This window comes from Paraburkholderia sp. BGA-UO-ETr-F21 (assembly GCF_059567925.1).
The window spans coordinates 1,200,904-1,258,574 of sequence record NZ_JCAQOY010000040.1 but is presented as its reverse complement, the minus strand read 5'-3'; the positions used below and the strand labels follow the sequence as shown (position 1 = coordinate 1,258,574).

The 57,671-nt window shown below is 64.2% G+C and carries 47 protein-coding genes (2 of these 47 only partly in view); 17 read left to right on the top strand and 30 right to left on the bottom strand.

What is annotated here, in order from left to right; translation table 11 throughout:
• On the bottom strand, positions 1-318 hold the beginning of the coding sequence (gene ppsA / locus AC57B1_RS38045; RefSeq protein WP_408185707.1) for a phosphoenolpyruvate synthase. It extends 2,085 nt beyond the left edge of the window; the window shows 318 of its 2,403 coding nt (coding positions 1-318); the start codon lies at positions 316-318; the stop codon falls past the left edge of the window.
• A gap of 532 nt (positions 319-850) precedes the next feature.
• On the opposite strand from ppsA, the gene ppsR reads away from it, so the two are divergent.
• Positions 851-1,666: a posphoenolpyruvate synthetase regulatory kinase/phosphorylase PpsR gene (gene ppsR, locus AC57B1_RS38040; RefSeq protein WP_091793354.1), complete on the top strand. Its 816-nt coding sequence runs from the start codon at positions 851-853 to the stop codon at positions 1,664-1,666.
• 95 nt (positions 1,667-1,761) lie between these two features.
• Here ppsR and AC57B1_RS38035 read toward each other — a convergent pair whose 3' ends face one another.
• The 16 genes from AC57B1_RS38035 to rpsB form a co-directional block, all read right to left on the bottom strand.
• Positions 1,762-2,547 carry a TrmH family RNA methyltransferase gene (locus tag AC57B1_RS38035; protein WP_408185706.1) on the bottom strand — a complete coding sequence of 262 codons (786 nt, stop codon included), beginning with the start codon at positions 2,545-2,547 and terminating at the stop codon, positions 1,762-1,764.
• A gap of 81 nt (positions 2,548-2,628) precedes the next feature.
• Positions 2,629-3,375: a ribonuclease HII gene (rnhB, locus tag AC57B1_RS38030; RefSeq protein WP_408302766.1), complete on the bottom strand. Its 747-nt coding sequence runs from the start codon at positions 3,373-3,375 to the stop codon at positions 2,629-2,631.
• On the bottom strand, positions 3,372-4,541 hold the full coding sequence (gene lpxB, locus AC57B1_RS38025; protein ID WP_091793348.1) for a lipid-A-disaccharide synthase: 1,170 nt from the start codon (positions 4,539-4,541) through the stop codon (positions 3,372-3,374). Before lpxB ends, rnhB begins: the two co-directional genes overlap by 4 nt.
• A 3-nt stretch (positions 4,542-4,544) precedes the next feature.
• On the bottom strand, positions 4,545-5,333 hold the full coding sequence (lpxA, locus tag AC57B1_RS38020) for an acyl-ACP--UDP-N-acetylglucosamine O-acyltransferase (RefSeq protein ID WP_091793346.1): 789 nt from the start codon (positions 5,331-5,333) through the stop codon (positions 4,545-4,547).
• A 101-nt stretch (positions 5,334-5,434) separates the two neighbouring features.
• Positions 5,435-5,899, bottom strand: a complete 465-nt coding sequence (gene fabZ / locus AC57B1_RS38015) for a 3-hydroxyacyl-ACP dehydratase FabZ (RefSeq protein ID WP_006048683.1) — start codon at positions 5,897-5,899, stop codon at positions 5,435-5,437.
• Positions 5,900-6,133: 234 nt separating this feature from the next.
• Positions 6,134-7,246 (bottom strand): UDP-3-O-(3-hydroxymyristoyl)glucosamine N-acyltransferase, encoded by a 1,113-nt coding sequence (gene lpxD / locus AC57B1_RS38010; RefSeq protein WP_496420224.1) that lies wholly within the window; start codon positions 7,244-7,246, stop codon positions 6,134-6,136.
• 75 nt (positions 7,247-7,321) lie between these two features.
• A complete protein-coding gene (locus AC57B1_RS38005) occupies positions 7,322-7,843 on the bottom strand; it encodes an OmpH/Skp family outer membrane protein (protein ID WP_177205078.1) in 522 nt (173 codons plus the stop codon).
• Positions 7,844-7,904: 61 nt separating this feature from the next.
• Positions 7,905-10,208, bottom strand: coding sequence for an outer membrane protein assembly factor BamA (bamA, locus tag AC57B1_RS38000; RefSeq protein ID WP_091793340.1), 2,304 nt, complete (start codon positions 10,206-10,208; stop codon positions 7,905-7,907).
• A gap of 67 nt (positions 10,209-10,275) precedes the next feature.
• The gene (gene rseP / locus AC57B1_RS37995) at positions 10,276-11,661 is read right to left on the bottom strand and encodes an RIP metalloprotease RseP (protein ID WP_408353969.1); all 1,386 of its coding nucleotides are present in this window, start codon (positions 11,659-11,661) and stop codon (positions 10,276-10,278) included.
• A gap of 7 nt (positions 11,662-11,668) precedes the next feature.
• Entirely contained in the window at positions 11,669-12,874 is a 1,206-nt protein-coding gene (locus AC57B1_RS37990) for a 1-deoxy-D-xylulose-5-phosphate reductoisomerase (protein ID WP_091793338.1), read from the bottom strand.
• 10 nt (positions 12,875-12,884) lie between these two features.
• Positions 12,885-13,706, bottom strand: coding sequence for a phosphatidate cytidylyltransferase (locus AC57B1_RS37985; RefSeq protein WP_496420223.1), 822 nt, complete (start codon positions 13,704-13,706; stop codon positions 12,885-12,887).
• Positions 13,700-14,482, bottom strand: coding sequence for a polyprenyl diphosphate synthase (gene uppS, locus AC57B1_RS37980; protein ID WP_091793334.1), 783 nt, complete (start codon positions 14,480-14,482; stop codon positions 13,700-13,702). The genes AC57B1_RS37985 and uppS overlap by 7 nt, the downstream gene beginning before the upstream one ends.
• A 169-nt stretch (positions 14,483-14,651) precedes the next feature.
• The gene (gene frr / locus AC57B1_RS37975; RefSeq protein WP_012433445.1) at positions 14,652-15,212 is read right to left on the bottom strand and encodes a ribosome recycling factor; all 561 of its coding nucleotides are present in this window, start codon (positions 15,210-15,212) and stop codon (positions 14,652-14,654) included.
• 100 nt (positions 15,213-15,312) lie between these two features.
• Positions 15,313-16,026: a UMP kinase gene (pyrH, locus tag AC57B1_RS37970; RefSeq protein ID WP_011488865.1), complete on the bottom strand. Its 714-nt coding sequence runs from the start codon at positions 16,024-16,026 to the stop codon at positions 15,313-15,315.
• Positions 16,027-16,247: 221 nt separating this feature from the next.
• On the bottom strand, positions 16,248-17,129 hold the full coding sequence (tsf, locus tag AC57B1_RS37965) for a translation elongation factor Ts (protein ID WP_091793333.1): 882 nt from the start codon (positions 17,127-17,129) through the stop codon (positions 16,248-16,250).
• 205 nt (positions 17,130-17,334) lie between these two features.
• Complete coding sequence (gene rpsB / locus AC57B1_RS37960) at positions 17,335-18,087, bottom strand: 30S ribosomal protein S2 (protein ID WP_007181432.1); 753 nt, start codon at positions 18,085-18,087, stop codon at positions 17,335-17,337.
• A 571-nt stretch (positions 18,088-18,658) separates the two neighbouring features.
• Here rpsB and map point away from each other — a divergent pair.
• From map to AC57B1_RS37945, 3 genes are read left to right on the top strand one after another with little or no spacing between them, the layout of a single operon-like run.
• The gene (gene map / locus AC57B1_RS37955; RefSeq protein WP_091793331.1) at positions 18,659-19,468 is read left to right on the top strand and encodes a type I methionyl aminopeptidase; all 810 of its coding nucleotides are present in this window, start codon (positions 18,659-18,661) and stop codon (positions 19,466-19,468) included.
• A 29-nt stretch (positions 19,469-19,497) separates the two neighbouring features.
• Positions 19,498-22,077, top strand: a complete 2,580-nt coding sequence (locus AC57B1_RS37950) for a [protein-PII] uridylyltransferase (RefSeq protein WP_408353977.1) — start codon at positions 19,498-19,500, stop codon at positions 22,075-22,077.
• A gap of 6 nt (positions 22,078-22,083) precedes the next feature.
• Positions 22,084-24,270, top strand: a complete 2,187-nt coding sequence (locus AC57B1_RS37945; protein ID WP_496420222.1) for a pseudouridine synthase — start codon at positions 22,084-22,086, stop codon at positions 24,268-24,270.
• Positions 24,271-24,563: 293 nt separating this feature from the next.
• Here the strand turns inward: AC57B1_RS37945 and def are convergent, their stop codons facing one another.
• The 5 genes from def to AC57B1_RS37920 all read right to left on the bottom strand — a co-directional run bounded on the left by def (position 24,564) and on the right by AC57B1_RS37920 (position 33,455).
• Positions 24,564-25,097: a peptide deformylase gene (def, locus tag AC57B1_RS37940; protein ID WP_007181426.1), complete on the bottom strand. Its 534-nt coding sequence runs from the start codon at positions 25,095-25,097 to the stop codon at positions 24,564-24,566.
• The gene (gene ligA, locus AC57B1_RS37935; protein WP_408353981.1) at positions 25,094-27,160 is read right to left on the bottom strand and encodes an NAD-dependent DNA ligase LigA; all 2,067 of its coding nucleotides are present in this window, start codon (positions 27,158-27,160) and stop codon (positions 25,094-25,096) included. Before ligA ends, def begins: the two co-directional genes overlap by 4 nt.
• Positions 27,161-27,350: 190 nt before the next feature.
• The gene (locus AC57B1_RS37930) at positions 27,351-28,643 is read right to left on the bottom strand and encodes a cell division protein ZipA C-terminal FtsZ-binding domain-containing protein (RefSeq protein WP_408353983.1); all 1,293 of its coding nucleotides are present in this window, start codon (positions 28,641-28,643) and stop codon (positions 27,351-27,353) included.
• 139 nt (positions 28,644-28,782) lie between these two features.
• Positions 28,783-32,301 (bottom strand): chromosome segregation protein SMC, encoded by a 3,519-nt coding sequence (gene smc, locus AC57B1_RS37925; protein WP_091800370.1) that lies wholly within the window; start codon positions 32,299-32,301, stop codon positions 28,783-28,785.
• 158 nt (positions 32,302-32,459) lie between these two features.
• Positions 32,460-33,455 (bottom strand): DMT family transporter, encoded by a 996-nt coding sequence (locus tag AC57B1_RS37920; RefSeq protein ID WP_496420221.1) that lies wholly within the window; start codon positions 33,453-33,455, stop codon positions 32,460-32,462.
• A gap of 459 nt (positions 33,456-33,914) precedes the next feature.
• Here AC57B1_RS37920 and dapC point away from each other — a divergent pair, with 459 nt between their 5' ends.
• The 6 genes from dapC (at position 33,915) to cls (ending at position 40,239) form a co-directional block, all read left to right on the top strand.
• Positions 33,915-35,132 (top strand): succinyldiaminopimelate transaminase, encoded by a 1,218-nt coding sequence (gene dapC / locus AC57B1_RS37915; RefSeq protein WP_408302787.1) that lies wholly within the window; start codon positions 33,915-33,917, stop codon positions 35,130-35,132.
• A 71-nt stretch (positions 35,133-35,203) separates the two neighbouring features.
• Positions 35,204-36,031, top strand: coding sequence for a 2,3,4,5-tetrahydropyridine-2,6-dicarboxylate N-succinyltransferase (dapD, locus tag AC57B1_RS37910; RefSeq protein WP_027213332.1), 828 nt, complete (start codon positions 35,204-35,206; stop codon positions 36,029-36,031).
• The gene (locus AC57B1_RS37905) at positions 36,031-36,396 is read left to right on the top strand and encodes an ArsC family reductase (RefSeq protein ID WP_408353988.1); all 366 of its coding nucleotides are present in this window, start codon (positions 36,031-36,033) and stop codon (positions 36,394-36,396) included. The genes dapD and AC57B1_RS37905 overlap by 1 nt, the downstream gene beginning before the upstream one ends.
• Positions 36,397-36,600: 204 nt before the next feature.
• Positions 36,601-37,740 (top strand): succinyl-diaminopimelate desuccinylase, encoded by a 1,140-nt coding sequence (gene dapE / locus AC57B1_RS37900; RefSeq protein ID WP_408353990.1) that lies wholly within the window; start codon positions 36,601-36,603, stop codon positions 37,738-37,740.
• A gap of 16 nt (positions 37,741-37,756) precedes the next feature.
• Positions 37,757-38,641 carry a 50S ribosomal protein L3 N(5)-glutamine methyltransferase gene (gene prmB / locus AC57B1_RS37895; protein WP_408185692.1) on the top strand — a complete coding sequence of 295 codons (885 nt, stop codon included), beginning with the start codon at positions 37,757-37,759 and terminating at the stop codon, positions 38,639-38,641.
• 146 nt (positions 38,642-38,787) lie between these two features.
• Entirely contained in the window at positions 38,788-40,239 is a 1,452-nt protein-coding gene (gene cls / locus AC57B1_RS37890; RefSeq protein ID WP_408353992.1) for a cardiolipin synthase, read from the top strand.
• Positions 40,240-40,473: 234 nt separating this feature from the next.
• On the opposite strand, the gene AC57B1_RS37885 is transcribed toward cls, so the two are convergent.
• Entirely contained in the window at positions 40,474-40,953 is a 480-nt protein-coding gene (locus tag AC57B1_RS37885) for a glutathione peroxidase (protein ID WP_091793311.1), read from the bottom strand.
• 135 nt (positions 40,954-41,088) lie between these two features.
• Between AC57B1_RS37885 and AC57B1_RS37880 the strand changes: the two genes are divergently transcribed.
• Together AC57B1_RS37880 and AC57B1_RS37875 are read left to right on the top strand one after the other, a co-directional pair.
• The gene (locus AC57B1_RS37880; RefSeq protein ID WP_408353995.1) at positions 41,089-43,044 is read left to right on the top strand and encodes an ATP-binding cassette domain-containing protein; all 1,956 of its coding nucleotides are present in this window, start codon (positions 41,089-41,091) and stop codon (positions 43,042-43,044) included.
• A gap of 193 nt (positions 43,045-43,237) precedes the next feature.
• A complete protein-coding gene (locus AC57B1_RS37875) occupies positions 43,238-44,296 on the top strand; it encodes a CaiB/BaiF CoA transferase family protein (protein WP_408354056.1) in 1,059 nt (352 codons plus the stop codon).
• A gap of 56 nt (positions 44,297-44,352) precedes the next feature.
• On the opposite strand, the gene AC57B1_RS37870 is transcribed toward AC57B1_RS37875, so the two are convergent.
• The 3 genes from AC57B1_RS37870 to alr form a co-directional block, all read right to left on the bottom strand.
• Positions 44,353-44,631: a DUF2866 domain-containing protein gene (locus AC57B1_RS37870; RefSeq protein ID WP_091793307.1), complete on the bottom strand. Its 279-nt coding sequence runs from the start codon at positions 44,629-44,631 to the stop codon at positions 44,353-44,355.
• A 142-nt stretch (positions 44,632-44,773) separates the two neighbouring features.
• Positions 44,774-46,150, bottom strand: coding sequence for a DNA repair protein RadA (gene radA, locus AC57B1_RS37865; protein ID WP_091800361.1), 1,377 nt, complete (start codon positions 46,148-46,150; stop codon positions 44,774-44,776).
• A gap of 109 nt (positions 46,151-46,259) precedes the next feature.
• Positions 46,260-47,330, bottom strand: coding sequence for an alanine racemase (gene alr, locus AC57B1_RS37860; RefSeq protein ID WP_408302796.1), 1,071 nt, complete (start codon positions 47,328-47,330; stop codon positions 46,260-46,262).
• 218 nt (positions 47,331-47,548) lie between these two features.
• Between alr and lplT the strand changes: the two genes are divergently transcribed.
• Both lplT and thiD read left to right on the top strand, forming a co-directional pair.
• Positions 47,549-48,856 (top strand): lysophospholipid transporter LplT, encoded by a 1,308-nt coding sequence (gene lplT / locus AC57B1_RS37855; RefSeq protein ID WP_091793303.1) that lies wholly within the window; start codon positions 47,549-47,551, stop codon positions 48,854-48,856.
• Between the two features lie 59 nt (positions 48,857-48,915).
• Positions 48,916-49,722, top strand: a complete 807-nt coding sequence (gene thiD / locus AC57B1_RS37850; RefSeq protein WP_091793301.1) for a bifunctional hydroxymethylpyrimidine kinase/phosphomethylpyrimidine kinase — start codon at positions 48,916-48,918, stop codon at positions 49,720-49,722.
• 67 nt (positions 49,723-49,789) lie between these two features.
• On the opposite strand, the gene AC57B1_RS37845 is transcribed toward thiD, so the two are convergent.
• The 4 genes from AC57B1_RS37845 to tsaB are packed head-to-tail and all read right to left on the bottom strand — an operon-like array spanning position 49,790 to position 53,403.
• Positions 49,790-50,881, bottom strand: a complete 1,092-nt coding sequence (locus AC57B1_RS37845; RefSeq protein ID WP_408354007.1) for a DUF1853 family protein — start codon at positions 50,879-50,881, stop codon at positions 49,790-49,792.
• On the bottom strand, positions 50,878-52,122 hold the full coding sequence (locus AC57B1_RS37840) for a uracil-DNA glycosylase (protein WP_496420220.1): 1,245 nt from the start codon (positions 52,120-52,122) through the stop codon (positions 50,878-50,880). The genes AC57B1_RS37845 and AC57B1_RS37840 overlap by 4 nt, the downstream gene beginning before the upstream one ends.
• On the bottom strand, positions 52,109-52,603 hold the full coding sequence (rimI, locus tag AC57B1_RS37835; protein ID WP_095418979.1) for a ribosomal protein S18-alanine N-acetyltransferase: 495 nt from the start codon (positions 52,601-52,603) through the stop codon (positions 52,109-52,111). The genes AC57B1_RS37840 and rimI overlap by 14 nt, the downstream gene beginning before the upstream one ends.
• Complete coding sequence (gene tsaB / locus AC57B1_RS37830; protein ID WP_496420219.1) at positions 52,600-53,403, bottom strand: tRNA (adenosine(37)-N6)-threonylcarbamoyltransferase complex dimerization subunit type 1 TsaB; 804 nt, start codon at positions 53,401-53,403, stop codon at positions 52,600-52,602. Before tsaB ends, rimI begins: the two co-directional genes overlap by 4 nt.
• Positions 53,404-53,607: 204 nt before the next feature.
• Between tsaB and AC57B1_RS37825 the strand changes: the two genes are divergently transcribed.
• From AC57B1_RS37825 to aceA, 3 genes are all read left to right on the top strand, one after another.
• Complete coding sequence (locus tag AC57B1_RS37825) at positions 53,608-53,877, top strand: acyl-CoA-binding protein (RefSeq protein ID WP_408354016.1); 270 nt, start codon at positions 53,608-53,610, stop codon at positions 53,875-53,877.
• A gap of 453 nt (positions 53,878-54,330) precedes the next feature.
• Positions 54,331-55,956 carry a DEAD/DEAH box helicase gene (locus AC57B1_RS37820; RefSeq protein WP_408354019.1) on the top strand — a complete coding sequence of 542 codons (1,626 nt, stop codon included), beginning with the start codon at positions 54,331-54,333 and terminating at the stop codon, positions 55,954-55,956.
• A gap of 543 nt (positions 55,957-56,499) precedes the next feature.
• Positions 56,500-57,671, top strand: the 5' portion of a protein-coding gene (gene aceA, locus AC57B1_RS37815) for an isocitrate lyase (RefSeq protein WP_496420218.1). It continues 133 nt past the right edge of the window; only the first 1,172 of its 1,305 coding nucleotides appear in the window; it begins with the start codon at positions 56,500-56,502; the stop codon falls past the right edge of the window.

The following is a 57,671-nucleotide window of genomic DNA, read 5'->3' as shown; positions in this document are numbered from 1 at the left end:
CGGCTGCAGCGGCGCGTCGACGATCCATTGACGGATCTCCTTGCCCGCTTCGGCGAGCGACTTCACGTCGTCGACGTCGAGCGTTTCGAGACGTTTGGCGATGCGTTCGGTCAGATTGTTGTGCTGCAGGAAGTCGCGGAAAGCCAGCGCCGTGGTGGCGAAACCGGTCGGCACGCGCACGCCGGCTTCAGCGAGCTGACTGATCATCTCGCCAAGCGACGCGTTCTTGCCACCGACAATCTCCACATCGGTCATCCGCAACTGCTCGAACGGAACTACATACGCCTTATCCTTTGCGACGGTAACTGCGTTAGTCATACAAGCCCCTAAGTGTGAAAGAAATTCACGGCTGTGCAAGTGGGCTCGAACGCGAGACGCCCATTGGAAGCGTGACCTCGCGTCTTGCACAACCTGTTGGAGAAGCAATCGCTGCACATTGCCCGGAGCACCGGATGCGCGACGAAGAAGGCGAATGGACGAATTTACCGATCGATCCACCACGTTCGCCGCAACTTGGCGACTAAAATACCGGTTAAAAGCGAGGCGTTGAACGACCGTTCACGGTAAGTTAGACGCCAATCGCCTGCAATTGCTTATCCAACAGGTTGCCGCTATTCTACCGTGCCGACTTTGAAAATGTGACTGTCGGACGAGAATTGCGCCTCGAAACGCGCCCCGGACCGGCCAGCGGGCTTTTGCGAGGCCCCGCCACCATCCGGGCGCAGTTGCGGTGCCCACGGCGCGCTGGTTGAACGCCGCTGCAGCCTCCGGTTAGCCACCGGGCAGCGGCGTCGACACAGCGATGTTTCATTCGAGTGATTTTCCCCGCTCACGTTCCCCAGCCCCACTGATGCCGCCCACCGTATTCATCGTCTCCGACGGTACCGGGATCACTGCCGAAACCTTCGCGCATTCGATCCTCTCCCAGTTCGACCAGAAATTCCGCCTGGTTCGCGTGCCTTTCGTCGACTCGACGGAAAAGGCCTATGCCACGCTCGAAAAGATCAACGAAGCGATCCAGCAGGACGGCCGCCGCCCCATCGTGTTCACGACGCTGGTGGACAGCGCGTCGAACCAGATCGTCAAAGGCTCGAACGCGCTTGTGCTGGACATGTTTCAGACGTTCGTGGAGCCGCTCGAACAGGAACTGGAACTGAAGTCGAGCCACGCGATGGGCCGCGGCCACCAGAACGCGGACACCGAGGAGTACAAGAACCGGATCGAGGCGATCAATTTCTCGCTCGCTCACGACGACGGCCAATCGAACCGCAATCTGGCCGACGCCGACGTGATTCTGGTCGGCGTATCGCGCAGCGGCAAAACGCCGACCAGCCTCTATCTGGCCATGCAGTATGGTGTGAAAGCGGCCAACTATCCGCTGATTCCGGAAGATTTCGAGCGCGGCAAATTGCCTACGCCGCTACTCGCGCATCGGCAGAAAATGTTCGGATTGTCGATCGATCCACAGCGGCTTTCGGAGATTCGCAACGAGCGCCGTCCCGGCAGCAAGTATGCGGCGCCGGAGAATTGCCGCTATGAGATCAACGAGGCCGAAACGATGATGCGGCGGGAAGGGATCAAGTGGCTGTCGTCTACGCACAAGTCGATCGAAGAGATCGCAACAACCATCCTGCAGGAAATCAAGCTGGACCGGCCGGCTTATTGAACCGCCGCGTCAGCCCGGCAGCCTGAAGAGGAGACACGCGCGGCAGCGCGCGCGTGTCAAAACCGCGTCAAACGAAAGGCGTCGAGCGAACGGCGTCAAGCGCGCCCGCGCTGCTGGCGGCACTGCTCGAACACGCATACAGCCGCCGCAGCCGCCACATTCAACGACTCCATGCCACCCGGCTGGGGAATCGTCACCCGCAACGAGACCGCGTCGCGCCAGATCTGCGAAACGCCCGCCCCTTCGTTGCCGAACACCCACGCGAGCGCTCCGCTCAGATCGCAGTCGTAGATCGCCTCGGCGCCGTGCGAATCCGTAATGACGATCGGCACCGCGAGGCGCTCGATCAGCGCCTGCGCTTCCACGTCCTCGTGAATCTGCAGGAGGAAATGCGCGCCCATGCCGGAGCGCAAGACCTTCGAGGACCACGCGTACGCCGTCCCCGGCGCGCAGAACACCTGCTGAATGCCGGCGGCCGCCGCGCTGCGCAGAATCGAGCCGACGTTGCCCGCGTCCTGCACGCCGTCGAGTACGAGGCAGGTTTGCGCGACGTTGTCCGGCAGCGGCGTGTCGAGCTTTTCGACCAGCAACAGTATGCCCACACCGTGCACGACATTCGACAACTGCCCGAATAGCGCGTCCGGCAGCGTCACGACACGGTGATCTTCGATGCGTGAAACGATCGCCTGCGCTTCGTCATGGCGCAGCGCGCCGTCGGTGACGATGCACATTTCCGGTTGCCCGGCGACGTCGAGATACGCGCTCGCGAGATGAAACCCTTCGAGCAGCGCGTGGCCGCTCTTGCGCTGTTGATGCGTCGAGCCGGCCAATGCCTTCAGGCGTTTATAGAGCGGATTGTCCCGCGAGGTGATGGCTTTCACAGGCAGCGAAGACAGTGAGAATGAGGAAAGGGTTGTGACACGCGCCGCTAATGAAGCGCTCGCGCGACGTTCGCGTCAAGCTCAGACGGCGCTGCTGCGTTCGCCGAAGGCGTCGTCGTCGAACATCACTTCGGATACGACGATCACGTCGCGGGCCGGCAGCGGCACGCCGGTGCGCAACCGCAGATGCGCCTCACGCACCGGCGCGAACGAACGCCGATGATGCTCGCAAGGTCCATGTTCGCGCAACGCCGCGAGATGCTGCGGCGTGCCGTAACCGGCATGCGCATTGAAGCCGTAGACGGGATACGTCTGGTGCAATTCGAGCAGCATGCGGTCACGCGTGACCTTGGCAAGAATCGACGCCGCGGAGATGCTCTTCACGAGTGCGTCGCCGCCGATCACCGCTTCACTGCGAACGCTCAGTGTCGGACAGCGATTGCCGTCGACTTTCACGAGCGTCGGCACGACGGACAGGCCTTCCACGGCGCGCTTCATCGCCAGCATGGTGGCGTGCAGAATATTCAGCGAATCGATTTCTTCAACCGATGCCGAAGCGATGCAGTAAGCGAGCGCACGGTCGACGATCTTGTCATACAGCTCGTCGCGCTTCTTCGCGGTCAGCGCCTTGGAATCGTCGAGGCCGCGAATCATCGGCTTGGCCGGATCGAAAATCACCGCCGCTGCCACCACCGGGCCGGCTAGCGGTCCGCGCCCCGCTTCGTCCACGCCGCAGACAATGTCCTCCGGCGTCTCGAAGTTCAGGCCGACCTGCTGGGCCGCCGCTCCGGCAACGGTTTTGCGGCGCGGTGCGCGTGCGCCGGTCACGGCCGCCCCTTGCGCTTTTCGATGACGCTCGCCACGACTTCCGCCGCACGCTGCGCGGTGTTCTGCTTCAGCACGTGATGCATCTCCGTGAAGATTTCCGTCAGCGTGCGCCGGTTGGTCTCGTCGCGCAACTGTTTCAACGTGGCTTCGGCCAGCGCCTGCGGCGTGGCGAAGTGCTGCAGGATCTCCGGCACCACGAACCGCCCCGCCAGGATGTTCGGCAGACCGACATAGGGCAGATACCCTTGACGGCGCATGATCTGGCCGGTCAGCCAGGGCACCTTGTACGAGATCACCATCGGCTTTTTCAGCAGCGCGGCTTCCAGCGTCACGGTGCCGCTCTTCACGAGGATCGCGTCAGCCGCGGTCATGGCGAGCTGCGACTGACCGTCGGTAATCGTCAGCGCGAGGCCGGGGTGTGAATCCACCAGCGGCCGCAGCATCTCGCGCAGCGCCGGCGTGGCCGCCGGCATGACGAAGCGCAGACCGGGCTCCTGGTGCTGCATCATCTCCATCGCGGCGAAGAACGTTGGGCCGATCAGATCGATCTCGGAGCGCCGGCTACCCGGCAGCACCGCGATGATCGGGCCCTCTTCGGCCAGACCCAGCGCCCGGCGCGCGCCGAGCGTGTCCGGTACGAGCGGAATCTCGTCGGCAAGCGGATGCCCGACGTACGATGCCGCGACGCCCGCCTTTTCCAGCAGCGCCGTTTCGAACGGGAACACGCACAGCATATGGTCGACCGCCTTGGCGATCTTCTTGATGCGGCCGCCGCGCCACGCCCAGATGGACGGACACACGAAGTGAACGGTCGGAATGCCGGCGTCGCGCAACGGATGCTCGAGCCCGAAGTTGAAATCGGGCGCATCCACGCCGACGAACACCGAGGGCGGCTCGGCCAGCAACTGGCGCTTCAGTTCGTTGCGGATGCCGAGAATGCCGGGAATGTGCTTCAGTGCCTCGACATAGCCGCGCACCGACAGCTTTTCCATCGGAAAATGGGCGTCGAAGCCCGTGGCGATCATGCGCGGGCCGCCGATTCCATAGTACTGGGTGCCGGCCGGCAAACGGCTTGCGAGACCGTCGAGCAGCGACGCCGCCAGCAGGTCGCCAGACGGTTCGCCGGCCACCATCGCCACGCGCAGTGGACTGGGTTGCAAAGCCATCGGTTAGCGGATGATGCCGCGTTGCGACGCTTCGACGAACGCGAGCAGCGTCTGCACCGGTTCGTCACCGTCGCCGCCCGCGGACGCGAGTTCGCGCAGTTGCACCTTCGCCTCTTCCAGCGACAGGCCGTTCTTGTACAGCACGCGATAAGCCGCGCGCAGCGCCGAGATGGCGTCCGGCGAAAAACCGCGGCGGCGCAGGCCTTCGACGTTGATGCCGTGCGGCTCTGCCTTGTTGCCGGCGGCGATCACGAACGGCGGAATGTCCTGAACCAGCGCCGAGGCGCCGCCCAGCATGGAGTGCGCGCCGATGCGCACGAACTGGTGCACGCCCGACATGCCGCCGACGATCGCGTGGTCGCCAATCGTAACGTGTCCGGCCATCTGCGCATTGCTCGACAGAATGACGTTGCTGCCCACATGGCAATCGTGCCCGATGTGCACGTACGCCATGATCCAGTTGTCGTCACCGAGCGTGGTGACGCCCGCGTCCTGCACCGTCCCGGTGTGGATCGTGGTGAACTCGCGGATCGTGTTGCGGTTGCCGATAACGAGCCGGGTCGGCTCGTTGTTGTACTTCATGTCCTGCGGACGGCCGCCGACCGATGCGTAGTGGCCGATCCGGTTGTCTTCCCCGAGCGTGGTGTGACCTTCGATCACGCTATGCGAACCGATCGTGGTCCGCGCACCGATCGTCACATGTGCGCCGATCACGGCATACGGTCCGACTTCGACGGATTCGTCGAGTTGTGCGCCCGGTTCGACGATCGCAGTGGGATGAATCCTGCTCATGCGTCCTCGCTTCTGATTCTGTTGCGTTGTCTGGATGGGCATCTGGCGGAGCGGCCAGCGTGTATGTCACGTCGCCGACCGCCCGGACACTGGCGAGCGCGTCAAGCGTCCTTGTCCGTGTGCCGCACCGCGCACATCAGGTCCGCTTCCGCCGCTACCACGCCATCCACTTCGGCGCGCGCCTTGAACTTCCAGATGCCGCGCATATGACGCTCGAACGTGCAGTTCAGGATCAGCTGATCGCCCGGTTCCACCACGCGCTTGAAGCGCGCGTTGTCGATGCCGACGAACAGGTACAGCGTGTTCGACGGGTCGCTCGGCTCTTCAGAAAACGTCAGCAGAGCCGCCGTTTGCGCGAGCGCTTCGAGAATCAGCACACCCGGCATCACCGGACGCGTCGGGAAGTGACCCTGGAAATACGGTTCGTTGATCGACACGTTCTTCAACGCTTTGATGCTCTTGTGCGGCTCAAGTTCGAGCACCCGGTCGACCAGCAGGATCGGGTAACGATGTGGCAGCAGCGTGAGAATCTTATGAATGTCGAGATTGATTTTTTCGGTGCTCATGGTGTTTCTGCTCGCGCATTGACTGCGCGATGATGACTGCGGATGCTGGTGCAGGTGGGTTGATAACGCATGCTGCCGGCGCTCGCCATGACCCGGCGGCCGTGCCACCCGGTCACGGCAACCGACTTTGCTTCCTGATGCTCGCCCGCTATTTTACGCGGTGCCGGCAGGTTGCCCTGCGAAATGCATGGCGAATTGTCCCGCGAGTCGCCCTGAGAGTTACCCTGGTGCCGCTCAGGCCTGGTCGTCTGCGGAACGGCTTGCTGCATTGGCGGCCGGGCTGCCTTCTTTCTCAGCCGCGGCGTTTTCAAGCGCCTTGATACGATCGCGGAGTTTGTCGATGTTACGCAGCAATGCCGCGCTCTTGTTCCAGTCTGCATGGTTCACGGCCGGGAAGGCACTGGTGTACATACCAGGCTTCAACAGCGATTTCGAAACGCCCGACTTGGCCGTGACGATCACGTAATCGGCCAGCGTCACGTGCCCGGCGATCCCGACGGCGCCGCCAATCATGCAATGGCGGCCGATCGTGGTACTGCCCGCAATGCCCGCGCAGCCGGCGATCACCGTATAGGCCCCGACCTTGCAGTTGTGACCAATCTGCACGAGATTGTCGATCTTCACGCACTCTTCGATGATGGTGTCCGCCATTGCGCCGCGATCGATAGTGGTGTTCGCGCCGATTTCGACGTCTGCCGCAATCGACACGCCGCCCACCTGCGGAATCTTTACCCAGCTGCCGGTACGCGCGTCACCCTCGCCGATGAAATCCGGCGCGAAGCCAAAACCGTCCGAGCCAATCACCGCCCCCGCGTGCACGATCACGCGCTCGCCGAGCTTGCAACCGTAGTACACCGCGACATTGGGATAGAGATGTGAACCCGCGCCGATGCGCGTGCCACGCCCGATCACGACATTGGCGTCGAGCCGCACGTTTTCGCCGATCACGGCACCCGCCTCGACCGTGACGTGCGGACCGATCACCGCGCTCGCGGCAATCTGCGCCGACGGGTCGATGGTTGCGCTCGGATGCACGCCTGGCACCGCCTTGGGCGATGCGAGGTCGATGAAGGTTTGCGCGACGCGCGCAAAGTAAGCGTACGGATTCGGCGTGACGATGAAGTTACGATTCTCGCGGGAAGCGAGCTTGGCGAGGTCGCCGGCGTTGATCAACACCGCGCCCGCACGGGTCGTTTCGACCTGCGACAGGTACTTCGGATTGGCGAGGAACGCCAGCTGGTCCGGGCCTGCCTGGTCGAGCGGCGCGAGACTGCCGACGCGCTGCGAACCGTTTCCGACTACTTCACCGCCGAACCGTTGGACGATGTCCTCGAGCGTAAATGCCATGCCTATCCTGTCTCCTACCGTTCAGTCCAACTTGTCAGATCTTCTGTTGCCGGGCGACCTGCCCCGCTGCAGCACTCAGTTACCCGACGCCGCCAGCGCCTTGAGCACCTGATCGGTGATGTCGATGCGCGGGCTCACGTACACCGCTTCCTGGACGATCAGGTCGTAGTGCTGGGCCTCTGCGATCTGCTTGATCACCTTGTTGGCGCGGTCGAGCACCGCCGCCAGTTCTTCGTTGCGGCGTTGGTTCAGATCCTCGCGAAACTCACGTTGCTTGCGCTGGAAATCCGTGTCCAGTTGCGACAGATCGCGCTGCTTCTGCGCGCGATCGGCGGGCGACATGGACGCGCCGTTCTTGTCGAGGGAGTCGGACATCGACTTCAGCTTCTGCGCCATGTCGGCCAAGTCCTTGTCACGCTTGGCGAACTCTGCCTCGAGCTTGACCTGCGCGGCCTTCGCAGCAGCGGATTCGCGCAGGATCCGGTCGGAGTTCACCGCCGCGATCCTCGCCTCCTGCGCATGCGCCACCCCGACCCCCAAGGTCATTGCCAGCGCCAGCGCGCACGCCACACGTTTCGAAAACATACCGGTTAGCAAAGTCATCCTCTCGATACTGTAGTTTGGCCAGCCGCTTCTGGCCGAGCCGCCAGCCGCCCGATCAGAACGCCGTCCCGATCTGGAACTGGAATTTCTGATACTGGTCGCCCGTATGCTTCGTGAGCGGGAAGCCCAGGCTCAGCTTCAGCGGACCGATCGGCGAGATCCACGCCAGACCGACACCATAGCCGTAACGCAGACCGTTGGCGCCGATGCTGTTACCTTCCGTGCCCCACACGTTACCAGCGTCGAGGAACGTGAAGACACGCAGCGTGCGGTCGTAACCCGTGCCCGGCAGCGGGAACGTCAACTCGACGTTACCCACCAGCAGCTTCGAGCCGCCGATCGGGTCGTTCGTCTTGGCGTCGCGCGGACCCAGCGAGCTCGGCTCGTAGCCCCGCACCGAACCGATACCGCCCGCATAGTAGTTCTTGAAAATCGGATAAGGCTTGCCGCCGAGGCCGTTACCGTAACCGCCCTGGAAGTTGAAGCCCAGCACGAACCCGCGCGAGAACGAGTAATAGTACTGCGCGTTGATGTCGGCCTTGTAGTACTGCGTGCCACCGATCGGCGTGCCGTATTCGGCGTTCGCCTGCGTGAAGTAACCGCGGCTCGGCACCAGTGCGCTGTCACGCGCGTCGCGCGACCAGCCTACCGTGATCGGCACGTTGTTCGACACACGGCCGAATTCGTGCACGTAGTCGATATAGCTTTGCGGCGTGTTCGAGTCGATGTCGAGCTGGTTCTGCTCGAGGCCGGCGCCGAAGTAAACCGTGTCCACTTCGGAGAACGGAATACCGAACTTCAGGTCACCACCGATCGTGACGATCTTGAAGCTCGAATCCGTGGAGTAATACAGCGGCTGATACGTACGGTAATAAACGTCGGTAATCCGCTTGATACCGTCGACCGTAAAGTACGGATCGACTTGCGTGACCGTCAACGTGCGGTACGTCTTCGCGGTATTCACGTTCACCGCGAGACTCGTACCCGAGCCGAACACGTTGTCCTGCGAGACGCCTGCCGAGAGCACCACCTTGTCGGTCGACGAAAAGCCCGCACCCAGCGTGATCGCGCCAGTCGGCTTTTCCGCCACCTTGACGTCCACATCGACCTGGTCCGGCGTGCCTTCCACCGGCACCGTGGTCACGTCGACGTCCGTGAAGTAGCCAAGACGGTTGATCCGGTCTTTCGACAGCGCGAGGCGGTTCGAATCGAACCAGGAGCTTTCGAGCTGGCGCATTTCGCGGCGCACCACTTCGTCACGCGTGCGGGTGTTGCCCACCACGTTGATGCGGCGCACGTAGACGCGGCGGCTCGGGTCCACCTGCAGCGTCAGGTCGACCTTGTGGTTGGACTGATCGATCTGCGGCTGCGCGTTGACGGTGGCGAACGCATAGCCATATTCGCCCAGCTTGTCGACGATAGCCTTGGTGGTGGCTTGCAGCTTTTCAGCCGAGAAGCGGTCACCCGGTTTGATCTTGATGAGCTTGGCCAGCTCCGGCTCGCGGTCGAGCAGATTGCCTGCCAGCTTGATGCTCGAAATCGTGTACGGCTCGCCTTCATGCAGCGTGACCGTCAGATACATGTCCTTCTTGTCCGGCGAGATCGAGACCTGAGTCGAGTCGATGTTGAACTCGAGGTAGCCGCGATTCAGGTAATACGAGCGGACGTTTTCGAGGTCGCCGGTGAGCTTGTCTTTCGCGTACAGGTCGTTCTTCGTGTACCACGAGAACCAGTTCGGCGTGGACAGCTGCATTTCGTCGCGCAGCGTACCCGTGCTGAACGCCTTGTTGCCGATGAAGTTGATCTGGCGGATCTTCGCGCTCGGACCTTCGGCCACCGAGAACAGCACCGACACGCGGTTGCGGTCGATCGGCGTGATCGTGGTGGTGACCTCGGCGGCGTAATAACCGCGCGTGAGGTACTGACGCTTCAGTTCCTGCTCGGCCTTGTCGACGAGCGCCTTGTCGTAATAGCGGCCTTGCGACAAGCCGACCGCGCGCAGCGCCTTGGTCAGGTTTTCCTTGTCGAACTCATGAATGCCGGCGAAGTCGATCGTGCCGATAGCCGGACGCTCCAGCACCTGCACGATGACGACATTGCCTTCGGTCGCGATCTTGACGTCGTTGAAGAAGCCCGTGGCATACAGGGCGCGAATGGCCTCCGATGCCTTGTCGTCGCTGAAGGTGTCGCCCTGCTTGATGGGCAGGTAGGCGAACACGGTACCAGGTTCGACGCGTTGCAATCCCTCGATCCGGATGTCTTGCACCACGAAGGGCGTCGTTGCGTGAGCAACCAGCCCATGCGCGGCGAATGCCGCGGCTATAACCGTCTTTGGAACAAAGCGATGAGGTTTAAACAACGTGCTTCCCCAGTGTGTATAGCTGCATCAGGTCGGGCGGTCGCCATCGTGAACGCCGCCGAACACTTTAAAAATGGATTAAACGAGCCAGATCGTTGAACAGCGCGATCGCCGACAACGCGACGATGCAGGCGAGACCCGCCCTCTGAAAAACGAGTTGCCAGCGATCGGAGACAACTTTACCGGTAACAGCTTCAACCAAATAATATAACAGATGACCCCCGTCCAATACCGGAATTGGTAACAGGTTCAGTACGCCAAGACTAATACTGACAAGGGCCAGGAACGACAGGAATGCAGAAGGACCTAGACGTGCGCTCTTTCCTGCGTAATCGGCGATCGTCACCGGCCCGGAAAGATTCTTGAGCGATGCTTCGCCCACGATCATCCTGCCGAACATCCGCACCGAATACACCGCGAGATCCCACGTGCGGCGCGCGCCCAGTTGCAGGCTTTCAACCGGCCCATAGTGCACGTCGATCGACGGCACCTGGGTAGCCAGTTCCGCACCAATGCGACCGATCTGCTGGCCCGTCGCTTCGTCACGCTGCGCCTGCGGCACGATGGCGATGTCTTCGAGCTTGCCCGCCGCCTTACCTCCGCGCTCGACCTGCAACGTGACCGGTTTGCCGGCGTGCGATTTTACATAAGCGATAAAGGCCGTGGCATTTTCGGTCGGAATTCCGTCGACGGCACGCAGACGATCGCCGGCGACGAGCCCAGCCTTTTGCGCCGCGCTGCCCGGCTGCACACCGGCCACCGTCAGCTTGCCACCACCCGGCTCGAAACCGAGATGCGACATGAAGTCGTCGTCGACGTCTTTTTCGGTGAGGCCGCGCAGATCGAGTTGAAAGTCCGACGTGCCGTGCGCGTCTTTCGCGCTCAGAACGACGCGCTTGTGATCGAATGCCGCACCCAGCAGTTTCCAGCGCAGGTCCGACCATGAGCGCACCGGCTCGGATTGGCCGGCGTTCTCGGCACGCACGGCAACGATCGTCTCGCCGCCGTCGAAGCCGGCGAGCGCCGCGGGTGTATTCGGCGCGGGCGCCGCGACCACGGCCGCCGGCTCCGTCACGCCGGTGGCGAAGACGAGCGCGAACAGCACGATCGCCAGAAGGAAGTTCGCGACCGGACCGGCCGCGACAATCGCAAAACGGCGCCACACGGACTGCCGGTTGAACGCATGCGGCAATGCTTCTACGGGAATCGGCTCAGCGCTGTTTTCGCGCTCGTCGAGCATCTTCACGTAGCCGCCGAGCGGCAGCGCGGCAATGGTCCATTCGGTGCCCGTCTTCGGGCTCACCCACTGGAACAGCGGCTTGCCGAAGCCAATCGAAAAGCGCAGCACCTTGACGCCGCACAGGCGCGCCACGCTGTAATGCCCGTATTCGTGGACGACCACGAGTACGCCAATCGCGACCGCGAAGGCGAGCAGTTCGATCAGCAGGTTCATGAGCGCCTCACTGGACGGCGCGTTCCGTGCGACGGGCGCCGTCGGGCAGACGCGCGATGAATTCGGCAGCGGCGCGACGCGCGGCGGCATCCGCTTCGATCACGTCCTCGAGCGCGTGCGCGCTGCGGTTCGGCAGCGCGTTGAGCACCGCGTCGACCACTTGGGCAATCGCCATGAAACCGATCTGGCGCGCGAGGAACGCTTCCACCGCTATTTCGTTCGCGGCGTTCAGCGCCGCGCTCGCGAGGCCTCCCTCGGCGAGTGCCTTGACTGCAAGGGCGAGACACGGAAAGCGCGTGTAATCCGGCTTTTCGAACGACAACGACGCGACCTGCAGCAGATCGAGTTGCGCCACGCCCGAATCGACGCGATCCGGAAACGCCAGCGCATGGGCGATCGGCGTGCGCATGTCGGGATTGCCAAGCTGCGCGAGCACCGAACCGTCGGCGTACGAGACCATCGAGTGGATCACGCTTTGCGGGTGAATCAGCACGTCGATGCGCTCGCCCGGCAGATCGAACAGCCAGTGCGCCTCGATCACTTCGAGGCCCTTGTTCATCATGGTGGCCGAGTCGACCGAGATCTTGCGGCCCATGACCCAGTTCGGATGCTTACAGGCTTCTTCCGGCGTGACGTCGACGAGTGTGGCCGGTTCGCGCGTACGGAACGGGCCGCCCGAAGCGGTCAGAATGATCTTGGAGACGCCGCCGTGCAGCGCGGCTTCGCGCGGCAGGCATTGGAAAATCGCGTTGTGCTCGCTGTCCACCGGCAGCAGGACGGCGCCGTTGTCGCGCACCGCGTCCATGAAGATCGCGCCGGACATGACCAGCGCTTCCTTGTTGGCGAGCAGGATGCGTTTGCCGGCGCGCGCGGCGGCAAGGCTCGGCGCGAGGCCGGCCGCGCCGACGATCGCCGCCACCACCGTATCGCAGCCGTCGCTCTTCGACACGTCGACGAGCGCCTGCGGTCCGTACGTGACCTCGGTCTTGCAACCCGCCTCGCGCAATTTCGCGGCGACGCTGGCGGCCGTGTCGGCGTCGCCAACCACCGCGACTTCGGGCTGAAAGCGCAGGCATTGCTCGACGAGCTTGTCGCCGTTGCGATGCGCGCTCAGCGCATACACCGAAAAACGCTCGGGATGACGCGCGACGACGTCGAGCGTGCTGTCTCCAATCGAGCCCGTGGAACCGAGCAGTGTCAGACGTTTTTGCATATCTCTTTCTCTAGCCGAGCAGCAGCATGGCAAGCGGCAGCACCGGCAACAATGCGTCGATGCGGTCGAGCACGCCACCGTGCCCCGGCAACAGGCCGCTTGAATCTTTCACACCGGCCTGGCGTTTCATCATGGATTCGAACAGGTCGCCCACCACACTGAAAACGACCAGCAGGGTCAGGGCGAGCAACGTGCGCACGGCGCCCCAATGCGCCAGCAACGCAGAATACAGGGTCGGCTCGAACGCATGCAAAAAGACCGCCGCCGCCGCGACGATCATCACCACCAGCCAGCCGCCGATCGCGCCCTCCCAAGTCTTACCCGGACTGATGGCAGGTGCCAGCTTGTGTTTTCCGAATGCTTTTCCCGAGAAGTATGCGCCGATATCGGCCAGCCATACCAATAGCAGCAACGACAGCACGAACGGCACACCCTGCATGCGCGCGGCGACGAGAGCATGCCAGCACGCGACGAATACCACAATGCCGGCGAGAAACAGAAAGGAACGCCATGCGCCTTGGGCGAGCGTGGGCTTGCGCAACAGCACGAACGGGCCGGCGATCACCCAGAAAATCGCGGCCGCCTGAAAGAGCGGCCTCGCCTGCTCGATACCGGTGCCAAGGCGCGTGCTGGCGACGAGCGCCACTGCGGCCACCAGCGCATAAACGACCGGGCCCACGCCGCCCAGCTTGAGCAGGCGTGCCCACTCCCATGCGGCGAACACGACGACGAAGGCAATCAGCGCGCCGAACGCGCCCACAGGCGCGAACAACGTCACCGGCAGGAAGACCGCCAGCAGGATGATCGCCGTGATGACACGGGTTTTTAGCATGGAAGCGAATCGACGTTTTGCGATTGCGGCTCGAGCTGAGCACTGGTGCGGCCGAAGCGGCGTTCGCGCTCCGCGTACGAAGCGATGGCGTGGCCGAGCGCGTCGGCGTCGAAATCCGGCCAGAACGTGTCGGTGAAGTAGAACTCGGTGTAAGCGAGCTGCCACAGCAGGAAGTTGCTGACACGGCGCTCGCCGCCGGTGCGGATGAACAGATCCGGCTCCGGCGCATAAGCCATGGAGAGGTGCTCGGCGAACGATTCCTCGGTCACCTCGACCGCCTTGCCCGCCAGCGCAGACTGTTCGGCGAGCTTGCGGGTGGCCTGCATGATGTCCCAGCGGCCGCCGTAGTTCGCGGCGATCGTGAGTGTAAGCCGGGTATTGCGCGCGGTCTTGGTCTCCGCGCGCTTGATCAGGTCGCGGATGCGCGTATCGAAGCGCGACAGATCGCCCACTACCCGCAAACGGATGCCGTTGGCGTGCAGTTTGCCGATCTCGCGCTCCAGCGCGGTCACGAACAGGCGCATCAGGAACGACACTTCGTCGTTGGGACGACGCCAGTTTTCCGAGCTGAAAGCGAACAGCGTCAGATATTCGACACCCTGACGGGCGCACGCCTCGACGGCCGCACGCACCGCGTCGACGCCGCGCGTATGGCCCGCCACGCGCGGCAGGCGCCGCTGGGTGGCCCAACGGCCGTTGCCGTCCATGATGATCGCGATATGTCGCGGCACCGCGGCGACATCAGGCACGCGCACGGTTGAGCTGGTATAGGTCATGGCCGTCGGGACAGTGACTGCAAATAAAGAAGTGGAAACCCTGAAAGTACCGAGTGCCCCCAAACCTGGCGCTTCACGCCAGCCGCCCGAGGGGGCAATCCCCAAAGGGGATGTCCTGCGGGGCGGAAAACCTGGGGCGGCCCGGCGTTTTTCTGAGAGGCGACCGGCCTCAGACCGTCATGATCTCGGCTTCTTTCGTCACGACGAGTTTGTCGATTTCGGCAACGAATTTGTCCGTCAGCTTCTGAACGTCGTCACCGGCACGACGCTCGTCGTCTTCCGAAATTTCTTTGTCCTTCACGAGCTTTTTCAGTTGCTCGTTAGCATCACGACGCAAATTGCGCACGGCGACCTTGGCCGTTTCCGCTTCGCTCTTGACCACTTTGGTCAGTTCGCGGCGGCGCTCTTCGGTCAACGCGGGCATCGGCACGCGAATCACGTCGCCTTGCGTGGCCGGGTTCAGGCCGAGGTCCGACTCGCGGATCGCCTTTTCGACGACCTGAACCATCTTCTTTTCCCACGGCTGCACGCCAATCGTGCGGGCGTCGATCAGCGTCAGGTTCGCGACTTGTGAAATCGGCACCGGCGAACCGTAGTAATCGCACTGGATGTGATCCAGCAGGCCCGTATGCGCACGGCCCGTGCGGATCTTCGACAGGTCGTTCTTGAACGCGTCGATGGAGCGCTGCATCTTTTGTTCAGCGCCCTTTCGGATATCAGCCACAGACATTTTTAAACCTCCGAACCTTCAAAACGGTGCGAGCCGGCCAGCGCGCGCAAGATGCGGCGACCCGGGCTCGCGTCAAAGCCCACGTTATGTGAACGAGAGTTTACACGTGGACGAGAGTGCCTTCGTCCTCACCTTGTACGATGCGCTTGAGCGCGCCCGGCTTGACGATCGAAAACACGCGGATCGGCAGCTTCTGGTCGCGGCACAGTGCGAACGCCGTGGCGTCCATGACCTGCAGATTGCGGCCGATTGCCTCGTCGAAGCTGATCGTGGTGTAACGGGTCGCGCTCGGGTCTTTCTTCGGGTCGGCGGAGTAGACGCCGTCCACCTTCGTTGCTTTCAGCACGACTTCCGCGCCAATTTCCGAGCCGCGCAGCGCTGCGGCCGTGTCGGTCGTGAAGAACGGGTTGCCGGTGCCGGCCGCAAAAATCACGACTTTGCCTTCTTCGAGCTGGCGAATCGCGCGGGGCCGGATGTACGGCTCGACTACCTGGTCCATGCGCAGCGCCGATTGCACGCGCGCCTCGATACCGGCGTGGCGCATGGCGTCCTGCAACGCCAGGGCGTTCATCATGGTGGCCAGCATGCCCATGTAGTCGGCCGTGGCGCGATCCATACCCGCCGCGCCGCCCGCGACGCCGCGGAAAATATTGCCGCCGCCGATCACCACGGCCAGCTGCGTTCCGAGACGGACCACTTCGGCCACGTCCGCCACCATTCGTTCGATGGTCGCGCGGTTGATGCCAAAGGCATCGTCGCCCATCAGAGCTTCACCGGAGAGTTTGAGCAGGACGCGTTTATAGGCAGTGGGCATAGGGGTATCCAGATCGCGCAGAACAGGGCAACAACAAGGGACTAATGTAGGGGTGAAATGCTGATTCGGGCAAGCGTCGCCAAATTGACGAACCCTGGGGTTCGCCAGCGGCGGCTGCGCCACGAGGGTCAACCCGCGCGCAGCCTTGCGGCGCTGCCGACCGCGGCAAAGTCTTGCTCTGCCGCGGGTCCAACGATACAACAGTGATGCTTGGGTGAGACTTATTGTTGCTTTGCAGCAGCGACTTGAGCGGCCACTTCAGCTGCGAAGTCGTCCTGCTTCTTCTCGATGCCTTCGCCGACCACGAACAGCGCGAACTTCTGCACGCTCGCGTTGCCGGCCTTCAGCATCTGTTCGATCGTCTGCTTGTCGTTCTTAACGAACGTCTGGTTCAGCAGCGACACTTCCTTCAGGTACTTCTGCACGCTGCCGTCGACCATCTTGGCGACGATTTCAGCCGGCTTGCCCGATTCGGCGGCCTTCTGTTCAGCAATGCTGCGTTCCTTGGCGATCAGATCCGCCGGCACGTCGTCCGACGACAGCGAAACCGGCTTCATTGCGGCGATGTGCATTGCCACGTCCTTGCCGACCTGCTCGTCCGCGCCCGTGTACTCGACCAGCACGCCGATACGCGTGCCGTGCAGGTACGCTGCCAGCTTGTTGGCAGTGTCGAAACGCACGAAACGGCGGATCGACAGGTTTTCGCCGATCTTGCCGACCAGCGCGAGACGCACTGCGTCGACCGTCGAGCCGTCCAGCGGCAGTGCCGACAAAGCAGCGACGTCAGCCGGGTTTTGCGTAGCGACCAGCTCAGCGACCTTCTTCGAGAAAGCCAGGAAGTCGTCGTTCTTCGAAACGAAGTCGGTTTCGCAGTTCAGCTCGACCAGCGAACCTGCATTGCCGCCGATGAACGATGCGACCACGCCTTCAGCCGTCACGCGCGATGCTGCCTTGCTGGCCTTGTTGCCCAGCTTCACGCGCAGCAGCTCTTCAGCGCGCGCCATGTCGCCGTCGGCTTCCGTCAGCGCCTTCTTGCATTCCATCATCGGCGCGTCGGTCTTTGCGCGCAGTTCTGCAACCATGCTTGCGGTAATTGCCGCCATCATTTGCTCCTTGAGTTCCGTCTGTCACACGCCGCCCGCATTTCGATGCCGGCGGCAAGAATTCGTTTCAGCGTTGCGCGTACTTTTTTACGGACAACGTCTGGGCACCGCTCGGAAGACTGCCGGCCGCACCCTACTACAATATCGCGGCTTAAAAAAAGGGGGCCTGTAGAAAGCCCCCTTTTTTGCCGGACACGGGGCAGCTTTACGCTTCCGCGTTGACCTCGACGAACTCGTCGCCGTCGCCACCACGTGCAGCCTGCACCACTTCGTTGACTGCGTTCGCACGGCCTTCGACGATCGCGTCAGCCACGCCAGCCGTGTACAGAGCGACAGCCTTCGAGGCGTCGTCGTTACCCGGGATCACGTAGTCGATGCCTTCCGGCGAGTGGTTCGTGTCGACCACGGCGATGACCGGAATGCCGAGCTTGTTGGCTTCGGTCACGGCAATCTTGTGGTAGCCGACGTCGACCACGAAGATCGCGTCCGGAATGCCGCCCATGTCCTTCACGCCGCCGATCGACTTTTGCAGCTTGGCCATTTCGCGTTCGAACAGGAGCGCTTCCTTCTTGCTCATGCGTTCGGTTTCGCCTGCTTCCAGCGCCGCTTCCATGTCCTTCAGGCGCTTGATCGATACCTTCAGCGTCTTGAAGTTGGTCAGCATGCCGCCGAGCCAGCGAGCGTTGACGTACGGCATACCAGCGCGTTGTGCTTCTTCAGCGATGGTGTCGCGCGATTGACGCTTCGTGCCTACGAACAGGATCGTGCCGCGGTTCGCCGCCAGTTGACGCGCGTACTTCAGCGCGTCGTTGTACATCGGCAGCGTCTTTTCGAGGTTGATGATGTGAATCTTGTTGCGATGACCGAAAATGAACGGGGCCATCTTCGGGTTCCAGAAGCGCGTTTGGTGACCGAAGTGGACACCTGCTTCCAGCATTTGACGCATGGTAACTGCCATGAAAATCTCCGCGAGGGTTGGGTCTTAAGCCGGCTGCCGTATCGGCCGCGCCGCCATTTCATCTATCTGGCTGAACGCGACGGACACCCTGGGTGCGCCGGCTTGCGAGTCTGCTGCCTTGTCATGCTTTACTACCTCATAGCGCAGGCAACCAGCGCCATGAGAAGCCGCTCCTGCCAAACTTTTCGCTCACATGGAGACCATATGAAGCAATAAAGCAAGACAGAGATCGACTTAGCCAAAGATTATAGCACGCGACTGTTGCACGACTCAACCTGCTCCGGTAGCTCCTGCCTGACGCCGCCGGTTGCACCCGTGTACTCGCCGTCCGCCGGGATCGACCAGCCCGAGCCAGCCGACCCAAACCGCCCTGGCATGGTGCAATGCCGCTGCGGCGCGCCTTCGACACTCAGCGGTATTGCGCCACCGCGGCGAAAGCCGTCGGCTCAGCGGGCCACCTCAAAGGACTCGCGCACGAGCCCTCGACAGGCGTCACCCCCGTCGCAAAAGCCTGCGGCGGCAGGAATATGGTGCGATAATCTCGCAATAAATCGCATTTCAGGCCCGACTCATGGCTATTACGCTCAAAAACGAACACGATATCGCGCAGATGCGCGTCGCTTGCAAACTCGCGAGCGAAGTGCTCGACTACATCACGCCGTTCGTCACGGCGGGCATCACCACTGGCGAACTCGACCGCCTGTGCCACGAATACATGCTGAAAGAACAGGGCACGATACCAGCGCCGCTGAACTATCAGCCGCCCGGCTACCCGCCCTACCCGAAAGCCACCTGCATTTCCGTCAACGACGTGATTTGCCACGGCATTCCGGGCGACAAGACATTGAAGAACGGCGACGCGCTGAATATCGACGTCACCGTCATCAAGGAAGGCTATTTCGGCGACACCAGCCGCATGTTCATCGTTGGCGAAGGCTCGATCCTGGCGAAACGTCTGGTTCAGACCACCTTCGAATGCATGTGGCTCGGCATCGATCAGGTGCGTCCGGGTGCCCATCTCGGCGACATCGGCTATGCGATCCAGAAACATGCGGAAGGCCAGGGCTACAGCGTGGTGCGCGAATATTGCGGTCACGGTATCGGCACGGTGTTCCACGAAGACCCGCAGATCCTGCACTACGGCCGCCCCGGTACTGGGCTCGAACTGCAAACCGGCATGATCTTCACGATCGAGCCGATGATCAATGCCGGCCGCCGCGACATCCGCACCATGCCGGACCAGTGGACCGTCAAAACGAAAGACCGCAGCCTGTCGGCGCAGTGGGAGCATACCGTGCTCGTCACCGAAACCGGCTACGACGTGCTGACCGTTTCGGCCGGCACGCCCGCGCGTCCGCCGATCGTCGCGGCCACCGCCTGACTGACTTCCGAACCCACCGCCACCTGCCAATGAGTAGTGTTCCAGCCCTCGCCCAATCCCCTGCCAGGTCGCTCAAGGCGGAGTACAAAGTGGCCAAAGCCCAACTGCTGGAACGCTTCAGGACGGCCACCAACGTCGAGGCGCTGATGGCCTCGCTCGCGCGCGCCACCGACGACTCCCTGCGCGCCGTCTGGAACACCTGCGATCTGCCGCCCGAGTTGGCCTTGCTGGCGGTGGGCGGCTACGGGCGCGGCGAACTGGCGCCGCATTCCGACATCGACATTCTGGTGTTGCTGCCCGACGCGCCGATCGGACATCTGGAAGCCCGCATCGAACGCTTTATCAGTCTCGCCTGGGATTTGGGGCTCGAACTGGGAAGCAGCGTACGCAGCGTGTCGCAATGTCTCGATGAAGCCGCCAACGACGTCACGGTGCGCACCTCGCTGCTCGAAGCACGGCGCATAACCGGCAGCTCGGAATTGTTCGACGATTTCGCGAAGCGTTACCGCGACGCGCTCGACCCCAAAGCCTTCTTCCAGGCAAAAGTCCTGGAAATGCGCCAGCGCCACGCCAAATTCCAGGACACGCCTTACTCGCTCGAACCCAACATCAAGGAGAGCCCGGGCGGCCTGCGCGATCTGCAACTGATTCTGTGGATCACCCAGGCGGCCGGTTTCGGCAGCAGCTGGCGCGAACTCGAAGCGCGCGGCCTGATCACCGAGCGCGAGGCGCGCGAACTGCGTCGCAACGAGAGTTTCCTGAAAGCGCTGCGCGCGCGGCTGCATGTGATCGCCGGGCGTCGTCAGGACATCATGGTGTTCGACCTGCAAACGGCGGTGGCGGAGAGCTTCGGCTACAAGCCGACCGCCACCAAGCGCGCGAGCGAACAGCTCATGCGCCGCTACTACTGGTCTGCCAAGGCTGTCACGCAACTCGCCACGATCCTGATCCAGAACATCGAGGCGCAACTCTTTCCCAGCACGAGCGGCGTCACGCGTGTGCTGTCGGACCGCTTCGTCGAGAAGCAGGGCATGCTGGAAATCGCCAGCGACGACGTGTTCCAGCGCGAGCCGAACGCGATCCTCGAGGCTTTCCTGCTGTACGAACAGACGCCCGGCGTAAAAGGCCTGTCGGCGCGCACCCTGCGCGCGATCTACAACGCCCGCGACGTGATGGATCAGCATTGGCGGCGGGACCCGGAAAACCGGCGCCTCTTCATGGACATCCTGAAGCAGCCGGCCGGCATCACGCATGCACTGCGCCTGATGAACCAGACCAGCGTACTGGGGCGCTATCTGCTCAACTTCCGGCGCATTGTCGGGCAGATGCAGCACGATCTGTATCACGTCTACACCGTCGACCAGCACATTCTGATGGTGCTGCGCAATCTGCGGCGCTTCGCCGTGGCCGAGCACGCGCACGAATATCCGTTCTGCAGCCAGCTGATCGCCAACTTCGACCGGCCGTGGGTGCTGTACGTGGCGGCGCTGTTTCACGACATCGCCAAAGGCCGCGGCGGCGACCATTCCACGCTCGGCATGGCCGACGCGCGGCGCTTCTGCCGCAATCACGGCATTCTCGGCGACGACGGCGAACTCGTCGTGTGGCTGGTCCAGCAGCATCTGACCATGAGCCAGGTCGCTCAGAAGCAGGATACGAGCGACCCGGAAGTCATCAAGCGATTTGCCGAACTGGTCGGCACCGAGCGCCGCCTTACGGCGCTCTACCTGCTGACCGTGGCCGACATCCGCGGCACCAGTCCGAAAGTCTGGAACACGTGGAAAGGCAAGCTGCTCGAAGATCTGTATCGCGCCACCCTCTCCGTACTCGGCGGCGCACGCCCGGATGCGCATTCGGAACTGAAGTCCCGCCAGGAAGAAGCGCTTGCGCTGCTGCGCCTCGAAACCGTGCCGGAAGGTGCGCAGAGGGCGCTATGGGACAAGCTCGACATCGGCTATTTCCTGCGTCACGACGCGGCGGATATCGCGTGGCAAACACGTGTGCTGTATCGCCATGTCGAAACGCCGACGCCGATCGTGCGGGCCCGTCCATCGCCGATCGGCGAGGCGCTCCAGGTACTGGTCTATGTGAAGGATCAGCCCGATCTGTTCGCCGGCATTTGCGCGTATTTCGACCGCAATGGCTTGTCGGTGCTCGATGCGCGGGTCAGCACGACCCGTCACGGTTACGCGCTCGATAATTTCCTCGTCGCGCATACCGAAGAAGACGTGCATTATCGCGATATTGCCAATCTGGTCGAACAGGAACTGACCGCCCGCCTCACGGGTGACGGCACCCTGCTTCCGGGACCGTCGAAAGGCCGTCTTTCACGGCTGTCGCGGACCTTCCCTGTTACGCCGCGCGTCGATCTTCGGGCCGACGAGCGCGGCCAATATTACATCCTGTCCGTGTCGGCGAACGACCGGCCAGGCCTTCTTTATTCGATTGCGCGCGTGCTGGCCGAGCATCGGGTCGGCGTCGCTTCGGCGCGGATCAATACGCTCGGCGAACGCGTCGAAGACGTGTTCCTGCTTGATGGACGCGGCCTGTCTGACAGCCGCCTGCAAATTCAGGTCGAGACCGAACTGCTGCGCGCGATTGCAGTGTGAGATTTCATGCGAGTCAAATTAACAGCCAAGCACCCGCGGCCGGCTTCGTCCGAACGCGCCCCTGTCCGTACCGGAAGTCCATCGGCGCGTAAGCCGACGCGCCCGGCGGGGCCGAAGCCTTCTGAGTCGACCGCGGGTGTCGGCGGAGCCCGGAGCGAACGCGCTGGCGTGCCGGCTGGAAGCGGCAAGCGACCGGCCGGCGGCAAGCCGGCGGGCGCCGGCGCTCGTCCGGCAAAGGCCGAAGGGTCGTTTTCGCGCGAGCGGACGGCGGGTGGGACTCAGCGCGCCGCGTCGGATCGGCCACCGCGCCGCGAAGGCGCCGGCAATACGGGTGCGCCACGCCGGTTTGAAGGCAGCGGCGAGCGCGCTCCGCGTCGCGACGATGGTGAACGGGCACCGCGCCGGTTTGAGGGCAGCGGTGATCGTAGCGAACGTGGCCCGCGCAGGGCCGAGGGTGAGCGGGCACCGCGCCGCTTTGAAGGTGGCAGCGAACGTGCCCCGCGCCGCGCCGAGGGAGAGCGCGCGCCACGTCGGTTTGAAGGTGGTGCTGACCGCAGCGAACGCCCACTCCGTCGCACCGAAGGTGAACGTGCACCGCGTCGCTTTGAAGGTGGCGCTGACCGCAGTGATCGCGCACCCCGCCGCGCTGAGGGTGAACGCGCCCCACGTCGGTTTGAAGGCAGCAGCGAGCGCGCCCCGCGTCGCGACGATGGCGAACGTGCCCCGCGCCGGTTTGAAGGCAGTGGCGATCGTAGCGAACGCGCCCCGCGCCGCGCTGAGGGTGAACGCGCCCCACGTCGGTTTGAAGGTGCCGGCGACCGCGCCCCCCGTCGCACCGAAGGTGAGCGCCCGCCACGGCGGTTTGAAGGCAGCAGCGAACGCGCCCCGCGCCGCGACGATGGCGAACGCCGCCCGTTCAGCAGTGCGCGTCCTGGCACGGGCCGTCCGTCCGAAGGCTCGTCGCGCGGCGATCGTCCGGAACGTCGTGAGCGCGATGCGTCCGACCGTCCCCGCTTCGGCAGCGACCGTGGCGCTCCGCAAGAGCGCCGTGGCGGTGAGCGCGGGCCGCGCAACGACAGCGCGCCGCGTCGTTTCGAAGGCGAGCGCGGTTCGTCCGAACGCGGTGAACGCAGTTTTGCCAAGCCCGTCAAGAGCGGCTACGGCGAGCGCTCCGACCGTCCGGCACGCGCTCCGCGCGACGAGCGCGGCGATCGCGCGCCGGCCAAACGCGAATTCGGCGACCGTCCTGCGCGCGGCGCGGAGCGCACCGAACGCCCTGCCCGCAGCTTCGACAAGACCTTGCCCGCCGCCGGACGCCGCTTCGGCGACGAGCGTCCCGCGCGCGCCGACAAGCCGCGCGGCACAGCACGAAGCGAGCGCGATTCCGAAGTCGATGCCGCGCCGCGCACGCCGCGTCGCGATTACGAAGACGCGCCGGGCACTTTGCGCCTGTCCAAGCTGATGTCGGAACTCGGTATGTGTTCGCGCCGCGAAGCCGACGAATGGATCGAAAAAGGCTGGGTGATGGTGGACGGCGAGCGCATCGACACGCTCGGCACCAAGGTTCGCCCGGACCAGCGTATCGAGATCGACCCCGCCGCCGAAGCCGCGCAAGCAAGCCAGGTGACCGTGCTGATTCACAAGACGGTCGGCTTCGTCTCGGGTCAGGCGGAAGACGGTTATCAACCGGCCATCACGCTCGTTACGCCGGAGAACCGCTGGGAAGGCGACCGCTCGGACATTCGCTTTTCGGTCGCGCATTTGCGCCAGCTCGCACCGGCCGGCCGTCTGGATATCGACTCGACGGGCTTGCTGGTACTGACTCAGGACGGCCGTATCGCGAAGCAGCTGATCGGCGGTCATTCGGAAATCGACAAGGAGTATCTCGTGCGCGTGGCGTTCGGTGAGCACACCACCGACGTCGAAAGCCACTTCCCGCCGGAAAGTCTGGCGCTGCTGCGGCACGGCCTCTCGCTCGACGATGTGCCGCTCAAACCCGCGCAGGTCAGCTGGCAAAACGGCGAGCAATTGCGTTTTGTGCTGCGCGAAGGCAAGAAGCGCCAGATTCGCCGCATGTGCGAACTGGTCGGCCTCGAAGTGATCGGCCTGAAGCGCGTGCGCATGGGCCGTGTGATGCTGGGCGCGCTGCCGCCTGGGCAATGGCGCTACCTGTCAGCCGACGAATCGTTCTGAAACTATGGTCCGGTGCCGAGGGCGCGGTTAGATCCTCACCCGGTCGATAGCAAGGCGGCGGTACAAAACGACCCCACGTTTGTTCGAAAACGTGGGGTCGTTTGCTAATGGGCCGGCCCTTCCGACGCCCTGCCACCTGTCAGCGTGACGACGCTGGACGAGTCTCACGCTTCACCAGGTCCGAGAGACGCGCCAGTTTGCCGCTATCCGTCAATTCTGCTTCGACTTCAATGGTTCCGCTATAGGAACACCCGCGGTGGTCCATCACCCCGCGGCACATCACCCTAACAGCTTCAATCGTCGCTATTCGGATCCATATCCGGAAACAGCACTTCCGTGAAGCCGAACTTCGCGAAGTCGTTGATCCGCATCGGATAGAGCTTGCCGATCAGGTGATCGCACTCATGCTGCACGACGCGCGCGTGAAAACCCTCCGCGACGCGATCGATCGGTTTGCCGTATTGGTCGAAGCCGTGATACTTGATCATCGAAAACCGGCTGACTGCGCCGCGCAGTCCCGGCACAGACAGGCAGCCTTCCCAGCCCTCTTCCATGTCCTGCGAGACCGGCGTGATGGTCGGATTGATCAGCACCGTTTCCGGCACTGGCGGCGCGTCCGGATAGCGCTCGTTGTGGCCGAAGCCGAAGATCACCACCTGCAGATTGACGCCGATCTGCGGCGCGGCAAGGCCCGCGCCATTGGCGTCATGCATGGTCTCGAACATGTCCTTCACGAGTTCATGCAATTCGGGCGTGTCGAAGTGATCGACCGGATCGGCAATACGCAAAAGGCGCGGATCGCCCATCTTGAGAATTTCGCGGATCATAACTGCCCCTCCAGGAGCTTACGCATACCATCTTCGTCGAGTACGGGAATGCCGAGTTCCTCGGCCTTCGCCAACTTGCTGCCAGCTTCGGCTCCCGCCACCACATAGTCCGTTTTCTTCGACACGGAGCCAGCCACCTTCGCGCCGGCGGCCTCCAGCATTTCCTTCGCCTCTTCGCGCGCGAGGCTCGGCAAGGTGCCGGTCAACACGACCGTCTTGCCGGCCAGCACGCCCACAGGCGCTTTCGGCGCCGGCGGCCCTTCCGCCCACGTGACTTTACCCGGCGCGCGCAGTTGTTCGATCACCGTGCGGTTGTGCTCTTCGGCGAAGAACTGATGAATCGACTCGGCCACTACCGGCCCGACGTCGTTGACCTCCAGCAAGGCTTCCACCGACGCGTCCATGATCGGATCCAGCGAGCCGAAGTGCTTGGCCAGGTCTTTGGCCGTGGACTCGCCCACATGGCGAATACCGAGCGCGTAGATGAAGCGCGCCAACGTGGTGTGCTTGGCCTTTTCGAGCGAGTCGAGCAGATTCTGCGCGGACTTTTCCGCAAAACGGTCGAGTTCGGCGAGCGTCGCGAAGCCGACATTGAACAGATCGGCCGGCGTACGCACGAGATTCTGCTCGACCAGTTGATCGATGATCTTTTCGCCCAGTCCGTCGATATCCAGCGCGCGCCGCTGCGCGAAATGCCACAGCGCCTGCTTGCGCTGCGCCGGGCAGAACAGTCCGCCGGTACAGCGCGCAATCGCCTCGTCCGGCAAGCGCTCGATATTCGAGCCGCACACCGGGCAATGCGTGGGCATGACGAACTCGCGGGCATCCCCAGGACGCCGGTCGAGCAGCGCGCTCACCACTTCGGGAATCACGTCGCCGGCGCGCCGCACGATCACCGTGTCGCCGATGCGGATATCCTTGCGGCGCACTTCGTCTTCGTTATGCAGCGTGGCGTTCGTGACCGTCGCGCCGCCGACGAACACCGGCTCGAGCCGCGCCACCGGCGTAATCGCTCCGGTACGGCCCACCTGCACGTCGATCGCGACGAGTCTGGTGAGCGCCTCCTGCGCGGGGAATTTGTGCGCGAGCGCGAAACGCGGCGCGCGCGACACGAAACCGAGCGCCTCCTGCTCATCGCGCCGGTTGACCTTGTACACCACACCGTCGATGTCGTACGGCAGCTTCTCGCGCTTCTCACCAACGGCGTGGAAAAACCCCAGCAAGCCCTCTGCGCCCCGCACCACCGCGCGTTCGCCATTCACAGGCAAGCCGAGTTCCTTGTACCAGTCGAGCAGTTCGCTATGCGTGGCCGGCATGTCCATGCCTTCGAGCACGCCGATTCCGTAAGCGAAAAACGACAGCGGCCGCTGTGCGGTGATCTTCGAATCGAGCTGCCGCAAACTGCCCGCCGCCGCATTGCGCGGGTTGGCGAACTCCTTCTGTTCAGCAGCCCGCTGACGTTCGTTCAGACGCTCGAAATCGCGCTTGAACATCAGCACTTCGCCGCGCACGTCGAGCACGGCCGGCACACGTTTGCCCTTGAGCTTGAGCGGAATGGAGCGGATCGTGCGGACGTTTTCGGTAACGTTCTCGCCGGTCGTGCCGTCGCCGCGCGTGGACGCCTGAACGAACACGCCGTCGACGTAACGCAGCGAGATGGCAAGGCCGTCGAACTTCAGTTCGGCCGCGTAATCGACCGGCACCGGGGGCTCGCTCGCATTCTTGCCGAGCGCGTCGCCGATACGCTTGTCGAACGCAACGATGTCTTCGTCCGCGAAACCGTTGTTCAGCGACAGCATGGGCTGATCGTGCACGACCGGCTCGAAACCGCTGGCCGCCTCGCCGCCCACGCGTTGAGTGGGCGAATCCGGCACGATCAGGTCAGGATGTTCCGTCTCGATGCGCTCGAGTTCCTTGAACAGCCGGTCATATTCCGCGTCGGGCAGGTCCGGTTGGTCGAGCACGTAGTACGCGTAATTGGCGCGTTCGAGTTCCGCGCGCAGCCACGCGGCGCGCTCTGCCGGGGCACTGCTTGCGGAGGGTGAGACGGGGGTTCGGGCCATGCTGTCGGAAGGTTCTTCAGTGAAAATCAGACATTGGATTATCGCAGGAAGCGTGCCCCTTTACATCGGCCGAATGGCCAGTTTCGGCGCGGGGTGCATCCGGTCATCGGCCGCGCGCGAAACCGCCGCCTGAAACGACAACGGCCGCACATCGTGCGGCCGCTGCGGACACCGGTAAAAACGTGAAAGATTACTGGCTGAACAAGCGCCGCGTGGCCGGCGAACCCGCGGGAATCCCCGCCTGTTCGAGCTTCGCATAGAGCGTCATCAACTGCTTTTCGATCGCGAGCAATGCGGTCTCCGGCAACGGACGGCGGCCGTCGTCGACCACTCGCCCGCCAATACGCTCAGCCAACGATTTTGCGTAGTCGCACATCAGGCGGAACGGCAGGATGTCTTCGTCGGCCACCGGCACGTCGAGCACCAGCGTGATCATCTGGCCGCCCTTGTAGGTGAGGTCGTCGCGCAGGAAGTTGGTGTCGCCGAATTGCAGCATGAACACCGGGCTTTGCCGCGCGTCGAGCTTGACGAAACGCGTACCGTCGCGCGACAGCAGCAGCCCGTCTTGCGACGCGATCGCCTGCACGTAGTTGGCGGACCAGGGCGCGCCGTCGGAGAGCACGTTGATCGACAATTGCGCGTCGCACTGCGCGGCGAAACCGTCGAGTTCGCGCGCCATCGCCACCGTTTCGAGCATGTCGGGAAATTCCGGCGACGCATCCAGCGCGTCGGCAAATTGCTGCACGCCGGTGACGAACTCAGAGAACTCCAGTTCGTTGAGGGCGCCGCTGCGATTGGCCAACTGCGCGGCCGCGCGCAACTCTTCGTAGCGCGCGCCGTTTTGCAGCAGTTCCCACGCGCCGCCTTCGAGCTTGCCCTCGATATGTACCGGCTTGCTGCCCGCGCGGCGCAGACGTTGCGCAAGCGGGATCACCTTGTCGCCAGCGACCGGGCCATTCAAACGAATCGGCACGATACAGTCGATGCGGCGATCGACGATAGCCGGCGGCGCGGACGAAATCGTCGTGGCGGCTGGCAGAATCGGCTCGGCCGGTTCGTCGGTCTGGTGAGCGGCTTGCGCGGACCTGCCGGCCTCTGCGTGCTCGCCGCCTTCGGCTTCAGCCACGCCCTCGGCTTCCGGGTAGCCGTTCGGCGTGGTCGTCTCGGCCTGAATATCGGCCGGCGTATCGAGTGGCGCAGCCGCTGTAGCGGGGCCGCCGAAAGTCGGCTCGACGCGCGCCGCCGCGGTTTCTCCTGCCGCCTCGGTGCCCACCACCGGCTCGCGGCGCGTGGTCGGCCGGGCCGGCTCGATGAACGGGCTCTGTTCCTCCTGATCGTCCCGCGCGAAGTTCTCGGCGGTGTCGGCCGGCATTGGCCGCGGCATCTTGCGGCGCACCTTCGCGCCCTGCCATGCGTTGTACACGACCACGCCCCCGACCACCACGGCACCCGCGCCGATCAAACCGAGTGTCAACTCGTCCATGCATGCTCCATCAGCAATTCTTTTATCTGCGCGGCTTCTACGCCCGGCTCACGTGTCGCGCGGCCAACGGCCGCTGCGCTGAACGCGGACACCCGCGAATGTCGACTCAAAAGCAATTCAAGCGCAAATCAAGCGCAACTCAAACGATATTCTGGGCGAAACCCGCAGCCGTTTCCATGTCGACGGCAACGATCCGCGACACGCCCTGCTCCTGCATGGTCACGCCGATCAACTGCTGTGCCATTTCCATCGCGATCTTGTTGTGCGAGATGAAAAGGAACTGGGTTTTGTCCGACATTGCACGCACGAGGTTCGCGAAACGTTCCGTATTGGCGTCGTCGAGCGGCGCGTCCACTTCGTCGAGCAGACAGAACGGCGCGGGATTCAGCTGGAACATCGCGAACACGAGTGCCGTGGCGGTCAGCGCTTTTTCACCGCCCGACAGCAGGTGAATCGTCGAATTCTTCTTGCCCGGCGGCTGCGCCATGACCTGCACGCCGGCGTCGAGAATCTCGTCGCCGGTCATGATCAACCTCGCCTGGCCGCCGCCGAACAGACGCGGGAACAGTTCGCCGAAATGCTGGTTCACCTGATCGAAGGTGCCTTGCAACAGCGTGCGCGTTTCCGCGTCGATTTTGCGGATCGCGTCTTCGAGCGTTTCGATCGCGCTGTTCAGGTCGGCCGATTGCGAGTCGAGGAACGACTTGCGCTCGGTCGCCGCCTTCAGTTCGTCGAGCGCGGCCATGTTGACCGGACCGAGCGCGGTGATCGCGTTGTTGATGCGCGTGACTTCGCCCTGCAGATACGACGGCTTCATGTCCGGCGTGAGCTTGGCCTGCAATTGCGCCTCGTCGACACCAGCCGCGGCCAGTTGCTCGATGAACTGCTCGCCGTTCAGGCGCGCCGCCTGTTCCTTCAACTGCAATTCGTTGATCCGGTCGCGCAAAGGCTGCAGCGCGCGCTCGGCCGTGAGACGCGTTTCGTCGGCGGCACGCAGCTTGGCGGTGAGATCGTCGAGTTCGAGGCGCGCGGCGTGCAGCGCTTCTTCCTTGACCGCGCGAATGTCGAGCGCGTCCTGCAAGCCGGTGTGCGCGGTCTGCTCGTTGATCGTTTCCAGCTCGGCGCGCGCGTCTTCCAGCGACGCCGCGACACGCTCGCTCTGCTCGTGCGCGACCTGAATACTGCGCTTCAATTCGTCGATGCGGTTCGCCATGTTGCGCGCGGCAAAGCGCGCGTCGGTGGCGGCGCGGTCGAGATCGCGGGCCTGAGCGCGCGCGGCGGTGAGTTGTTCGTCGAGCGCCTCGAACGCCAGCTGATGATCTTCGAAACGCGCCTGCAATTCGGCCAGCTCACCATCGTGACGCTCGAAGTTCGCTTCCGACTCCGCACGCATGGCGCGCTGCTCTTCGATCTGCGCGGTGATCTCTTCGAGTTCCTCGCGAATCTGCGTGCTGCGCTGCGTGTAACGCTCGTGCGCCTGGGTGAGCTTGAGCACGTCCATCTGCAAGGCGTGCACGCGCTGCGTGGCGCGCTCCGCCTGCTGACGCACGTCGGTCAAGGCCTGGGCGGCTTGCGTGTGCGCGGCTTCGGCGCGAATCGCAGCGGCCTTCGCCTCGTCGGCGAGCAAGGCTTGTGCGCGAACCTGGCGCGCCAGATTTTCGATTTCCTGCTGACGGGCCAGCATGCCGGCCTGTTCGGAGTCGGCGGCATACAGTTGCACGCCCACGCGCGTCACCACATGGCCCGCCTTGACGACAAACGAGCCGCCTTCCGGCAACTGCGAGCGCATGGCGAGCGCCTGCTGCAGATCGTCGGCGACGAACGCGAGACCGAGCCAGTCGTTGAGCACCGCGCGGATGCCCGCGTCGTCGATCCGCACCAGCGACAGCAGCGGGCGCAGCGCGGGCGGCGTGACGGACGGCTGCCCGGCCACGGGCGGCGCGTAGAAGGCGAGCTTGGCGGGCGGCGCGTCAGTGGCGAATGCCTTGACCCAGTCGAGGTTCGACACTTCCAGCGCGGCGAGCCGCTCGCGCAGCACGGCCTCGAGCGCGGCTTCCCAACCAGCTTCGACATGCAGCTTTTTCCACAGACGCGGCAAGCCGCCCAGTTCATGCTTTTCGAGCCACGGCTGGATCTTGCCTTCGGTCTGGACGTTTTCCTGCAACTGCTTGAGCGCGGCGAGGCGCGCGTCGAGCTGATGAATCTGCGCGCTTTCCGCCTGCACGCGCTCCTGCGCGGCGCGGCGTTCGCCGTCCAGACGCGGCAGCGTTTCCTGCGCGTCGGCAAGACGCGTTTGCGCGTCGTGCAGGATTTCTTCGTGCTCGGCAAGCTGCATGCGCAAGTCTTCGAGCTGCGCTTCGTCGGGAGCGTCGAGACCGCCTGCTTCCGACTTCAAACGCTCGTGACGCGCCTGCAATTGCTGCAATTGCTGATCGGCATTGCGCTGATGCGCGGCTTCGAGCTTGAGCGCCTGTTCGGTTTGCGCGATCCCGCCGCGCTCGGCGTTCAACTCCGTTTGCGCATCGCGCCAGCGCGCTTCGAGCGCGGGCATCGCGTCGTGCTTGGCGGCGGCTTCGTCTTCGGCCAGCGCGGCTTTTTCTTCGGCAACGGCCAGTTGTTCTTCGGCGTCCGCGAGATCGTCTTGCGCCTTTTGCGCCTGCGACTGCCACTGCTCTCGCTGCGCATTCAGCGCGGCGATCTGCGCCTGCACGCGATTGCGCGATTCGACGATGAACTTGATCTCGGCTTCGAGCCGGCTGACTTCGGAATTCGCCTCGTAGAGCGCGCCTTGCGCGCCCTGCATCGCGTCGCTCGCGGAGTAATGCGCGACGCGCAGCGTTTCGAGTTGCGCTTCGACTTCGCGCAGCTTCGCGGTGTGCGCTTCGAGATCGATCTGGGCCTGTTCGATCGCACGCTGCTGGCGTTCCTGCTCGCTGCCGGCTTCGTTCTTGCGCAACAGCCACAAGAGCCGTTGCTTCTCTTCGCCGTCGGTCTGCAATTCCTTGTAGCGCGTGGCGACCACCGCCTGCGCTTCCAGCTTCTCGAGGTTCGCCCCCAGTTCGCGGACGATGTCCTCGACCCGCGTCAGATTCTCGCGCGTGTCGTGCAACCGGTTCTCGGTTTCGCGGCGGCGTTCCTTGTACTTCGACACACCTGCGGCTTCTTCGAGGAACACGCGCAACTCTTCCGGCTTCGCCTCGATCAGGCGCGCGATCATGCCCTGCCCGATGATCGCGTAGGCGCGCGGCCCGAGACCGGTGCCGAGGAAGATGTCCTGAATGTCCCGGCGACGCGCCGGCAGGTTGTTGATGTAGTAGCTCGAGGTGCCGTCGCGCGTGAGCACGCGCTTGACGGCGATTTCGGCATACTGCCCCCACTGGCCGGCGGCACGTCCGTCGGCATTGTCGAACACGAGTTCGACGCTGGCGCGGCTACCCGGCTTGCGCGCGGTCGAGCCATTGAAGATCACGTCCTGCATCGATTCGCCGCGCAACTCGGAGGCGCGCGATTCGCCGAGCACCCAGCGCACGGCGTCGATGATATTGGACTTGCCGCACCCGTTCGGTCCGACCACGCCGACTAGCTGGCCCGGAACCTGGAAATGCGTGGGATCGACGAATGACTTGAAGCCAGCGAGTTTGATCGAGGTCAGACGCACGGCGATTTCGCTGTTTGAAAAGGGAAAAAATGGGTGGCTCGTGAAGGCCGCGCCAGCCGTTCGCGGAAAGAGCGACACGGCCCGCGAAACCCAACGAACCCTCGGGACACGGGTGCCGGCTTCATGCGTTCAGACATGTGCCGGCTAATGAGGGGCAATCATACCATCGCGCGTGGAGGGTTCTTGCCGTCCTTGCGCTCGCCGAGGTCTGCATTGCGTTCATTCACGAGGCTTTCTTCCTGAATGGCCGGATCGGGCGGCATGGCCTTGGTCCGATGCACCCAACTGGACAGCGCCGAGGCCAGCACGATGCACACGCCGCCGGCCCATTCGCGCGGACCGGGCGTCTCGCCGGCGAACAGCCACGCCGACAACGCCGTGACTACGATCTCGAACAGCATGATGATCGAAGCCCGGTTGGCCGGCACGCGCGCAAGCCCGTACTGCACCAGCATATTGTTCGACGCGAGCAGAAAACCGAGGCCGAGCACCAGCAAGGCGGCCGTGCCGAGATGCGCGCCAGTGGGCGGCGCGGGCATCGCCTCGAATACCGAAGCACAGGCGCTGAAAATCGCCGCGCCGCCGAAGATCGTCGCGGTGCGCATTTCCGGCTTCATATCAGGCAACACGCGGCTCGTCTTGAGAATCAGCACGTTGCTCATGGCAAAGCCCATGCCGCCCGCGAGGCCCGCCCATTCGGCGAGATTGCCCGGCACGGGAATGCCCAGTTGCGGCGACCACAACATGGTCATCGCGCCGGCTAGCGACAGCGCGGCCAGCCCTGCCCCCGACCACGTGAGCCGCTCATGCAGGATGAAGTGCGCGAAGAGCGCGGTCCACGCCGGGGTGAGATAGAACAGCAGCAGCACACGCATCACCTCGCCATGAATCGAGCCCCACACGAAGCCGAGGTTGGTGATGCCCGCGGCCAGCGCGAGAGCGGGCAGCAGCCAGTGCCAGCGCACAGTCTTGAGCGCGCGATACCGCACCAGCAGCACGAACAGGCAGCCGGCGCCGCTCGTCAGCGCGCTGGCTGCCGTGCCGGTCACGCCGAGCGCATTCAGCATGCGCAATGGATACCAGATCATGCCCCACACCGACGCGCCCAGCATGATCGCGAGCGTGGGCCAACCGTTGCGAAGCCAGTTGGTCATGGTGCGGAACTCCTTGCGGAGGCGTTCGGGGTGTGTCTGTCGCGGACCGCGGCGCTCCTGCGCCTGTTGTGTCCGGATGTCTCCGGGGCTGCTGTGTACATTGCTGCTCCTGCTTCTTGCTTGCGCGAACCGTCGGCGGTTCGCGTCGTTCCCGCTGCAGCGCATTGCCTGCGCCGCCTGGCGGGTTGCGCCGGTGCTTGCTGGCGCGGGGTCCCTAATCTGCTTGCCCGTTCAACTGGCCGGGCCGGGCCTGGCGTGGCGCGGCGCCGCCGGCTCAGGCCCGCCCGCGAAACCCTGCGCCACGGTAGGCCCGCCACGCCAGGCTCACCACGCTATAATCATCCGCTCGCCGCTGCTGCCATCTTTCGAGCGTGTTTTTGCGCTTTACCGCCGCCAGCGCGTGCGCCGCTTCTTTCTGCATCCGTCAGCGCCCATCTTCGATCAGGCTCGATCCGCCCAGTGAACCCGCTACTCGACTCCCTTCAGCCCTACCCGTTCGAAAAGCTGCGCGCGCTTTTCGCGGACGTCACGCCGAACGCCGGCCTCGCGCATATCAGCTTCGGCATCGGCGAGCCGAAACACCCCACGCCGGCGCTGATCCGCGACGCCGTGGTGGCCTCGCTCGGCGGCTTGTCCGCGTATCCGGCCACGATCGGAACGCCTGCCCTGCGCGAGTCGATCGCGAAGTGGGTTACGCAGCGCTACAACCTGCCGCCGGTCGATCCGGCCACCCAGGTGCTGCCGGTATCGGGGTCGCGCGAGGCGTTGTTCGCCCTCGCCCAAACCGTGCTCGACCCGAAAAAGAATGCTGACGGCGAGCCTGCGATCGTACTCTGTCCGAACCCGTTCTACCAAATCTACGAAGGCGCGGCGATTCTGGGCGGCGCGCAGCCGTACTTCGTCAATAGCGACCCGGCGCGCAACTTTGCCTGCGACTATTCGGCGGTGCCGGCCGATATCTGGGCGCGCACGCAGCTGCTTTACGTCTGCTCGCCCGGCAATCCGACCGGCGCGGTGCTCACGCTCGACGACTGGCGCGAGCTGTTCGCGCTGTCGGACCGCTACGGTTTCGTGATCGCCTCGGACGAGTGCTACTCCGAAATCTATTTCGACGAAGCCAGCCCGCCGCTCGGCGGTCTGGAAGCGGCCCACAAGCTCGGCCGCGGGTTCGAGCGGCTCATCATGCTGTCGAGCCTGTCCAAGCGTTCGAACGTGCCGGGCATGCGCTCGGGATTCGTCGCGGGCGACGCGGCGATTCTCAAGAGCTTCCTGCTATACCGGACATACCACGGCGCGGCCTTGTCGACCGTGTTCCAGAATGCCAGCATCGCGGCCTGGAATGACGAAGCGCACGTGCGCGAGAACCGCGCGAAGTATGTGCAGAAGTTTTCCACGGTCACGCCAATGCTCGCCGAGGTGCTCGACGTGCGCCTGCCGGATGCCGCGTTCTACCTGTGGGCGGACGTCTCGCGCACCGGTCTCACGGACACCGAGTTCGCCCAGCGCCTCTACGCCGACTATAATGTGACGGTTCTGCCGGGCTCGTTCCTCGCGCGCACTGCGCATGGTGTGAACCCCGGCCGCAATTTCGTGCGCATGGCGCTCGTCGCCGACGTCGACGAATGCACGCAAGGCGCGCAGCGGATCGTCGACTTTTGCCGTGCGCTGGCGGGTTGAGTCTTCACTGATTGCAACCCTCGCGCACCGCACCCCTTCTTCAGACTTCAACTCTTCGATAAAGCACGCATATGTCGCAACAACTTCAGCAGATCATTGACACCGCCTGGGAAAACCGCGCCGAACTGTCGCCGAAGGCCGCTCCGGCCGACGTGCGCGAAGCCGTCGCCCACGCCATCGAGCAACTGGACAAGGGCGCACTGCGCGTCGCCGAGAAGAAAGACGGCGACTGGGTCGTCAATCAATGGCTGAAGAAAGCCGTGCTGCTGTCGTTCCGCCTGGAAGACAACGCGCCGATGCCGGCCGGCGGTTACTCGCAGTTCTACGACAAGGTGCCGTCCAAGTTCGCCAATTACACCGCTGAAGACTTCGCCGCCGGCGGCTTTCGCGTGGTGCCGCCCGCCATTGCGCGCCGCGGCTCGTTCATCGCGAAGAACGTCGTGCTGATGCCGTCGTACACCAACATCGGCGCGTACGTGGACGAAGGCACGATGGTCGACACGTGGGCCACCGTCGGTTCGTGCGCGCAGATCGGCAAGAACGTTCACCTGTCGGGTGGCGTGGGCATCGGCGGCGTGCTGGAGCCGCTGCAGGCGAACCCGGTCATCATTGAAGACAACTGTTTCATCGGCGCGCGTTCGGAAGTGGTGGAAGGCGTGATCGTCGAAGAGAATTCGGTGATCTCGATGGGTGTGTACCTCGGCCAGAGCACCAAAATTTACGACCGCGAAACCGGCGAAGTCACATACGGCCGCATTCCGGCGGGTTCGGTGGTGGTGGCGGGCAACCTGCCGTCGAAAGACGGTTCGCACAGCCTCTACTGCGCCGTGATCGTGAAGAAGGTCGACGCCAAGACGCGTGCGAAGGTCGGCCTGAACGAGCTGCTGCGAGGCGACTGATGGCGCGCGGCACCAAAACCGTCGTCTACGGCATCCCGAACTGCGACACCGTGAAGAAAGCCCGCGTGTGGCTGGAAGAGCACGGCGTCGAGTTCGAGTTCCACGACTTCAAGAAGCATGGCGTGACCGAACCGCTCGTGCAGGACTGGTTGAAAGACGTGAAGCTCGACGCGTTGCTGAACCGTCGCGGCACCACGTGGCGCGCCCTGTCCGACGACATGAAGGCGGCCGCGGACACGCAATCGGGCGCGATCGCGTTGATGATCCACAAGCCGTCGGTGATCAAGCGGCCGGTGCTGGTGGTCAACGGGCGCGTGAAGTCGCTCGGCTTTGCCGCGGAAGAGTACGAAGCGCTGTTTGCGTAAAAGCAGCATTGTTCGTCGGATCCGGCGCGCGGAGTTGAGCGCCGCCGAATTTGCCAGTCGTCTGGCGCGAGTCCATGCGCCGGCGCCGTGAACGCAAAACGAAGTAAAACGCGGCCCTGGCCGCGTGGCTCAAAAGCTGTTGCCGGCTGCGGTGCTCACCGCCAGCCGGCATTTTTTCATTTTAAAGTGGCTTGTATCGAATCCATGTCCGGCACCCTCGCCCTTACCGAACAACTGATCGCGCGCGCGTCCGTCACGCCCGACGACCAGCATTGCCAGCGCCTCCTGATCGAACGCCTGGCCGCGCTCGGCTTCGAGCACGAGACGATCGAATCGAACGGCGTGACCAACCTGTGGGCCGTCAAACGCGGCGTCGACGGCACTGCGGGCAAACTGCTCGCGTTCGCCGGCCATACCGACGTGGTGCCGACAGGCCCGCTCGAACAGTGGCACTCGGCGCCGTTCGAGCCGACCCAGCGTGACGGCAAGCTGTACGGCCGCGGCGCGGCGGACATGAAAGCGTCGATCGCGGGCTTCGTGGTGGCGAGCGAGGAGTTCGTCGCCGCGCACCCGGCGCACCGCGGCTCGATCGCTTTCCTGATCACGAGCGACGAAGAAGGCCCCGCCACCGACGGCACCATCAAGGTCGTCGAGGCGCTGCAGGCGCGCGGCGAACGCATGGACTACTGCATCGTCGGCGAACCCACTTCGAGCGCGCAGCTCGGCGATATGGTGAAAAACGGCCGGCGCGGTTCGATGTCCGGCAAGCTGATCGTCAAGGGCGTGCAAGGCCATATCGCCTATCCGCATCTGGCGAAAAATCCGGTGCATCTGCTTGCGCCCGCGCTCGCCGAACTGGTGGCGGAGCGCTGGGACGACGGCAACGAATATTTCCCGCCCACCACGTGGCAAGTGTCGAACATTCACAGCGGCACCGGCGCGACCAACGTGATCGCCGGCCACGCGGACGTGATGTTCAACTTCCGTTTTTCGACGGCGAGCACGGTGGAAGGTTTGCAGGCGCGCGTGCATGCGATCCTCGACAAACACGAGCTCGATTACGATCTGCAATGGACCGTGAGCGGGCTGCCGTTCCTCACGCCGCGCGGCGAACTGTCGAACGCGCTTGCCAAGGCGATCAAGGACGAAACCGGCGTGACCACCGAACTGTCGACGACCGGAGGCACCTCGGACGGCCGCTTCATCGCGCGCATCTGCCCGCAGGTGATCGAATTCGGCCCGCTGAACGCCAGCATCCACAAGATCGACGAACATATCGAAGTCGCACACATCGAGCCGCTGAAAAACGTGTACCGCCGCGTGCTCGAACAACTGATTGCGTGACCCAAGGACTATTGCGATGACGCTCCCGTTTTCCACCGTTCGCGACCTGCTGCGTTTCGCGGTTTCGCGCTTCAACCAGGCCGATCTGTCGTTCGGCCACGGTTCGGCCAATGCTTACGACGAAGCCGCCTATCTGATCCTGCACACGCTGCATCTGCCGCTCGATCTGCTGGAGCCGTTTCTCGACGCGCGTTTGAGCGCCGCTGAAATCGACGCCGTGCTGAACGTGATCGAGCGCCGCGCCACCGAGCGCGTGCCGGCCGCCTACATCACGCAGGAAGCGTGGATGCACGGCTTCCGCTTCTATGTGGACGAACGCGTGATCGTGCCGCGCTCGTTCATCGGCGAACTGCTGCAGGACGGTTTGCAGCCCTACGTGGAAGATCCCGAACAGGTCAGCGCCGTGCTGGAGTTGTGCACCGGCTCCGGCTGCCTCGCGATTCTCGCGGCCCATGCGTTCCCGAACGCGGATATCGACGCGGTGGATCTGTCCGCGCCCGCGCTGGAAGTCGCCACGCGCAACGTCACGGACTACAAGCTCGACGACCGCATCGCCCTGTTCGAAGGCGACCTGTATGCCCCGCTCGCCGAGCGCCGCTACGACGTGATCATCACCAACCCGCCGTACGTGAACGCGGCGTCCATGCAGGAACTGCCTGCCGAGTACAAGCACGAGCCGGATATGGCGCTGGCGGGTGGCGCCGATGGCATGGACATCGTGCGCCGGATCATCGCCGAAGCGCGCAACTGGCTGACCGATGAAGGCGTACTGGTGGTGGAAATCGGCAATGAGCGCGCGCACGTGGAAGCGGCGTTCGGCGGCCTCGATCTGGTCTGGCTGTCGACCAGCGCCGGCGACGACAACGTGTTCCTGATTCAGGCGGCTGATTTGCCGGTCTAAAGTTTTGCTGCGCTCGCGCAGCAAAACCACCCGCCTCGAGCCGCACGCGCCCCGAATGCACGCGCGTTCGGTAAGATGGGCGAGCTCAGCTACCCGGCGCTCATCGAGCCAGCCAGGACAGCCCCTCGCCAACCCTTCGTCCACCTATGCAATTCGACCTGCTTCACATCGGCACGCTGGTCGGCCTCTGCCATATTCTCGGCGTGGTCGCGGCGTGCCATGCGATTCTGAACACCCGCACATCGCAAGGCGCGATTGCGTGGGCCGTGTCGCTGGTCGCAATGCCCTATCTGACGCTGATCCCGTATCTGTTCCTCGGCCGCAGCAAGTTTGCCGGCTATGCGGACGCGCGCCGCGTCGAAAACGAACTGCTGCGCACACGCGCGCATCCGCCGGAATGGGACACGCGCGCTTCGTCGGCGAACCTGCCCACGCTGGAGCTGGGCGGCAGGCTCGTGCATTCGCTCACGCGCCTGGGCGGCATGCCGTTTCTGCCCGGCAACACGGTGCGCACGCTGGTCAACGGCGCGGCGACTTTCGAGGCCATCTTCGAAGCGATCGAGAACGCGCGCCGTTACGTGATCGTGCAGTTCTTCATCGTGCGCGACGACGCGCTCGGCGAGATGCTCAAAGATGCACTGATTGCGAAAGCAAAACAGGGCGTGCGCGTCTACTTCCTGTACGACAGCATCGGCAGCTTCGATCTGCCTCACCGCTATGTGGCGGCGCTACGCGCGGGCGGCGTGGAGACGCATCCGTTCGCCACCCATCGCCGTTTCGTCAACCGTCTGCAGGTGAACTTCCGCAATCACCGCAAGATCGTTTCGGTGGACGGCGAACGCGCGTTTGTCGGCGGACACAACGTGGGCGTGGAATATCTCGGCGGCAAGCCACCACTTTCGCCATGGCGCGATACGCATATCGAAGTGCGCGGCCCCGCGGTCGCCAGCATTCAGTTCGTCTTCACCGAAGACTGGCACTGGGCCACGCAGCAGTTGCCCGAATTCGACATGCCGCCCGCTCCGGCCATCCAGCCTGATGGCGGCCAGGGCATGCACTGCCTCGTCGTGCCGAGCGGCCCGGCGGACAAGCAGGAGACCTGCTCGCTCTTTTTCGTCGAAGCGATCAATGCGGCGCGCGAGCGGATCTGGATCACCTCGCCCTACCTGATTCCCGATGAAGCGGTCTTCTCGGCATTACGGCTCGCGGCGCTGCGCGGCGTAGACGTGCGCATTCTGATTCCGAGCCGGCGCGATCACCTCGTCGTGTTCGCGGCCTCGAAGCTGTATGCGTATGACTCGCTGCGCGCGGGCATCCGGATCTTCCGCTACCAGCCGGGCTTCCTGCATCAGAAGGTCGTGCTGATCGACAGCGTGGCCGCGGCAGTCGGCAGCGCAAACCTCGACAACCGCTCGTTCCGCCTGAACTTCGAGATCATGGTGCTGACCGTGGATCGCGGCTTTGCCGAAGAGGTCGAAACGATGCTGCTGGCCGACTTCGCCGAATCGCGCGAAATCGACCGTAACGAATACCGGCAGGCAAGCGCCTTGAAGCGCGTGCTCATGCACGTAGCGCGGCTCTTTTCGCCAATCCTTTGAGGCCGCGTGGCTGCAAACAGCGCTGATTCGCCGCAACGGCGTGAATCTGAAGTCGGCGCCCGCGCCCAGCCGGCCGGCCGGCTGCCGATTCTAAGCAGTCCAGCAAGGCAGCCGCGCTAAGGACTAACGCCCAAGACTAACCCAAGGCCGTAAGGGCGCTTGCGCTGCAGCCGCGTCGCACCAGTACCGGCCTTTAGCGACGACGCGAGTCCAACTCTTGTTTCCCACCGCGTCTCACAGCAGCTTTTCGATATCCTCGGTAATCGCCTCGGGCTTTGTCAGCGGCGCGTAACGCTTCACCACGTTGCCGTCACGGTCGATCAGGAATTTGGTGAAATTCCACTTGATGGCCTCCAGACCGAGCACGCCCGGCGCTTCACCGGTCAGGTAGCGGAACAGCGGATGCGCGTTCGCACCGTTCACGTCGACCTTGTCGAACATCGGGAAAGTCACGCCGTAATTCTTTTCGCAGAAGCTGCCGATCTGCGCGGCGTCGCCCGGCTCCTGCTTGCCGAACTGGTTGCAGGGAAAACCGAGTACCGTGAGCCCGCGCGCCGCGTAGGTGTCGTACAGCTTTTGCAAGCCGGCGTACTGCGGCGTGAACCCGCATTCGCTCGCCGTATTGACGATCAGCAAAACCTTGCCATCATACTGCCCAAGGCTCACTTCCTCGCCACCCAGCGTGCGCGCCGAAAACGAATAAATCGATGCCATGTGCTCCCCCCGTAAAAGCCGTCAGTCTATGCCAAAAGCTTCGCCGATACAGTCGGCCGAATGGCCGATGCCGGCTGAGCGCCCGGTGTCAGCCCCGGCAGTCTAAAATAGCGATTTTCTCCAGCCGGCCTCTTCGTGATCCGCTTTAACCAGTTCAGCCTAGCGCGCGGCACCAAGCCGCTCTTCGACAACACCACGTTCACCCTCAACCCCGGCGAAAAGGCCGGCCTGGTGGGGGCGAACGGCGCGGGCAAGTCAACGCTGTTCGCCGTGCTGCGCGGCGAGCTGCATGCGGACGGCGGCGATTTTTCGATCCCGCCGACCTGGCAGATCGCGCACGTCGCGCAGGAAACGCCGGCCGCGGACAAAACCGCCCTGGCCTACACGCTAGATGGCGACGCCGCCTTACGCACGATCGAAGCGCGCATTGCCGCCGCCTCCGCTGCCCATGACGGCGCGGCCGAAGGCGAAGCGCACGCCGCATTCGCCGACGCCGACGGCTACACCGCGCCCGCGCGCGCCGAAGCTTTGCTGCTAGGGCTCGGCTTCACGCTCGACCAGACACGCGAACCGGTCAGCAGCTTTTCGGGCGGCTGGCGCATGCGGCTGAATCTCGCGCAGGCGCTGATGTGCCGCTCCGACCTGCTGCTGCTCGACGAACCGACCAACCACCTGGACCTCGACGCGATCGTCTGGCTGGAAGACTGGCTGGCCCGTTATCCGGGCACGCTGATCGTGATCTCGCACGACCGTGAATTCCTCGATTCGGTCTGCAACGTCACGCTGCATCTGGAGCAGCAGCAGATCAAGCGCTACGGCGGCAATTACTCGCAATTCGAAGTGCTGCGCGCGCAGCAGATCGCGTTGCAGCAAAGCGCGTACGAGAAACAGCAGCGCACGGTCGAGCATTTGCAGAGCTACATCAACCGCTTCAAGGCGCAGGCCACCAAGGCGCGCCAGGCGCAAAGCCGCGTCAAGGCGTTGGAGAAGATGGAGCTGATCGCGCCGGCGCATGCGGCCTCGCCGTTCACGTTCGAGTTTCGCACGCCCGATTCCGCGCCGAATCCGATGATGGTGATGGAAGACGTGCGCTGCGGCTATCGCAGCGAAGACGAACCGGGCGTCGAGATTCCGATCGTCGATCACGTCATGCTGTCGATCCAGAACGGGCAGCGCATCGGCCTGCTTGGCGCGAACGGCCAGGGCAAGTCCACGCTGATCAAGACGCTCGCCGGCACGCTCGAGGCGCTCGGCGGCCACGTGCGGGAAGGCAAGGGGCTGCGCATCGGCTATTTCGCGCAGCATCAGCTCGAAACCCTGCGTCCGGACGACACGCCGTTGCAGCACCTCGCGCGCCTCGCCCCGGACACGCGCGAGCAGGAATTGCGCGACTTCCTCGGCAGCTTCAACTTTTCCGGCGAAATGGCGACCTCGAAGATCGCGCCCTTCTCAGGCGGCGAAAAGGCCCGCCTCGCGCTCGCGCTGATCATCTGGCAAAAGCCGAACCTGCTGCTGCTCGACGAGCCGACCAACCACCTGGATCTCGAAACGCGTCACGCGCTGACCATGGCGCTCGCCCAGTTCGAAGGCACACTGATTCTGGTGTCGCACGACCGGCACCTGCTGCGCGCCACCACGGATCAGTTCATGCTGGTCGCGAAACATCGCCTGCAGGAGTTCGACGGCGACCTCGACGACTATCGCGACTGGCTGCTTCAGCATGCGGCCGAACAGCGCGCGGCGCTCAAGGCGGGCACGGCGTCGAACGGCGGCAATGGCGCTGACGGCGGTGCGGACAACGGCGTCAACCGCAAGGAACAGCGGCGCCTCGAAGCCGAAACGCGCCAGAAGCTCGCGCATCTGAAAAAACCGCTGCAAAGCCGGATCACCAAGATCGAAAAGGAAATGGACGCGCTCAACGCGGAGAAAGCGACGCTCGATGCGTTCGTCGCCGATCCGGCGAGTTACGAGCCCGCACAGAAAAGCAAACTGACGGAGGCGATCCGCCGTCAGGCAGACGTGAACGCGCGCCTCGAAGCGCTCGAAGCCGAATGGCTCGAGACTCACGAGGAACTCGAACAAATCGGTTAGCGGCACGCTGTTTCAGGTCCGCGCCGGCATCGACGAGAGGTTGGCTTTGTCTTCTGCGACATCATCCGTCTCAACGGCCGCAACAATGGCCGGGGCATCGGCCGGCTCATCGGCCGGCTCATCGGCCAAGTCATCGGCCAAGTCATCGACCAACTCATCGGCCAGGTCATCGGCCAGTCCCGCGCCGCCCGCGCTGCAAGGTCTGCGAGTGCTCGACCTGACTCGCCTGCTGCCTGGACCGGTGGCCGCCTTGCGGCTGGCCGAGCTGGGCGCCGACGTGCTGAAGATCGAAGCGCCCGGCGCCGGCGACCCCACCCGCACGATGATGCAATCGTCGAGCGATCGCGTGGCCGGGCGGCCCGGCGCGTTCTACCGGTTAGTGAATCGCGGCAAGCGCGAAACGCGCCTCGACCTCAAATCCGAGGCGGGCCGCAACGTGCTGTGCGCGCTCGCGGCCGAAGCGGATGTGCTGATCGAGAGTTTCCGGCCCGGCGTGATGGAGCGGCTCGGCATCGGCTACGACACGTTGCGCGCGGCCAATCCCCGGCTGGTCTATTGCGCGATCAGCGGCTACGGTGCGAGCGGTCCGTTCGTCGATCACGCCGGTCACGATCTGAACTACATCGGCTACGCGGGTGTGCTCGACCAACTGGCGGGCCGTGACGGCGCGCCGATCCTGCCGAATTTTCAGATCGCCGATCTGCTCGGCGGTGCCTTGAGCGCAGTCACGCAGATTCTCGCGGCGTTATGGCAGGTGTCGCGCGGCGGCACAGGCCGCTTCGTCGACGTATCCATGACGCACGTCACCTACGCGCACAACGTCGTGGCGCAGGTCGCGCTCGCCAATGAAGGCGCGGCGCCGGCCGCAGGCGCCGGTCTGCTGAATGGCGGCGTGCCCTGCTACAACCTCTACCGCACGCTCGATAACCGCTGGCTCGCGGTCGGCGCGCTCGAATTGAAGTTCTGGGAAACGCTCTGCATGGCGCTCGACCGGCCCGAATGGGCCACGCGCCACTGGAGTCTCGGCCAGGCCATCGGTGGCCCTGACGCCGCCGCGCTCACGCAGGAACTCGCCGAGGTGATCGGCAAGCGTCCGCTGGAAGAATGGGTGGTGATGCTGGAGGCGCTCGACTGCTGTGTCTCGCCAGTGCTGACAGCGGCCGAAGCCGCGCGCCATCCGCTGTTCAATCCGCAGGCTTACGATGCGGCAAACGTACGCGGCGAAGACGAGGAAGACCGGTTGGTCCGGTAACGCGCGGGAGAAGCCGCGCCTTACCGCCCTTACCGCCCTCAAAGCCCTCAACGCCCTCAACGCCGCGCGGCAGTCTGCCTCGGCAAAGTCTGACGCGGCGTCTTTTCATCGTCGTACAGCATGTGCTTGCGGCCTTCCACATGACGGTCGATCGTGGCGCGGACTTCGGCGGCCGTGGCGTGTTCGGCCACCACCCGCCGCGAAATCTGCCCCGCCGTATCGATCCACTCGACGATCCGGCAGGCGCCGCCCCATGGCTGGCGAATGGGCGCGGAGACGCGGCAACCGCGCACCTGTATCGGCCGCTCGGCTACGGTTTCATATGACTGTTTCAAGGCGCGATCCTTTTTCGGGCATCAGAAGGGATGCAAACCCTTGCAGCTTAGGAAAAAGGAATGTCCGGTAGGTTACAGCCAATATGGAGATATTTACCGGCCATTACGGAGCGGCGGGCGCCTGGAGGCGCACGAGCCCCGTCTATTCGAGCGTTCGGACCCGGTCGATGGCCTGTTCGATCCGCTCGACCGCAACCACCTGTAAGCCTTCTATCGGCTGCTTCGGCGCATTGGCCTTGGGAATCACCGCGACGGAGAAGCCCAGTTTGGCAGCCTCCTTCAGACGCTCCTGACCGCGCGGCGACGGCCGGATTTCACCGGCGAGACCCACTTCCCCGAACACCACCAGCCCCTTGGGCAACGGCTTGTTGCGCATGGACGAGTGGATCGCGAGCAGCACGGCCAGGTCGGCGGCGGGCTCGGTGATCTTCACACCGCCCACGGCGTTCAGGAACACATCCTGGTCGAAACACGCGATGCCCGCATGCCGGTGCAGCACCGCCAGCAGCATCGCGAGCCGGTTCTGCTCCAGGCCGACCGCCAGGCGCCGCGGGTTCGGCGCGTTGGCGGCGTCCACGAGCGCCTGCACTTCGACCAGCAGCGGCCGCGTGCCTTCCTGCGTCACCAGCACGCAGGAACCCGGCACCGACTGCTCATGCTGCGACAGAAATAGCGCCGACGGATTGGCCACGCCGCGCAAGCCGCGCTCGGTCATGGCGAACACGCCGAGCTCATTCACCGCGCCGAAACGGTTCTTGATCGCGCGCACGAGACGATACGACGAATGCGTGTCGCCTTCGAAGTACAACACCGTATCGACAATGTGTTCCAGCACGCGCGGCCCCGCCAGCGCGCCTTCCTTGGTCACGTGGCCGACCATGATGATGGTGGTGCCCGACTGCTTGGCGATGCGCGTGAGTTGCGCCGCGCACTCGCGCACCTGGGCGACCGAGCCCGGCGCGGAAGTCAGCGCGTCGGAATAGACCGTCTGGATCGAGTCGATCACCGCGACATCGGGTCGCTGCTCGGCGATCGTCGCCTGGATTTTTTCGAGCTGGATTTCGGCCAGCAGTTGCAGTTCGCTCGCCTTCGAGCCCGGCTCCAGCAGCGAAAGTCGTTGCGCACGCAACGCAATCTGCGCGGCGGATTCTTCGCCGCTGATATAGAGCGCGCGTTTGTCAGCGGCGATTTCCGCGAGCGATTGCAGCAACAGCGTCGATTTGCCGATGCCCGGATCGCCGCCGATCAGCACCACACCGCCCGGCACCAGACCACCGCCGAGCACGCGGTCGAACTCGCTCACGCCGGTGGAAAAGCGCGGCACGTCGGACGCTTCGATATCGGCGAGACGGCGCACCGGCGCGCTCTTCGCGAGCGACTGGAAGCGGTGCGTGGAAGGCGCTTCCGCCACCGACTCGACCAGCGTGTTCCATGCATTGCATGAGGGGCACTGGCCGGCCCATTTCGGCGATTGCCCGCCGCATTCACTACAGATGTACACCGTCTTGGGTTTAGCCACGCGCTTGTTGCCTGTGTTGCTGTTCTTTGGATTGGAACTTCCGCTGGGCGCGAGGCACCAGCCCGCGCCCATGTTCGACCTTTACTTCGCGACCTTTACTTCGCGACCTTTACTCCGCGCGCACCGGCACGCGCGGCGCCACCGCGCACATCAGCTCATAACCGATGGTGCCGCACGCCTGGGCGACGTCGTCGATCGGCAGCGCGTTACCCCACAGCTCGACGCGCGAGCCGACGTTGGCGGTCGGAATCGGCGTCAGGTCGACGGTGAGCATGTCCATCGACACGCGGCCGACGACCCGCGTGCGCACGCCGTCGACGATCACCGGCGTGCCTTCCGGCGCGACGCGCGGATAGCCGTCCGCGTAGCCGCAGGCCACCACGCCGATGCGCATCGGGCCGCGCGCCTTGAACGACGAACCGTAGCCGACCGTATGGCCTTCGCTGAGCATTTGCACGGCGATCAATTCCGAGGCGAGCGTCATGGCCGGCTGCAAGCCGGTGCCGTGGATCGCGGCGTGGACGCCGGAGGGCGACGCGCCGTACATGATGATGCCCGGACGCACCCAATCGAAGTGCGTGGCCGGATGCCACAGCGTGGCCGCCGAATTCGCCAGGCTGCGCGCGCCGGCAATGCCTTGCGCGCCGCGCTCGAACGCCTCCACCTGATAGTCGACGCCACGATCGCCGTCGGCGTCCGAGAAATGGGTCATCAGCGTGATCTGACCGACGCCCTGACAGGCGCGCGCGCGTTCCCACGCGGCGCGGAACTTCTCCGGCGTGTAACCGAGGCGGTTCATGCCAGTGTTCATCTTCAGCTGGATGTTGACCGGTTTGGACAGCCGCGCCATTTCGAGCATGCGCAACTGTTCGTCCGAATGGAGCGCGGTGGTCAGGCTGTAACGGTCGATCACGTCGATGTCGGTCGGGCGAAAGAAGCCTTCGAGCAGAAGAATTGGCCCGGCCCAACCCAATTCACGCAACTTCACGGCTTCTTCGAGGTCCAGCAACCCAAAGCCGTCGGTGGCGCGCAGGCCCGGGAAGACGCGCGCAAGGCCATGCCCGTAAGCATTGGCCTTGACGACAGCCCAGATTTTGGATTTCGGCGCGTGGCGCCGGGCGACGGCCAGGTTGTTGGCGAGAGCGGAGGTATGAATCGTGGCTGAAAGGGGGCGCGGCATGGGATATTTTCGTAAAGACGCTTGCGAATCAGCGGCTTACAGGGCGTTTTCAGCGCTCGGCAGCCCGCTGGGCGGTGCGATCAAGGATTTTGCTAGTCCGAATCCAGCTATTTTCATGATATAAAGCCGTGCGCACAACCCATTTCGAACGGCATAAGCCCGGACGCTCAACCAGCGGCCGGGGCGGACAGACCGCAGCGAGGACAGCATCGCATCAGATGAAAAAAGGTTTTTACACCATCATGGCCGCGCAGTTTTTTTCGTCGCTGGCCGACAATGCGCTTCTGATCGCCGCTATCGCACTGCTGAAAGATCTTCACGCCCCGAACTGGATGACGCCGCTGCTCAAGTTGTTCTTTGTGCTGTCGTACGTCGTTCTCGCCGCCTTCGTGGGTGCCTTCGCCGACTCCCGTCCGAAAGGACGCGTGATGTTCGTCACCAACACGATCAAGGTGGTCGGCTGCATCACGATGCTGGTCGGCGCGCATCCGTTGATTGCGTATGGCATCGTGGGTTTCGGCGCGGCGGCCTATTCGCCCGCCAAATACGGCATTCTCACCGAACTGCTGCCGCCTGACCGGCTGGTCGCCGCGAACGGCTGGATCGAAGGCACGACGGTCGGCTCGATCATTCTCGGCACCGTGCTCGGCGGAGCGCTCATCAGCCCGCATATTGCCGCGCCGATCCTGCGGCATCACATTCCCACCGTCAACACGCCCGCCGAGGCGGCGATGCTGGTGATCATGGTGATCTATGTGATCGCCGCCCTGTTCAATCTGCGCATTCCCGACACCGGCGCCCGCTATCCGAAACAGGAGCGCGGCCCGATCAAGCTCGTCACCGATTTCGCCGACTGTTTTCTCGTGCTGTGGCGCGACAAGCTCGGGCAGATTTCGCTCGCCGTCACCACCCTGTTCTGGGGCGCCGGCGCGACGCTGCAATTCATCGTCCTGAAGTGGGCCGAAGTGTCGCTCAGCATGTCGCTCTCCGAGGCGGCCATCCTGCAGGCGGTGGTCGCCGTGGGCGTGGCGGCCGGCGCGATTTTCGCGGCCTCGCGCGTGCCGTTGAAAAAGTCGCTCTCGGTGTTGCCGGTCGGCATCATGATGGGCATCGCCGTGATGCTGATGGCGTTTTACACGCGCGATCTGTTCCCCGCCCATTGGGGCCTCTATTTCGGCCGCATGCATGTGCCGGGCTATCTGATTGTCGCGTATGTGTTCCTGATGATCGTCGGCGGCCTGTCGGGCTTTTTCGTGGTGCCGATGAACGCGTTGCTCCAGCATCGCGGCCACGTGCTGCTGTCGGCGGGTCACTCGATCGCCGTGCAGAACTTCAACGAAAACCTTTCCGTGCTCGTGATGCTGTGTCTCTACGCCGTGCTGGTCTGGCTCGACGTGCCGGTCACGGCGGTGATCGTGCTGTTCGGCACCTTCGTGTGCGTGATGATGTGGTTCGTCATGCGGCGCCACCAGGCCAACCAGCGCGCATTCGACTCGGTCGCGCTGATCGGCGAAGCCAAGCACTGACCCGCGCCGGGTCGCCCGCTCACCTCGGGGCCCGCGCCTTCCTCCTTCCTCGCTTTGCCATGACTCAACCGATTCCCAATGTGCTGACGATCGCCGGTTCCGATTCCGGCGGCGGCGCCGGTATTCAGGCCGACCTGAAGGCTTTCTCGGCGCTCGGCGCGTATGGCGCGAGCGTGATCACCGCGCTCACCGCGCAGAACACGCGCGGCGTCACCGCGATTCACGCGCCGGACCCCGGTTTCATTACCGCGCAACTCGACGCGGTGTTCGACGACATCCGCATCGACGCCGTGAAAATCGGCATGCTGGCAAACGCGCCGATCGCGCGCGCCGTGGCGGACGCGCTGCGCCGGCACAAGCCGAAGCACATCGTGCTCGACACGGTGATGATTTCCAAGAGCAATCACGCGTTGCTGCTGCCCGACGCGGTCGCGGCGGTGCGCGACGAATTGCTGCCGCTCGCCGATCTGCTGACGCCGAATTTGCCGGAAGCCGCCGCGCTGCTCGGCGTGCCGGCCGCGACCGATGAAGCGGGCATGGTCGAGCAAGGCGAAGCGCTGCGCGCGCTCGGTGCGCGTGCGGTGCTGATGAAAGGCGGCCATCTGAGCGCGACGGATAGTCCGGACTGGCTGGTGCAGGAGAGCGGCACGCTGCGTCTGGGCGGCCCGCGCGTGCCGGTGAAGAATACGCACGGGACGGGCTGCACGCTGTCGTCGGCGATCGCGGCGCTGATTCCGCAACGCGGCGATCTGGCGAGCGCCGTCGCCGACGCGAAGCAGTATCTGACCGGCGCGCTGCAGGCGAGCGATCGACTCGATGTCGGCAGCGGCGTCGGGCCGGTGCATCATTTTTATCGGTGGTGGTGAGGGGGACGTGGGCGGGGCTGGCCGGTTGGGCTCGCCTCTGAGTTTGCCGCCTGAGTCGGCGGCCATATTACGCGCCGGTCTTTCCGTTTTTCCGCTGCTGCTCCCGCGCGTAGTTTTGTGCCTGCTCGGGCCACTCGTCCGGCACGATGAAGCCGCGCGAGCGCTCGATCATGTTGCCCGCGCCGTCCTCGGTGAACGCGGCGACCATCGCCGGTCCATGCTGATGCGAGGTTTGCCCGGCGAGAGTGTGCGCATCGACAAAAACCAATCCTGCGGCCTGCGCCTCGTCAGCTGAATGACGCCGCGGCGCAAGCCATTCCAGCCGCGGCAAAGGCCGCCACTTTTGCGTGTTGCCTGCAGCGAAGGCCGGCCAATCGCTGCGCGTCACCCACCAGCCACGGCCATGCGCCGGATCGAGTTCGACGGGATCGAGCGGAGTTTCGCCGTGCCGGTAAAACAGCCAGCCTTTGATGAACATCTGCGGCGTCCACGGCCCCGGATAGCCGACCGATGCGAACTCCTCACGCGCGCTCAACGGCAACTGGTGGTTCAGCACATGGGCGAGCTTGAGGTCGAAACGGTCTTTCAGATTCGGGCCAACGTAGTCGGATAGCCCGGTGGGTGACTGCCTTGGTAACCGCGCCGGTGACTGCGCGGGTAACGCCGCAGCCAACTCCCCGCGTGCTTCGCCAGCGTGCAGATAGCACTTCACGGCCAGTTCCCAATGCAGACGCGCGCCCCGCCGCGTCTGAATCAGAAAATCGCATTCACCGAGCGTGACGCCCGCGCGCCGCAAGGGCACGCCCGCAGCCACCAGTCGCGCCGCCGGCCCATGTTGCAGAAACCAGCCGAGCAGCCGTTCGGCATAGCGGCCGAGACGCGTGATGCGCGTCGCCGCGAGATCGTGATGCAAGGGTTCGGGCGCGGCGTCGAGCGCGCGCAGCCAGTCGACGCTCGCCTGCGCTTCCTGCGGCGTATCGAAGGGATTCGCCAGGATGCCCACCGGTGGTTGCGGGCGCAACAGATCGGCGCTCAGCAATAACCAGGCGAGATCGCGCACGGCGGGATCATGCAAAGTGTCGAGCAGCGCAGCGCGGCTCGCGGCATCAAAGACGGGCGCGCCGGTGGAACCGGCCGCCGGCCCCTCGGCAGCCGTCACTTCGACGCGTTCGACGGTGCACCGCCCGCCGCACGCCACGTGTCGCGCGCGAGGCACAGGTCGGCCCAGGCTTTCGCCTTGTCGGGCAGACTGCGCAGCAGATACGCGGGATGATAGGTGACGATCACGGGCACCCCTTCGTACTCGTGCACGCGGCCTCGCAGCGACGAAATGCTCGCGTCGGTTTTCAGCAGACTTTGCGCCGCAAAGCGGCCGAGCGCGACGATCAGCTTCGGCTTGACCAGCCCCACCTGACGTTGCAAATACGGCTCGCAACGCGCGACTTCGTCCGGTTCGGGATTGCGGTTGCCAGGCGGCCGGCATTTGATCACGTTCGCGATGTACACGTTGGTGTCGCGCGCGAGCGTCAGCGAACGCAGCATGTTGTCGAGCAGCTTGCCGGCCTGGCCGACGAACGGCTCGCCCAGACGGTCTTCGTTCTCACCCGGCGCTTCGCCGATCAGCATCCAGTCAGCACCGCGGTCGCCGACGCCGAACACCGTATTCGTGCGCTTCTCGCATAGACGGCAAAGGCGGCAGGCGGCGACGCGCTCGCTTAGCGCGTCCCAGTCGAGGGTATGGATTGCGGGAGCTGCGGGCGCCTCGCTGCGGGCGTCCGCGGGCGCGTGGGTCGGCAGGTCGTCGAACCACGCGAAATCGTCGTCCGGTGGCGCGTCGAAAACCGGCGGCTCGGGCATGCGTGATGGCGGCGGCTGGGGTATTGGGTGACGCGTTTCAGCGGGCATTTGCGACCGCTCTTGCGCCGCTTGCGCTGCGTCTTGGGCGGGCCGCATGTGGCGTTCGCCGTGCGCGGCATCGGCGCTTCGCGCCTCGCCCGCGCGTGGGACGGCCGAGGCGCTTGCCGGCGCCCGTAGCATGGACGGTGCGGGTTCAGGCGCAGGCGACGCGAACGAAGAGGTTTCCGGCGCTCCCGCTGCGGATGACGCGGATTGCTGCGGACGCACGGCAGACGGTGCTGTTTGTTGGAAGCGCACGGCGGATGGCGCGGTTTCCGGCGCACGCACAGTCTCCAGCGGGCGCGTGACGGGAGCCGCGGCGGGCGGCAACCCGTGCGCATCGTCACGACGCGCGCCCGAGCCGGCCACGTCGCCAGTGCCCTGCCCCGCCAAGCCTTCGGCTTGCGCTTTCACAACAGCCGGTTGCTCGGCCGCCGCCATTCCGCGACGCACCCATAGCGGCGCGAGTCCGAATTCTTCCAGTACCGATTCATGCAGCGCCATCTGCGCCCTCCGTGGCAAACGAGAAACGCATCACGATGGCGTCCTCCCGGCTGCGATGCCGCGCCGGATAATAATTTTTGCGCCGCCCAATCGAAGCAAACCCGAAGCGCTCATACAACCGGATCGCCCGATGATTCGACGGCCGCACTTCGAGCAGCAAGCCATCGAGCTTTTCGGCGCGGGTGATCCGCACCGCTTCGCGCAGCAGCGCGAGTCCGGCGCCGGCGCCTTGCGCCGCGGGCGTCACGCACAGATTGAGCAGATGCATTTCGTCGACCACCGGCATCAACACGCAATAGCCGATCAAGGTGCCCGTGACATGGCGCAGACAGACGCCGAAGTAACCGTTGCGCAGCGAGTCGCCGAAATTGCCCCGGCTCCACGGAAACTCATAAGCGATCTTTTCGATGGCGGCGACCTCGTCGAGGTCGCCCTCGGTCATCGGCGACATATAGCGGTCCGCGAGCAACACGCCACTCATTGCCGGCCCTCGCCATGAGCCGCGTCGTGCGCGAGTCTGGCCGCCTTTTCAGCTTTCTCGGCGACCCGCTCGGCCGTGGTCTGCGCAACCTTGTCGCGCACGTATTCCGGCGCGGCCTGATCGGCGGGCACCGTGCGGCCGGCGCGCAACGCGCGCAGCGCAGCGTGGGCGAGCGGCACGGCGTGCGGCAACGCTTCGCCGTCGACGCTGCGCGCCACCGCGAGCGCCGGCAGCCGCGCGCCGAAGGCCGCGGCGGCGTTGCCTGCCAGCGTGAACGGGACGTCGGGCAACACGAGCCGGTCCGGCGCGTCGAGCGAAGCGCTCTGTACGGTGCGCCATTCACCTTGCGCGTCGTCCCAGGCGTAGTCGGCCCAGTAGATCTCGTCCATGCGGGCGTCGAGCGCGGCGAGCACGCGCGCGGCCGACGGGTCGCGCAGGCGGGCGCTTTCAGCGCAGACAAGCAGCGTGCTGATCGGCACGACCGGCAGGTTCAGGCCGAATGCGAGACCTTGGGCGACGCCGGTCGCCGTACGCAAACCAGTGAACGAGCCCGGACCGGAGCCGAAAGCGATAGCGTCGCAGTCCGCCAGTTTCAGGCCGGCTTCGTCGAACAGTTCGCGAATGGCGGGGAGCAGGCGCGTGCTGGAAACCGCGCCGGTTTGCTCGTGGCGCACCCAGACGCGCGGTTCGGCGCGGGTCTCTCCAGTTGTGGCGCCGGCGGCATGGCCAGCGACAGACAGAAGCGCTACCGAGCAGAATTCGGTCGAGGTATCGAGGGCGAGGAGCACAGTTTGAGTCATGGACCGTATTGTAATCGGCACTGCGCGCGCAAATGTGGTTTGGCTTGCGCGCCGGATTGAACCGGCTCGCGTTCTGGATGGTCCGCGCTTCGCGCCAAGCCGGCGTCCTGTGTTTGGAATAAGCCCTCAGCCCCGCAGCGGCATGCAATTGTTATGATCGTCAGCCGACCTTCACCCCTGTCCCGCCCGGCGGGCAAAACGACCATGACCGACATCAATACGCAGTTCACCCAGGCTCAGGAAGATGTGAAACAACTGCCGGAGCGCCCGGGCAACCTCACGCTGCTGCGTCTGTACGCCCTCTTCAAACAGGCTAGCGAAGGCGATGTTCACGGCGACAAGCCGGGTTTCACCGACATTGTCGGCAAATACAAATATGACGCGTGGGCCGCGCTCAAAGGCACAGCGCAGGAAGCCGCGAAACAGCAATACGTCGAGCTGGTCGAATCGCTGAAGAGCGGCGCCTCGGCCTGAGCCGGCGCCGAAGGCGTACCAGCGGCCAGATTGGCGATGGCAGGTCATTCGTCTAGTCAGCCGCTGCAACTTTTCTGCCAGGAAGATTCCTAATAGTGGCGCAGTGCAGCAAAACCCTATACAATGCCGCCTGCGCTTCACTGCTTTGCCCGGCTTTCCTCTAGCGGCCTTTGCGGCGCAGCGCCTCGTAGCGTTTAGCTCCAATCCAGTTTAGAACCTGTCCCCTCCTGCCTAGCCCCCTACGGGCGATCATGTCCCAGGCTGGCGGCACGCCGTGTTGGCATGTCGCATCCGATACAGCTTCTAACGAAAAGCTCGCCTTCATTGCCGCGAGCTGCCCCCGTTTTTCGATTTGCTCGCTGCTTCTTTGCTCGCTGAATCCGACGACTTGGGTATGCCGATTGGCGCCGACGTTTTAATTCCGTGTGTACCAAGGATTTACCAAGGATTCTCATGACTTCGAGCAATACCCCCAGCAGCCCGTTGAACGCCATCGCCGACCAGGCCCTCGGTTTCGCCGACGCACCCGCTCAAGCCGCAGCCGTTGCTGCCGCTCCGGAAGCCGTCGTCGCTGAAGCCGCAGCACCGTCCGGCCCGACGTTCGCGTCGCTCGGTCTGTCCGCGGACGTCGTCTCCGCGCTGACCGCCGCTGGCTATCAGAACCCGACGCCGGTTCAGCAACGCGCGATCCCCGCCGGTATCGCCGGCCGCGACCTGCTGGTCTCCAGCCCGACCGGTTCGGGCAAGACCGCCGCGTTCATGCTGCCCGCCATCGAGCGTTTCTCGCAACTTCAAAAGGCGCAAGCCAGCCAGCCGCGTGAACCGCGTCCGGCCGACGGCGCCCGCACGCGCCGCCCGCAACCGGTTGCCCGTCCGACCATGCTGGTCCTGACGCCGACCCGCGAACTCGCGATGCAGGTCACGACCGCAGCCGCCACGTACGGCAAGCACCTGAAGCGCCTGCGCACCGTCAGCATTCTCGGCGGCGTCGCTTACGGCCAGCAATTGATGCTGCTCGCGAAGAACCCGGAAATCCTGGTTGCTACGCCGGGCCGTCTGATCGATCACCTGGAACGCGGCCGTATCGATCTGTCGCAACTGCAGATCCTCGTGCTCGACGAAGCTGACCGCATGCTCGACATGGGCTTCATCGAAGACATCGAAACGATCGTTGCCGCTACGCCGGCTACACGTCAAACCATGCTGTTCTCGGCCACGCTCGACGGCAAGATCGGTTCGCTGACCGGCCGCCTGCTGAAGGATCCGGAGCGTATCGAGATCGTTCAACGCATGGAGCAGCGCACCAACATCGCGCAAACCGTCCATTACGTCGACGACCGCGATCACAAGGATCGTCTGCTCGACCATCTGCTGCGTGACGAGGGCCTCGACCAGGCGATCGTCTTCACGGCAACCAAGATCGATGCCGACCAGCTGGCCGGCCGTCTGGCCGACGCCGGTTTCGAATCGGCCGCCCTGCACGGCGATCTGCCGCAAGGCGCGCGTAACCGCACGATCCGCGCATTGCGCGAGCGCCGTGTGCGCGTGCTGGTGGCAACGGACGTCGCCGCTCGCGGTATCGACATCCCGGGCATCACGCACGTGTTCAACTACGACCTGCCGAAGTTCGCCGAAGACTACGTGCACCGTATCGGCCGCACCGGCCGTGCCGGCCGCTCGGGTATCGCGGTGAGCCTCGTGCATCACGCGGAACAAGGCGCGTTGAAGCGCATCGAGCGCTTCGTGCGCACCCCGCTGCCGGTCAATGTCGTCGAAGGCTTCGAGCCGCGCAAGTCGGCTCCGTCGGGTAACGGCCGTCCTGGCTTTGGCGGCCGCGGCCGTCCGGGCGGTGGCAACGGCGGTGGCCGTCGCTTCGGTAGCGGTTCGGGCAAGCCGGCCGGTAACGGCGGCGGTGCGCGCAGCGGCAATGGCGGCGGTTGGGCCGGCAAGTCGGCTGGTGGCGGTTCGCGCGAAGGCGGCTTCGGCGGCGGTTCGCGTGAAGGCTACGGCGGTTCGCGCGACGGCGGCTACGGCGCACGCCGCAGCGACGGCCCGCGTACCGCGCGTCGCGGCAGCTAATTAACCGCGAGTTGGCCGCTCTGTACTGAACAGGAGCGCACTCCGCTTCAGGGCACACAGCCCTCACACAGCGCTTTGCGGCGCCCATGCGGTACGTTGCAGCCAGCTAAAAAGACCCGGACGGCTTTACGCTGTCCGTGGATCGGAAGAAACCGGTGCTTAGGCGCCGGTTTTTTTTCGCCTGTACGCCGCGCACCCAAATTTCACGATGTGGAAAATTTTTTTGCGTCGTAAAAAATCGTGCTGCAAGGCACAAGACGACCTATTGCAAGATGGAAAAAGTCTTTTCTCAATGTGAAACAAAGACAGTAAGCGACTGATTATAAATAACAATAAATATCAGAAAAACATGCTCCGACGGCTACTGCGCGACCTTGGACTTGCCTAGACTCTTATATAAGACTTCACCAAACGAAACGCCCGACCGGGCGGGCCGCTTTGGCGAAGATTGCAAGTTTCTTGTATCGGACCAGAACAAACGCTCACGCGGCGACGCTGGTCGACAGAGTCACTCAGCCATTACAGGCAACCAAGGAGCAAATCATGTCCCGTCAAGAACAAGCCAGGCAACTTCAACAGCAATGGGAAACCGATCCGCGCTGGAAAGGCGTGAAGCGCAGATACACGGCTGACGACGTGATCCGCCTGCGTGGCTCGGTGCAAGTCGAACACACGCTCGCCAAGCGCGGCGCGCAAAAGCTGTGGGAAAGCGTGAACAACGAGCCGTTCGTCAACTCGCTCGGCGCGCTGACCGGCAACCAGGCCATGCAACAGGTCAAGGCCGGCCTTAAGGCGATCTATCTGTCGGGCTGGCAGGTCGCGGGCGATGCGAACGTCGCCGGTGAAATGTACCCGGACCAGTCGCTGTACCCGGCGAACTCGGTGCCGCTCGTCGTGAAACGCATCAACAACACGCTCACGCGCGCTGACCAGATCCAGTGGTCGGAAGGCAAGAATCCGGGCGACGAAGGTTACGTGGACTACTTCCAGCCGATCGTGGCGGATGCGGAAGCCGGCTTCGGCGGCGTGCTGAACGCGTTCGAACTGATGAAGGCGATGATCGAAGCGGGCGCAGCGGGCGTGCACTTCGAAGACCAGTTGGCTTCGGTGAAGAAATGCGGCCACATGGGCGGCAAGGTGCTCGTGCCGACCCGCGAAAACATCGCCAAGCTGACGGCCGCGCGTCTGGCCGCCGACGTCTCCGGCACGCCAACCGTGCTGCTCGCTCGTACCGATGCGGAAGCCGCCGACCTGATTACGTCGGACATCGACGACAACGACAAGCCGTTCCTGACCGGCGAGCGCACGGTGGAAGGTTTCTACCGCACGAAGCCGGGTCTCGAACAGGCGATCTCGCGTGGCCTCGCCTACGCACCGTACGCCGACATGATCTGGTGCGAAACCGGCAAGCCGGACCTTGAGTTCGCGAAGAAATTCGCTGACGCGATCCACAAGGAATACCCGGATCAACTGCTGTCGTACAACTGCTCGCCGTCGTTCAACTGGAAGAAGAACCTCGACGACGCAACCATCGCCAAATTCCAGCGCGAGCTCGGTGCGATGGGCTACAAGTTCCAGTTCATCACGCTGGCCGGCTTCCACGCGCTGAACTACTCGATGTTCAACCTCGCGCACGGTTATGCACGCAACCAGATGACCGCCTTCGTCGAAATGCAGCAGGCTGAATTCGCTGCGGCCGAAAAGGGCTTCACCGC

Excerpts from the sequence above, each read along its gene's own strand:
- ppsR (WP_091793354.1), top strand. The coding sequence starts at position 851 with ATGCCGCCCACCGTATTCATCGTCTCCGACGGTACCGGGATCACTGCC.
- lpxB (WP_091793348.1), bottom strand. The coding sequence starts at position 4,541 with ATGGCTTTGCAACCCAGTCCACTGCGCGTGGCGATGGTGGCCGGCGAA.
- lpxA (WP_091793346.1), bottom strand. The coding sequence starts at position 5,333 with ATGAGCAGGATTCATCCCACTGCGATCGTCGAACCGGGCGCACAACTC.
- fabZ (WP_006048683.1), bottom strand. The coding sequence starts at position 5,899 with ATGAGCACCGAAAAAATCAATCTCGACATTCATAAGATTCTCACGCTG.
- lpxD (WP_496420224.1), bottom strand. The coding sequence starts at position 7,246 with ATGGCATTTACGCTCGAGGACATCGTCCAACGGTTCGGCGGTGAAGTA.
- rseP (WP_408353969.1), bottom strand. The coding sequence starts at position 11,661 with ATGAACCTGCTGATCGAACTGCTCGCCTTCGCGGTCGCGATTGGCGTA.
- AC57B1_RS37990 (WP_091793338.1), bottom strand. The coding sequence starts at position 12,874 with ATGCAAAAACGTCTGACACTGCTCGGTTCCACGGGCTCGATTGGAGAC.
- AC57B1_RS37985 (WP_496420223.1), bottom strand. The coding sequence starts at position 13,706 with ATGCTAAAAACCCGTGTCATCACGGCGATCATCCTGCTGGCGGTCTTC.
- uppS (WP_091793334.1), bottom strand. The coding sequence starts at position 14,482 with ATGACCTATACCAGCTCAACCGTGCGCGTGCCTGATGTCGCCGCGGTG.
- frr (WP_012433445.1), bottom strand. The coding sequence starts at position 15,212 with ATGTCTGTGGCTGATATCCGAAAGGGCGCTGAACAAAAGATGCAGCGC.
- pyrH (WP_011488865.1), bottom strand. The coding sequence starts at position 16,026 with ATGCCCACTGCCTATAAACGCGTCCTGCTCAAACTCTCCGGTGAAGCT.
- tsf (WP_091793333.1), bottom strand. The coding sequence starts at position 17,129 with ATGGCGGCAATTACCGCAAGCATGGTTGCAGAACTGCGCGCAAAGACC.
- rpsB (WP_007181432.1), bottom strand. The coding sequence starts at position 18,087 with ATGGCAGTTACCATGCGTCAAATGCTGGAAGCAGGTGTCCACTTCGGT.
- map (WP_091793331.1), top strand. The coding sequence starts at position 18,659 with ATGGCTATTACGCTCAAAAACGAACACGATATCGCGCAGATGCGCGTC.
- AC57B1_RS37950 (WP_408353977.1), top strand. The coding sequence starts at position 19,498 with ATGAGTAGTGTTCCAGCCCTCGCCCAATCCCCTGCCAGGTCGCTCAAG.
- AC57B1_RS37945 (WP_496420222.1), top strand. The coding sequence starts at position 22,084 with ATGCGAGTCAAATTAACAGCCAAGCACCCGCGGCCGGCTTCGTCCGAA.
- def (WP_007181426.1), bottom strand. The coding sequence starts at position 25,097 with ATGATCCGCGAAATTCTCAAGATGGGCGATCCGCGCCTTTTGCGTATT.
- ligA (WP_408353981.1), bottom strand. The coding sequence starts at position 27,160 with ATGGCCCGAACCCCCGTCTCACCCTCCGCAAGCAGTGCCCCGGCAGAG.
- AC57B1_RS37930 (WP_408353983.1), bottom strand. The coding sequence starts at position 28,643 with ATGGACGAGTTGACACTCGGTTTGATCGGCGCGGGTGCCGTGGTGGTC.
- AC57B1_RS37920 (WP_496420221.1), bottom strand. The coding sequence starts at position 33,455 with ATGACCAACTGGCTTCGCAACGGTTGGCCCACGCTCGCGATCATGCTG.
- dapD (WP_027213332.1), top strand. The coding sequence starts at position 35,204 with ATGTCGCAACAACTTCAGCAGATCATTGACACCGCCTGGGAAAACCGC.
- AC57B1_RS37905 (WP_408353988.1), top strand. The coding sequence starts at position 36,031 with ATGGCGCGCGGCACCAAAACCGTCGTCTACGGCATCCCGAACTGCGAC.
- dapE (WP_408353990.1), top strand. The coding sequence starts at position 36,601 with ATGTCCGGCACCCTCGCCCTTACCGAACAACTGATCGCGCGCGCGTCC.
- prmB (WP_408185692.1), top strand. The coding sequence starts at position 37,757 with ATGACGCTCCCGTTTTCCACCGTTCGCGACCTGCTGCGTTTCGCGGTT.
- cls (WP_408353992.1), top strand. The coding sequence starts at position 38,788 with ATGCAATTCGACCTGCTTCACATCGGCACGCTGGTCGGCCTCTGCCAT.
- AC57B1_RS37885 (WP_091793311.1), bottom strand. The coding sequence starts at position 40,953 with ATGGCATCGATTTATTCGTTTTCGGCGCGCACGCTGGGTGGCGAGGAA.
- alr (WP_408302796.1), bottom strand. The coding sequence starts at position 47,330 with ATGCCGCGCCCCCTTTCAGCCACGATTCATACCTCCGCTCTCGCCAAC.
- lplT (WP_091793303.1), top strand. The coding sequence starts at position 47,549 with ATGAAAAAAGGTTTTTACACCATCATGGCCGCGCAGTTTTTTTCGTCG.
- thiD (WP_091793301.1), top strand. The coding sequence starts at position 48,916 with ATGACTCAACCGATTCCCAATGTGCTGACGATCGCCGGTTCCGATTCC.
- AC57B1_RS37840 (WP_496420220.1), bottom strand. The coding sequence starts at position 52,122 with ATGGCGCTGCATGAATCGGTACTGGAAGAATTCGGACTCGCGCCGCTA.
- rimI (WP_095418979.1), bottom strand. The coding sequence starts at position 52,603 with ATGAGTGGCGTGTTGCTCGCGGACCGCTATATGTCGCCGATGACCGAG.
- tsaB (WP_496420219.1), bottom strand. The coding sequence starts at position 53,403 with ATGACTCAAACTGTGCTCCTCGCCCTCGATACCTCGACCGAATTCTGC.
- AC57B1_RS37825 (WP_408354016.1), top strand. The coding sequence starts at position 53,608 with ATGACCGACATCAATACGCAGTTCACCCAGGCTCAGGAAGATGTGAAA.
- AC57B1_RS37820 (WP_408354019.1), top strand. The coding sequence starts at position 54,331 with ATGACTTCGAGCAATACCCCCAGCAGCCCGTTGAACGCCATCGCCGAC.